This is a genomic window from Nocardia harenae NBRC 108248 (assembly GCF_001612885.1).
Classification (GTDB): domain Bacteria; phylum Actinomycetota; class Actinomycetes; order Mycobacteriales; family Mycobacteriaceae; genus Nocardia; species Nocardia harenae.
This window is the reverse complement of the sequence record NZ_BDBH01000002.1, coordinates 110,553-166,016: the sequence shown is the minus strand read 5'-3', so window position 1 is coordinate 166,016 and position 55,464 is coordinate 110,553. Positions and strand designations below refer to the sequence as shown.

58 protein-coding genes and 2 tRNA genes (2 of these 60 running past the window's edge) are annotated in these 55,464 nt (G+C 71.6%); 33 read left to right on the top strand and 27 right to left on the bottom strand.

Translation table 11 applies throughout. The features are described 5' to 3' along the window. Together atzF and NH2_RS03695 are read right to left on the bottom strand one after the other, a co-directional pair. Positions 1–199, bottom strand: the 5' end (the start) of a protein-coding gene (gene atzF, locus NH2_RS03700) for an allophanate hydrolase (RefSeq protein WP_067648173.1). It extends 1,520 nt beyond the left edge of the window; the window shows 199 of its 1,719 coding nt (coding positions 1–199); the start codon lies at positions 197–199; its stop codon lies beyond the left edge, outside the window. An 11-nt stretch (positions 200–210) separates the two neighbouring features. Further along, entirely contained in the window at positions 211–927 is a 717-nt protein-coding gene (locus NH2_RS03695) for a GntR family transcriptional regulator (RefSeq protein ID WP_067648170.1), read from the bottom strand. Positions 928–1,164: 237 nt separating this feature from the next. On the opposite strand from NH2_RS03695, the gene NH2_RS03690 reads away from it, so the two are divergent. Then, a complete protein-coding gene (locus NH2_RS03690) occupies positions 1,165–2,376 on the top strand; it encodes a cytochrome P450 (protein WP_067648168.1) in 1,212 nt (403 codons plus the stop codon). Then, on the top strand, positions 2,373–2,954 hold the full coding sequence (locus NH2_RS03685) for a TetR/AcrR family transcriptional regulator (protein WP_067648165.1): 582 nt from the start codon (positions 2,373–2,375) through the stop codon (positions 2,952–2,954). The genes NH2_RS03690 and NH2_RS03685 overlap by 4 nt, the downstream gene beginning before the upstream one ends. On the opposite strand, the gene NH2_RS03680 is transcribed toward NH2_RS03685, so the two are convergent. The 7 genes from NH2_RS03680 to NH2_RS03655 form a co-directional block, all read right to left on the bottom strand. Beyond that, a complete protein-coding gene (locus tag NH2_RS03680) occupies positions 2,955–3,425 on the bottom strand; it encodes a hypothetical protein (RefSeq protein WP_067648162.1) in 471 nt (156 codons plus the stop codon). Next, the gene (locus NH2_RS03675) at positions 3,422–4,492 is read right to left on the bottom strand and encodes a DNA polymerase III subunit beta family protein (RefSeq protein ID WP_067648159.1); all 1,071 of its coding nucleotides are present in this window, start codon (positions 4,490–4,492) and stop codon (positions 3,422–3,424) included. Before NH2_RS03675 ends, NH2_RS03680 begins: the two co-directional genes overlap by 4 nt. A 119-nt stretch (positions 4,493–4,611) precedes the next feature. Next, positions 4,612–4,767, bottom strand: coding sequence for a hypothetical protein (locus tag NH2_RS28560; protein WP_157103591.1), 156 nt, complete (start codon positions 4,765–4,767; stop codon positions 4,612–4,614). Positions 4,768–4,797: 30 nt separating this feature from the next. Further along, a complete protein-coding gene (locus NH2_RS03670) occupies positions 4,798–5,175 on the bottom strand; it encodes a hypothetical protein (protein ID WP_157103590.1) in 378 nt (125 codons plus the stop codon). 185 nt (positions 5,176–5,360) lie between these two features. After that, positions 5,361–5,434, bottom strand: a tRNA-Pro gene (locus NH2_RS03665). Between the two features lie 61 nt (positions 5,435–5,495). Beyond that, positions 5,496–6,305 carry a DUF8017 domain-containing protein gene (locus NH2_RS03660; RefSeq protein ID WP_067648154.1) on the bottom strand — a complete coding sequence of 270 codons (810 nt, stop codon included), beginning with the start codon at positions 6,303–6,305 and terminating at the stop codon, positions 5,496–5,498. A 182-nt stretch (positions 6,306–6,487) separates the two neighbouring features. Next, a complete protein-coding gene (locus NH2_RS03655) occupies positions 6,488–7,450 on the bottom strand; it encodes a metallophosphoesterase (protein WP_067648151.1) in 963 nt (320 codons plus the stop codon). A 111-nt stretch (positions 7,451–7,561) separates the two neighbouring features. Here NH2_RS03655 and NH2_RS03650 point away from each other — a divergent pair, with 111 nt between their 5' ends. After that, on the top strand, positions 7,562–8,026 hold the full coding sequence (locus tag NH2_RS03650) for a GatB/YqeY domain-containing protein (RefSeq protein ID WP_067648148.1): 465 nt from the start codon (positions 7,562–7,564) through the stop codon (positions 8,024–8,026). Between the two features lie 124 nt (positions 8,027–8,150). On the opposite strand, the gene NH2_RS03645 is transcribed toward NH2_RS03650, so the two are convergent. After that, positions 8,151–10,514, bottom strand: coding sequence for a penicillin-binding protein (locus NH2_RS03645; RefSeq protein ID WP_067648145.1), 2,364 nt, complete (start codon positions 10,512–10,514; stop codon positions 8,151–8,153). 354 nt (positions 10,515–10,868) lie between these two features. Here NH2_RS03645 and NH2_RS03640 point away from each other — a divergent pair, with 354 nt between their 5' ends. Further along, positions 10,869–11,192, top strand: a complete 324-nt coding sequence (locus NH2_RS03640) for a WhiB family transcriptional regulator (protein WP_067648142.1) — start codon at positions 10,869–10,871, stop codon at positions 11,190–11,192. Between the two features lie 69 nt (positions 11,193–11,261). Here NH2_RS03640 and bagB read toward each other — a convergent pair whose 3' ends face one another. Beyond that, on the bottom strand, positions 11,262–12,404 hold the full coding sequence (bagB, locus tag NH2_RS03635; protein WP_067648138.1) for an ATPase BagB: 1,143 nt from the start codon (positions 12,402–12,404) through the stop codon (positions 11,262–11,264). Further along, the gene (gene bagA, locus NH2_RS03630; RefSeq protein WP_067648136.1) at positions 12,401–13,420 is read right to left on the bottom strand and encodes an ATPase BagA; all 1,020 of its coding nucleotides are present in this window, start codon (positions 13,418–13,420) and stop codon (positions 12,401–12,403) included. Before bagA ends, bagB begins: the two co-directional genes overlap by 4 nt. A gap of 149 nt (positions 13,421–13,569) precedes the next feature. Here bagA and sp36 point away from each other — a divergent pair, with 149 nt between their 5' ends. The 3 genes from sp36 to NH2_RS03620 are packed head-to-tail and all read left to right on the top strand — an operon-like array spanning position 13,570 to position 15,036. Then, positions 13,570–13,731 carry a Sp36 family protein gene (sp36, locus tag NH2_RS28555; protein ID WP_157103589.1) on the top strand — a complete coding sequence of 54 codons (162 nt, stop codon included), beginning with the start codon at positions 13,570–13,572 and terminating at the stop codon, positions 13,729–13,731. Then, positions 13,728–14,207 carry a RidA family protein gene (locus NH2_RS03625; protein WP_067648133.1) on the top strand — a complete coding sequence of 160 codons (480 nt, stop codon included), beginning with the start codon at positions 13,728–13,730 and terminating at the stop codon, positions 14,205–14,207. The genes sp36 and NH2_RS03625 overlap by 4 nt, the downstream gene beginning before the upstream one ends. A 40-nt stretch (positions 14,208–14,247) precedes the next feature. Next, positions 14,248–15,036, top strand: coding sequence for an MBL fold metallo-hydrolase (locus tag NH2_RS03620; RefSeq protein WP_067648130.1), 789 nt, complete (start codon positions 14,248–14,250; stop codon positions 15,034–15,036). 62 nt (positions 15,037–15,098) lie between these two features. On the opposite strand, the gene NH2_RS03615 is transcribed toward NH2_RS03620, so the two are convergent. Further along, on the bottom strand, positions 15,099–15,773 hold the full coding sequence (locus NH2_RS03615) for a Crp/Fnr family transcriptional regulator (RefSeq protein ID WP_067648128.1): 675 nt from the start codon (positions 15,771–15,773) through the stop codon (positions 15,099–15,101). Positions 15,774–15,965: 192 nt separating this feature from the next. Further along, positions 15,966–16,193 carry a hypothetical protein gene (locus tag NH2_RS03610; protein WP_084505189.1) on the bottom strand — a complete coding sequence of 76 codons (228 nt, stop codon included), beginning with the start codon at positions 16,191–16,193 and terminating at the stop codon, positions 15,966–15,968. Between the two features lie 226 nt (positions 16,194–16,419). On the opposite strand from NH2_RS03610, the gene nth reads away from it, so the two are divergent. From nth to NH2_RS03590, 4 genes are all read left to right on the top strand, one after another. Next, positions 16,420–17,121, top strand: coding sequence for an endonuclease III (gene nth, locus NH2_RS03605; RefSeq protein WP_245650446.1), 702 nt, complete (start codon positions 16,420–16,422; stop codon positions 17,119–17,121). Further along, positions 17,118–17,756, top strand: a complete 639-nt coding sequence (locus NH2_RS03600; protein WP_067648119.1) for a TlpA family protein disulfide reductase — start codon at positions 17,118–17,120, stop codon at positions 17,754–17,756. Before nth ends, NH2_RS03600 begins: the two co-directional genes overlap by 4 nt. Positions 17,757–18,153: 397 nt before the next feature. Further along, positions 18,154–18,786, top strand: a complete 633-nt coding sequence (locus tag NH2_RS03595) for an NUDIX hydrolase (protein ID WP_067649221.1) — start codon at positions 18,154–18,156, stop codon at positions 18,784–18,786. Beyond that, positions 18,783–19,976 (top strand): MarP family serine protease, encoded by a 1,194-nt coding sequence (locus NH2_RS03590; protein ID WP_067648116.1) that lies wholly within the window; start codon positions 18,783–18,785, stop codon positions 19,974–19,976. The genes NH2_RS03595 and NH2_RS03590 overlap by 4 nt, the downstream gene beginning before the upstream one ends. A gap of 108 nt (positions 19,977–20,084) precedes the next feature. On the opposite strand, the gene NH2_RS03585 is transcribed toward NH2_RS03590, so the two are convergent. The 3 genes from NH2_RS03585 to acs form a co-directional block, all read right to left on the bottom strand. Further along, a complete protein-coding gene (locus NH2_RS03585; protein WP_067648113.1) occupies positions 20,085–21,020 on the bottom strand; it encodes an alpha/beta fold hydrolase in 936 nt (311 codons plus the stop codon). A 17-nt stretch (positions 21,021–21,037) separates the two neighbouring features. Next, positions 21,038–21,532 carry a phage holin family protein gene (locus NH2_RS03580; RefSeq protein ID WP_067648109.1) on the bottom strand — a complete coding sequence of 165 codons (495 nt, stop codon included), beginning with the start codon at positions 21,530–21,532 and terminating at the stop codon, positions 21,038–21,040. A 164-nt stretch (positions 21,533–21,696) separates the two neighbouring features. After that, positions 21,697–23,649 (bottom strand): acetate--CoA ligase, encoded by a 1,953-nt coding sequence (gene acs, locus NH2_RS03575; protein WP_067648106.1) that lies wholly within the window; start codon positions 23,647–23,649, stop codon positions 21,697–21,699. Positions 23,650–23,858: 209 nt separating this feature from the next. Between acs and NH2_RS03570 the strand changes: the two genes are divergently transcribed. The 5 genes from NH2_RS03570 to NH2_RS03550 are packed head-to-tail and all read left to right on the top strand — an operon-like array spanning position 23,859 to position 29,747. Next, on the top strand, positions 23,859–25,463 hold the full coding sequence (locus NH2_RS03570) for a peptide ABC transporter substrate-binding protein (protein ID WP_439951729.1): 1,605 nt from the start codon (positions 23,859–23,861) through the stop codon (positions 25,461–25,463). A 6-nt stretch (positions 25,464–25,469) separates the two neighbouring features. After that, a complete protein-coding gene (locus NH2_RS03565; protein WP_067648103.1) occupies positions 25,470–26,396 on the top strand; it encodes an ABC transporter permease in 927 nt (308 codons plus the stop codon). Beyond that, a complete protein-coding gene (locus tag NH2_RS03560; protein ID WP_067648100.1) occupies positions 26,389–27,321 on the top strand; it encodes an ABC transporter permease in 933 nt (310 codons plus the stop codon). The genes NH2_RS03565 and NH2_RS03560 overlap by 8 nt, the downstream gene beginning before the upstream one ends. Beyond that, on the top strand, positions 27,318–28,973 hold the full coding sequence (locus NH2_RS03555; RefSeq protein WP_067648097.1) for an ABC transporter ATP-binding protein: 1,656 nt from the start codon (positions 27,318–27,320) through the stop codon (positions 28,971–28,973). Before NH2_RS03560 ends, NH2_RS03555 begins: the two co-directional genes overlap by 4 nt. A gap of 24 nt (positions 28,974–28,997) precedes the next feature. Next, positions 28,998–29,747 carry a Fic family protein gene (locus tag NH2_RS03550; RefSeq protein WP_067648094.1) on the top strand — a complete coding sequence of 250 codons (750 nt, stop codon included), beginning with the start codon at positions 28,998–29,000 and terminating at the stop codon, positions 29,745–29,747. Positions 29,748–30,107: 360 nt separating this feature from the next. On the opposite strand, the gene NH2_RS03545 is transcribed toward NH2_RS03550, so the two are convergent. Next, on the bottom strand, positions 30,108–30,935 hold the full coding sequence (locus tag NH2_RS03545) for an HAD family hydrolase (RefSeq protein WP_067648092.1): 828 nt from the start codon (positions 30,933–30,935) through the stop codon (positions 30,108–30,110). Positions 30,936–31,343: 408 nt separating this feature from the next. On the opposite strand from NH2_RS03545, the gene ssd reads away from it, so the two are divergent. The 7 genes from ssd to NH2_RS03510 all read left to right on the top strand — a co-directional run bounded on the left by ssd (position 31,344) and on the right by NH2_RS03510 (position 36,301). Beyond that, positions 31,344–32,438 carry a septum site-determining protein Ssd gene (ssd, locus tag NH2_RS03540; RefSeq protein WP_067648089.1) on the top strand — a complete coding sequence of 365 codons (1,095 nt, stop codon included), beginning with the start codon at positions 31,344–31,346 and terminating at the stop codon, positions 32,436–32,438. Further along, positions 32,435–33,634 (top strand): TadA family conjugal transfer-associated ATPase, encoded by a 1,200-nt coding sequence (locus tag NH2_RS03535; RefSeq protein ID WP_067648086.1) that lies wholly within the window; start codon positions 32,435–32,437, stop codon positions 33,632–33,634. The genes ssd and NH2_RS03535 overlap by 4 nt, the downstream gene beginning before the upstream one ends. 200 nt (positions 33,635–33,834) lie before the next feature. Further along, positions 33,835–34,536 (top strand): type II secretion system F family protein, encoded by a 702-nt coding sequence (locus NH2_RS03530; RefSeq protein WP_245650410.1) that lies wholly within the window; start codon positions 33,835–33,837, stop codon positions 34,534–34,536. 96 nt (positions 34,537–34,632) lie between these two features. Beyond that, positions 34,633–35,235: a type II secretion system F family protein gene (locus tag NH2_RS03525; protein ID WP_067648083.1), complete on the top strand. Its 603-nt coding sequence runs from the start codon at positions 34,633–34,635 to the stop codon at positions 35,233–35,235. 57 nt (positions 35,236–35,292) lie between these two features. Next, the gene (locus NH2_RS03520) at positions 35,293–35,493 is read left to right on the top strand and encodes a DUF4244 domain-containing protein (RefSeq protein WP_067648080.1); all 201 of its coding nucleotides are present in this window, start codon (positions 35,293–35,295) and stop codon (positions 35,491–35,493) included. Then, on the top strand, positions 35,490–35,837 hold the full coding sequence (locus tag NH2_RS30075; protein ID WP_067649212.1) for a TadE family type IV pilus minor pilin: 348 nt from the start codon (positions 35,490–35,492) through the stop codon (positions 35,835–35,837). Before NH2_RS03520 ends, NH2_RS30075 begins: the two co-directional genes overlap by 4 nt. Next, complete coding sequence (locus NH2_RS03510; RefSeq protein ID WP_067648077.1) at positions 35,834–36,301, top strand: Rv3654c family TadE-like protein; 468 nt, start codon at positions 35,834–35,836, stop codon at positions 36,299–36,301. Before NH2_RS30075 ends, NH2_RS03510 begins: the two co-directional genes overlap by 4 nt. A 269-nt stretch (positions 36,302–36,570) precedes the next feature. On the opposite strand, the gene NH2_RS03505 is transcribed toward NH2_RS03510, so the two are convergent. Further along, on the bottom strand, positions 36,571–38,907 hold the full coding sequence (locus NH2_RS03505) for a DEAD/DEAH box helicase (protein ID WP_084505185.1): 2,337 nt from the start codon (positions 38,905–38,907) through the stop codon (positions 36,571–36,573). A 489-nt stretch (positions 38,908–39,396) separates the two neighbouring features. Between NH2_RS03505 and NH2_RS03500 the strand changes: the two genes are divergently transcribed. The 4 genes from NH2_RS03500 (at position 39,397) to NH2_RS03485 (ending at position 44,227) form a co-directional block, all read left to right on the top strand. Further along, entirely contained in the window at positions 39,397–39,603 is a 207-nt protein-coding gene (locus NH2_RS03500; protein ID WP_067648074.1) for a cold-shock protein, read from the top strand. A gap of 324 nt (positions 39,604–39,927) precedes the next feature. Continuing rightward, positions 39,928–42,816 carry a type I DNA topoisomerase gene (topA, locus tag NH2_RS03495; RefSeq protein WP_067649208.1) on the top strand — a complete coding sequence of 963 codons (2,889 nt, stop codon included), beginning with the start codon at positions 39,928–39,930 and terminating at the stop codon, positions 42,814–42,816. Positions 42,817–42,898: 82 nt separating this feature from the next. Then, entirely contained in the window at positions 42,899–44,095 is a 1,197-nt protein-coding gene (locus NH2_RS03490; protein ID WP_067649205.1) for a DNA polymerase III subunit delta', read from the top strand. A 56-nt stretch (positions 44,096–44,151) separates the two neighbouring features. Then, positions 44,152–44,227, top strand: a tRNA-Thr gene (locus NH2_RS03485). A 188-nt stretch (positions 44,228–44,415) separates the two neighbouring features. On the opposite strand, the gene NH2_RS03480 is transcribed toward NH2_RS03485, so the two are convergent. Next, positions 44,416–44,934, bottom strand: coding sequence for an ArsI/CadI family heavy metal resistance metalloenzyme (locus tag NH2_RS03480; protein ID WP_084505183.1), 519 nt, complete (start codon positions 44,932–44,934; stop codon positions 44,416–44,418). 103 nt (positions 44,935–45,037) lie between these two features. On the opposite strand from NH2_RS03480, the gene NH2_RS03475 reads away from it, so the two are divergent. Next, on the top strand, positions 45,038–45,397 hold the full coding sequence (locus tag NH2_RS03475) for an Rv2640c family ArsR-like transcriptional regulator (RefSeq protein WP_067648071.1): 360 nt from the start codon (positions 45,038–45,040) through the stop codon (positions 45,395–45,397). 101 nt (positions 45,398–45,498) lie between these two features. Here NH2_RS03475 and NH2_RS03470 read toward each other — a convergent pair whose 3' ends face one another. After that, complete coding sequence (locus tag NH2_RS03470; protein ID WP_245650408.1) at positions 45,499–46,128, bottom strand: sigma factor-like helix-turn-helix DNA-binding protein; 630 nt, start codon at positions 46,126–46,128, stop codon at positions 45,499–45,501. A 36-nt stretch (positions 46,129–46,164) separates the two neighbouring features. On the opposite strand from NH2_RS03470, the gene NH2_RS03465 reads away from it, so the two are divergent. Genes NH2_RS03465 through NH2_RS03455 form a run of 3 tightly spaced genes read left to right on the top strand, consistent with a single transcriptional unit; the run spans position 46,165 to position 47,739 of the window. Then, positions 46,165–46,611 (top strand): nuclear transport factor 2 family protein, encoded by a 447-nt coding sequence (locus NH2_RS03465; RefSeq protein WP_067648065.1) that lies wholly within the window; start codon positions 46,165–46,167, stop codon positions 46,609–46,611. A gap of 15 nt (positions 46,612–46,626) precedes the next feature. Next, on the top strand, positions 46,627–47,265 hold the full coding sequence (locus tag NH2_RS03460; protein ID WP_067648061.1) for a DUF998 domain-containing protein: 639 nt from the start codon (positions 46,627–46,629) through the stop codon (positions 47,263–47,265). A gap of 36 nt (positions 47,266–47,301) precedes the next feature. Beyond that, positions 47,302–47,739: a hypothetical protein gene (locus NH2_RS03455; RefSeq protein ID WP_067648058.1), complete on the top strand. Its 438-nt coding sequence runs from the start codon at positions 47,302–47,304 to the stop codon at positions 47,737–47,739. A 120-nt stretch (positions 47,740–47,859) separates the two neighbouring features. On the opposite strand, the gene NH2_RS03450 is transcribed toward NH2_RS03455, so the two are convergent. The 4 genes from NH2_RS03450 to NH2_RS03435 all read right to left on the bottom strand — a co-directional run bounded on the left by NH2_RS03450 (position 47,860) and on the right by NH2_RS03435 (position 50,961). Beyond that, complete coding sequence (locus tag NH2_RS03450; protein ID WP_067648055.1) at positions 47,860–49,002, bottom strand: thiolase family protein; 1,143 nt, start codon at positions 49,000–49,002, stop codon at positions 47,860–47,862. 10 nt (positions 49,003–49,012) lie between these two features. Continuing rightward, entirely contained in the window at positions 49,013–49,432 is a 420-nt protein-coding gene (locus NH2_RS03445; protein ID WP_067648052.1) for a Zn-ribbon domain-containing OB-fold protein, read from the bottom strand. 150 nt (positions 49,433–49,582) lie between these two features. Then, positions 49,583–49,828: a hypothetical protein gene (locus NH2_RS03440; RefSeq protein ID WP_245650407.1), complete on the bottom strand. Its 246-nt coding sequence runs from the start codon at positions 49,826–49,828 to the stop codon at positions 49,583–49,585. Between the two features lie 74 nt (positions 49,829–49,902). Then, positions 49,903–50,961: an alpha/beta fold hydrolase gene (locus NH2_RS03435; protein ID WP_067648049.1), complete on the bottom strand. Its 1,059-nt coding sequence runs from the start codon at positions 50,959–50,961 to the stop codon at positions 49,903–49,905. Between the two features lie 249 nt (positions 50,962–51,210). Between NH2_RS03435 and NH2_RS03430 the strand changes: the two genes are divergently transcribed. Together NH2_RS03430 and NH2_RS03425 are read left to right on the top strand one after the other, a co-directional pair. Next, positions 51,211–51,627, top strand: a complete 417-nt coding sequence (locus NH2_RS03430; RefSeq protein ID WP_245650406.1) for a DUF2752 domain-containing protein — start codon at positions 51,211–51,213, stop codon at positions 51,625–51,627. A gap of 33 nt (positions 51,628–51,660) precedes the next feature. Further along, positions 51,661–51,849, top strand: coding sequence for a hypothetical protein (locus NH2_RS03425; RefSeq protein WP_067648043.1), 189 nt, complete (start codon positions 51,661–51,663; stop codon positions 51,847–51,849). Here the strand turns inward: NH2_RS03425 and NH2_RS03420 are convergent. Both NH2_RS03420 and NH2_RS03415 read right to left on the bottom strand, forming a co-directional pair. Next, the gene (locus NH2_RS03420) at positions 51,834–53,183 is read right to left on the bottom strand and encodes a M1 family metallopeptidase (RefSeq protein ID WP_067648040.1); all 1,350 of its coding nucleotides are present in this window, start codon (positions 53,181–53,183) and stop codon (positions 51,834–51,836) included. The two genes, NH2_RS03425 and NH2_RS03420, sit on opposite strands and share 16 nt — an antisense overlap. Further along, positions 53,183–55,464, bottom strand: the 3' portion of a protein-coding gene (locus NH2_RS03415) for a Pls/PosA family non-ribosomal peptide synthetase (RefSeq protein WP_174552801.1). Its footprint extends 1,687 nt past the window's final position; the window shows 2,282 of its 3,969 coding nt (coding positions 1,688–3,969); the start codon falls outside the window, past its right edge; the stop codon is at positions 53,183–53,185. The genes NH2_RS03420 and NH2_RS03415 overlap by 1 nt, the downstream gene beginning before the upstream one ends.

Sequence of the window (55,464 nt, the reverse complement as noted above, 5' to 3'; positions counted from 1 at the left end):
CCAGCAGCCCGGCCAGCGGCAATACCTCTCCGGCGGCCAGCCTGGCCTGCACCGCCTCGGCGTCGGCGCGCACCTCGGCCTCGGGGCGGAGGGCGATCCAGACCTCCGGGCGGTCCACCTCGGCGATGCGCCGATAGGCGGCGCGCACCCGGTCCACCGGCGACGGGTGCAGGGCGGGCTCGTCGAGCAGGGCGGTCATGGCGGCTCCGATCAGGGGTTGCGGTCGGTGGCCAGCGACATCGCCGCGACGGCCTTGGTCACGCGGTCGAGGACGACGTCCAGCGATTCGCCGATGTGGGTGTGCAGCAGGCGGTACGCCAGCGCGAGGTCGTCGGCGAGCACCGCGTCGAGGATGCCGAGGTGCTCGGCGATGGTGGTCTCGATCCGGTTGTTGACCATGAAGTCGTACATCCTGACGTGCCGGATCCGGGAGTTGACCTGCACCAGTGCGCGCACCAGCTCGGCATTGCCCGAGGCCGTCAGCAGCGTCACGTGGAATTCCTCGTCCCGCACCACGAACCCCGGCTGCTGCTCCGGCGGGTCGGCGCGCAGCTCCAGCCAGCGCTCGCGCTCGGCGCTCAGCAGCTCGCGGTCGTGGCGCACCGCGGGGTTGGTCATGGCGCGCTGGATGCCGCCCAGCTCCAGCGTGATGCGCAGCTCGTAGAGATCGCGGATGAGCGGGATGCTCGGCCGCACGGGGCTGAAGCCGTACTCCGCGCGCTGCAGCAGCCCGTCCGAGCAGAGCACCGTGAGCGCCTCCCGGATCGGGGTACGGGAGATGCCGAAGCGCGCGGAGAGCTTGGGCTCGGTGAGCCGCTCACCGAAGGTGATCTCCCCGTTCATGAGTTCGTCACGCAGCGCCTCGTAGACCACATCCCGCAGCGGGCGCCCCGCGGCGTCCGCGAGCGTGCTCAACCGTGTCGACATGGCTGTATACGCTATGGACGCCGTGTTTCGCGGGTGTGACGGCGCTGCGGCGGAGAGGTAAGCGGTTCCGCACCGGCCCGGAGAATTCGCTCGCGTTCCCGCGCCGCACCCGCGATTGTTCGCGTGTGCCCACACCCGTACCGGAAACGATATCCCCGCTCGCACGGCGGCGAACCTGGACGAGTTCGCCGAGAACGCGTTCTAGACATATCGGCAAATCTGTCTTACTCTCGGGACATGTTGCTCGATGAGTCTCGCGCCGTATTCCAGCCGTGCACCGGCGCCACCTGGGCCGAGCCCTGGCCGATGTACTCGGCGCTGCGCGAGCACGACCCGGTGCACCACGTGGTCCCGGCCGAGCGGCCGGAGCACGACTACTGGGTGCTCACCCGGCACGCCGACGTCTACGCGGCGGCCCGGGACACGGCGACCTTCTCCTCCGGCCAGGGGTTGACCATCGAGTACGGCGAGCTGGAACAGATCGGGCTGACCGCGAACCCGCCGCTGGTCATGCAGGATCCGCCGCAGCACACCGAGTTCCGCAGCCTGGTCGCGCGCGGCTTCACGCCGCGGCGGGTGGAGGCGCTGGAGCCGATGGTGCGCGCCTTCGTCCGGGAGCGGCTGGAGCTGCTCGCCGACGGCGGCGACATCGTGCGCACGCTCTTCAAGCCGCTGCCGAGCATGGTGGTCGCGTATTACCTGGGGGTGCCCGAGGAGGACCGGGACCGCTTCGACGGCTGGACCGACGCCGTCGTCGCGGGCGGCGTCTCCGGCAGCGAGCAGGCCCGCGCCGCCTCCATGGAGATGGTCGGGTACTTCGCCGAGCTCATCCGGCGCAGGCGCACCGACCCCGGCGACGACACCGTCTCGCTGCTGGTGCAGGCCGGGCTCGGCGCCACCGACTCCGACGTCACCGGGCTGGTGCAGCTGCTCGCCTACGCCTGGACCATGGTGGCGGGCGGCAACGACACCACCACCGGGCTGCTCGGCGGCGCGGTGCAGCTGCTGTACGCCAACCCGGTGCAGCGCGCGCGGCTGGTGCGGGAGCCGGAGCTGATCCGCGGCGCCGTCGAGGAGTTCCTCCGGCTCACCGCGCCGGTGCAGGGGCTCGCCCGCACCACCACCCGCGACGTCGAGATCGAGGGGGTGACGATTCCGGCGGGCCGTAAGGTGCTGCTGGTGTACGGCTCCGCCAACCGCGACGAACGGGTCTACGGCCCCGACGCCGCCGACCTCGACATCCACCGCAACCCGCAGCGGCTGATGACCTTCAGCCAGGGCCCGCACCACTGCCTCGGCGCCGCCGCCGCGCGCATGCAGGCCCGGATCGCGCTGGAGGAGTTGCTGGCCCTGCACCCCGGCTTCGCCGTCGACCTCGTCGGCGTCGAGTACGCCGACGGCCCGTACGTGCGGCGCCCCACCCGCGTCCCCTTCCGGAGCGCCGCGTGAGCGACTGGCTGGCCGGCCCGCGCACCGAGCTCGCCGCCGACCGCATCCTGGACGGGGTCCGCAGCCTCTTCCGGGCGCGCGGTCTGGCCGGGGTCTCCGGGGTCGGGATGGCCGAGGTCGCCGCCGCGGCAGGCTGCTCGCGCGCCACCCTGTACCGCTACTTCCCGAACCGGCAGGCGCTCTTCGTCGCCTTCGCCGACCGGGAGGCGCAGCGCGTCGTGGCCCGGGTCTGGCGCGAGCGCGGCGCCGTCGCCGACCCCGCCGCCCTGCTCGACACCCTGATCGCGGTGCTCGCCGCGGTGCGCGGCACCGAGTACCTGGCCGTCTGGTTCGAGCCGGTGAACGCGGGCGTCGTCGCCCAGCTCGCCGACTCCTCGGACGCCGTCGAGCTGCTCGCCCGCAACTTCGTCGCGAGCCTCCGCCCCGACCTGGAGCCCGCCGCCGCCCGCCGTCTCGGCCGCTGGCTGGTGCGCAGCGTGGTCTCGCTGCTCACCATGCCCGCCGAGCCGGACGAGGAGCGAGAACTGCTGCGCGCCTTCGTCATCCCCTTCCTGGAGAGCCCGCGAATCCCGGTCTGATCAGCCGCGCGGCGCGGTGTCGCCGCTGGCGATGGCCGCGCCGACGCCGTCGATGGCGCCGCGGATGAGGTCGCCGTACGGGTCCGGGCCGAGGGCCGGGGCGTGCTGCCTGGCCAGGGCGAGGTGTTCGGCGGCGGGGGTGAGGGAGCCGAGGCGGCGGTAGTCGTCGGCGAGGTTCAGGTGCAGGGAGGGGTAGAAGCCTGCGATGTGCAGGCTTTCGTGCACGTCCCGCACCCGGTCGTCGGTGACGGTGTCGGCGGCGTCGAGGGCACGGATATTCCAGGCGAGGGACTCGGCGGGGTCGTCGTAGAGGTCGGCGAGGTAGTGCGCGAGGGTGCAGCGGTGCAGCGGGTCGCCCGCCGGGCCGATGCCCGCCCAGAGCTCGAGCAGGGCGGTGCGGGCGGTGGCGGTGTCGCCGTCGCGGCCGGTGCCGACGGCGGCGAGGATGGCGGTCATGGTGGGGTCGGTCATGGGGTTCCGTTTCGTGGGTGGATGGGCATGGCGAGGGTGGTGAGGTCGCCGCGGTCGGCCGAGCGCAGGGTGATCGGCTGGGCCGGGCCGCGCAGGTCGAGCAGGAGGTCGGGGCCGATGGCGGTGGCGATGGCCGGGTGCAGGACGGCGGGGTCGAAGTGCAGGGTCAGTGGGCTGCCCATGACGGTCGCGGACAGCGCGGTGCCGCCGATGCGGACTTCGCCGGTGGCGGGTGGCACGGTGCCGCCGAGATTGGGTTCGCCGGTCGCGTGCATCGCGATCTCGCCGCCCCGATGCTCCTCCAGCGCGCGGAGCAGCGGTTCTCGGCCGACCGTCACCCTGGTCACGATTTCGGAGAGCGCGGCGAGCATGCCGCGGTAGTCCGGGAAGTCGTCCGGCAGGATGCGGCAGCTCCGCGCGCCCAGCTCCAGGCGGTGCGCGGTGGCGCGCAGCGCGACCACCGGTGTCCGCCGGATCTCCGGCACCGCCGCGCGCAGATCGGCCCCCGCGATCGTCCCCGCCCAGTTCGTGGCGGGCGCCTCGACCGGAGCCATGGTCCGGGTGGAGAGCCGATACCTGTCGGTGGCGGTCACGATCACCGCATCCGGCAAAGCCTCCAGGCACACCCCCTCCAGCACCGGCAGCGCCGGGTCGACACCGGTTGCCGCCAGCACCTGTTCGATCGCCGCCGCCAGCACCGGCCCCTTCACGGCCCCGACGACCACCTCCGGCGCAACCCCGAGCGCCGCCTCCAGCTCGGCAGCGGTGCGCTGCGCCAGCGCCGCCTCGGCGGCCACCGCGGCCGCGTGCTCCCGGACCAGCCGCACGGCCTGCTCCGGATCCCCGTCGAGCACGCGCAGCACCGGCCCCAGCGGCATCCTCATCTCCCGCAACCGGCGCAACACCCCGGCCCGCTCCACCTGCTCCGCGGCGTAGTACCGATACCCGGTCACCGCATCCACCTCGGCGGGCAGCAGCACCCCGGTATCGGCGTAGAACCGCAGCGCGCTGGCAGTGAGTCCGCTGCGGCGCGCGAATTCCCCGATCGGCATGAGTTCGTCCGGCATGCCGCCATCCTCGGGCTTCGAGCGGGTCGAAGGTCAAGCCGGAAACGCCGACAGCCCCCGGGCGGTCGAGCCGGCCGAGGGCTGTCGGGTGGGAGTCACCCGGACGGAACGGGTGCGCCTCAGCGCCCCTTGATCGCTTCCCGCGCGAGGTTGCCGAGGGTGCCGGCGAGACGGGCGAAATCGTTGACGACCTTCCAGTCCGCATCGCTGGCGTGGTCGGGGGAATTCTTCACCCGGGCGATGGCGTTGCGTACTTCCTGATCGGACTGAGCCATTTGTCTCTCCTTTGTGGGTTTCCGACGGAATCAGTGCTGTTGATCGGGGCTGTCGGCTTTGCGGTCGTATTGACCATTGCGCGTCCTTTTGACGATTTCGCCGATGTTCTCGTGTAGGAAGTCGACGATCTCGTCCGACGCCCGGACCCCGGGGCGTCCCAGGCTCTGCAGGAACAGCCACGGTGCCTCGGTGTCCCTGACGGCGAAGCTCTGCATGATCACAGCGCGGACTTCGTCGCCGCGCCCCGGCACATGCTTCCGCGCCGTCGTCTCGAGGATCTTGCCGAACACGCTCATGAGATGACCGAAATCGATCTCTGCCGGATTGCGGCCGGACTCGGCGATGACGCGATGGCAGAGTTGCACGAAATTCGGGTGCGGTGCCGGTGCGCGAGAGAACAGGCCCATTCGATACTCCGTTGGCGGATTCGGTAGCCGACTTTCTGGTTTCGACTCGGCTCTAGATTAGTGCCGTCGTTTTCGGAGATCAGTCGGTCGAACGCATGATTTGCCTGCCGGAGGGCACGTGGTCACCGACAAGAGAAGCCCCTGACCTGACGGCCAGGGGCTTCTTCGTGTCTCAACCACACGAGTCGGGGTGACAGGATTTGAACCTGCGACCTCTTCGTCCCGAACGAAGCACGCTACCAAGCTGCGCCACACCCCGGGGAGGAGAACCTGAAGTAGCTTACAACAGGGGACCTCTGGACGTTAAATTGGCAGGTCAGTCAGGGTTCGTAGGGTCGGATGGTGCTGAAGACGCGCTTGGCGCCCGCGGCGTCGAGCGCCTGCGGGACGCCGATGTCGGCGGCGATCACCATGACGAAGCTGCCATTGGTGCTCGGGGCGGCCCAGGTGTACACGGCGTACTCGGCGGCGCAGCCGGGCGCGGGCCGCGCGATCCGGCCCCTGGTCTCCACGAACATGCCCTGCTGACCGCCGTCCAGGGAGCGCAGTGGCTCGGCGGGGGCGGCGGCGCCGGGGTCGGCGTAGGCGAGGCGGGCCGCCTTGGCGCCGATGGCGGTGGCCGCGGCGGCGGAATCCCCCTCGTCGGCGGCGGTGAGGAAGGCGACGGTGCGGGTGGAGCCGGGGCAGTAGTCGCGGCCGTCGGTGGCGTAGCCCTTGCCGGTGAGCGCGTCCGGGGCGCGGCCGAATCCGGCCACGGTGTCCGCGGGGGCGATGTGCCAGCCCGCCGGGACGTCGTACGCGGCGTCGCGGTCCGGCGCGGCCACCACCCGGTAGCCGGGGAGCACCGGCGGCGGCACGGCGACGCTGGCCGGTGCGTCGCTGGTGAGCGCGCTGACCAGCGGGGGAGCCCCGCTCTCCGGATCGTCCGAGCCGCGGGCGACGGCGACGGCGGTGGCGGCGGCCGCGAACGCGAGCACGGCGGCGCCCGCGGCGGGCAGGGTCTTGCCCTGGCCGCTCGGCCGGGCGCGGTACTCCGCGAGGAAGGCGTCGAAATCGTGGGGCGGCGGTACCGCGGGCCTTCCGGGATCACGATCCTGGACCGCGGTGGCCGCCTGCCACGAGCCGGTCACCGACGGTGATGCGGAACCGGCCGGAAATGTCGGTCGCGGCGGGGCTTCGCGCCCCGCCACAGCGGATTCCGGAACTACTCGCGGCGCCCCCGGTTGCCCCCATACGGCCCGGTCGGTGCGTTGCGCATCGGTTTCTGCCAATGTGGCGCCCCCTGCCTGACTGTCAGCTTCGGGACGCGACCTTAGCGGGCGACGGCCGCCGAAGCCGAACGGCCTCGGCCGGTTTCGGTCGACGGCTGCTTGGGCGGCGCGGCCACCAGGGTCAGCAGCGTGGCCTCCGGGCGGCAGCAGAAGCGGTACGGCGCCCACGGCGAGGTGCCGATGCCCGCCGAGACGTGCAGCTTGGTGTGCTCGCCCCAGCTGGACGGCCCCTTGACCCTGGCCCGGTCGATGCCGCAATTGGTCACCAGCGCACCGAAACCGGGCACGCAGAGCTGGCCGCCGTGCGTGTGCCCGGCCAGCACCAGGTCGTAGCCGTCGGCGGCGAAGCGGTCGAGGACCCGGGGCTCGGGCGAGTGGGTGAGCCCGATCCGCAGGTCCGCCAGCGGGTTCGGCGGGCCGGCGATGGTGTCGTAGCGGTCGCGCTGCAGGTGCGGGTCGTCCACCCCGGCGGTGGCGATCCGGATGCCGCCGATCTCGAGATCGCGGCGTACGTGCGTGAGGTCGAGCCAGCCGCGCTCGTTGAACGCCGCGCGCAGATCCTGCCAGGGCAGCGGGGCGCCGTAGGTGCGGCGGTGGTCCTTCTGGAAGTACTTGAGCGGGTTCTTCGGCACCGGGGCGAAGTAATCGTTGCTGCCGAACACGAAGAGCCCGGGGCGGGAGAGCAGGCTGCCGAGCGACTGCACGACGGCGGGCACCGCCTTCTGGTGCGACAGGTTGTCGCCGGTGTTCACCACCAGGTCCGGCTCCAGCCGGTCCAGGTCGCGCAGCCACTGCTGCTTGAGCTTCTGGTTCGGCGTCATGTGCAGGTCGCTGATGTGCAGCACCCGCAGTGACGACGACCCGGGCTGCAGCACCGGCATGGTCGTCTCCCTGAGCACGAACGCATTGCGCTCGACGAGGGAGGCGTAACCGATTCCGGCGACCGCGGCTCCCGCGGCCACCGTTGCGGCGCGTCCGACGGCGGAGGTCGTGATGACGGGCATTTGCCCAGCATAGGTGAGCCCGGCCGGTCCTGCCCCGTGTGTTCTCGCACAGCGGGTGCCACGAGCGCAAATGCGCTGGGAGGTGGGCGCGGGACGGGCTAGCGTGGGGGTATGTCGGAACTGAAGTCGCAGCTGCGGGCGGATCTCACCACCGCGCTGAAAGCCAAGGACACCCTGCGTCTCGGCACCGTCCGGATGCTGCTCGCCGCGATCCAGACCGCCGAGACGGCGGGGTCCGAGGCGCGCGAACTCACCGACGCCGAAGTGGTCTCCGTGCTGCAGAAGGAGGCGAAGAAGCGCGGCGAGGCGGCGGAGGTGTACGCCCAGAACGGCCGCGGCGAGCTCGCCGCCAACGAGCACGCCGAGGCCAGGATCATCGACGAGTACCTGCCGACGCAGCTCACCGAGGCGGAGGTGGCGGATCTCGCCGACACCGCCATCGCGCAGGTCGCGGAGGAGCTCGGGGAGCGGCCGGGGATGCGGCAGATGGGTCAGGTCATGAAGATCGCGACCGCTCTCGCCGCGGGCAAGGCGGATGGCTCCCGCATCTCGGCCGCGGTCAAAGCCCGGCTCTGAGCGGTGCGGCCCCATCCCGGGCCTCCGGTTCGCGCTCCAGCCGAGCGCTTCTCCGCCCCTGCGGCCCTGGCCCTCGGCCCACCGCCAATTGCCCCCGGCCTTCGAGGCCGGGGGCAATTTCGGGTCAGCGGGGGATGGGGATCGGGATGGGAATCGGCGGCAGCCGCAGCGGCGGCAAGCCGGGCGCCGCAGGCGCGGGGGCAGGCCCCGGCGTCGGGCTCGGCGCTTGGCGCTGGGTCCCGTCGCTGACGTAGATCGTGATCACCGACCCCGGAATCGCCGATCCGTTCGGCGCGGTGCCCATGACCGTCCCCTTCGGGGCGGCCCCACCCTGCGTCACCGCGGTCACCTGGAACCCGGCCCTGGTGAGCGCCGAGGTGGCATCACCCTGGGACATATTGCTGACGTCCGGCACCTGCGCCTGGTTCGACCCGCGCACGTACTTGTCGTCCAGCGGCGGCAGCGCGGGCGGCGGGTACTGCCCGAGCACCGGCTTGATGGCGTTGAACCAGGTGCGCGCGGGCTCGTTGCCACCGAAGAGATCTCCGCTCCCGCAGTTGCGCAGCGGGAAGGAGCAGATCTCGCCGGGCGTCGGGCTGTCGCCGTAGACGTAGACCGCGGCGGCCAGCGAGTTGGTGAAGCCGAGGAAGCCGGAGGAGCGGTGGCTCTCGGTGGTGCCGGTCTTGCCGGAGGCGGGCGCGTTCCAGCCGGTGGCCCGCGCCGAGCCCGCGGCGGTGCCCTCGGTGTCGTCCTTGCTCATGGCGTTGGCGAGGGTCTGCGCCAGCCCGGGCTCGACCACCTGCTCGCAGGCCTGCTGGGTGAGCGGAACCTGCTTGCCCTGCCGGTCGATGACCTCCCGGATCGGCGACGGCGGGCACCACCGGCCGCCGGAGGCCAGCGTGGCCGCGACGTTGGAGAGCTCGAGCGGGTTGATCGCGACCGGGCCGAGGGTGAAGGAGCCGAGGTTCTGCTCCTTGACCATGTCGGCCAGGCTCTGGTTGCTGAATCCGGAGGTGCCCGGCTCGGTGTACGAGCGCAGCCCGAGCCGGACCGCCATATCGACCGTCGGCGCCACCCCGACCGCCTGGATCAGCTTGACGAAGGTGGTGTTCGGCGAGGTCGCGAGCGCCTCGGTGACCGACATCGGCGACTTGTACCTGCCCGCGTTCTCCACGCAGTAGGTGGCCGCCGGACAGCCCCGGGCGCCGCCGTTGCCCATCCCCTTGGCCTCGAAGCGATTCGGCACGTCCAGCTGGGCGTTGATGCCGAGCCCCTTCTCCATCGCGGCGGCGGTGGTGAAGAGCTTGAAGATCGAGCCGGCCCCGTCGCCGACCATGGAGTACGGCTGTGGCTGCACGGTCTCGTTGGCGTCCGGGTCGAGGCCGTAGCGCCTGCTGCTCGCCATGGCGACCACGTCGTGCGAGTTCTCGCCGGGCGCTACCACCGACATCACCTCGGCGATATTCGCCAGGTTGGGGTCGGCGGCGCCCGCGACCGCATCGCGCACCGAGTCCTGCACGGCCGGGTCGAGCGTGGTGCGGATCAGGTACCCGCCCTTGTCCACCTGCTCCCGGCTGATGCCCGAGTTGGCCAGGTACTGCAGCGCGTAGTCGCAGAAGAAGCCGCGGTCGTTGGCGGCGATGCAGCCGCGCGGCAGCCCCTTGGGCTCGGGCAGCACGCCGAGCGGCTCGGTCTTGGCGGCGCGGAACTCGTCGGCCCGGCTCGGGATGTTCTGGATCATGGTGTCCAGGACGGTGTTGCGCCGCTGCAGCACGCCGTCCTTGTTCGTGTACGGGTTGAGCTTGGACGAGCTCTGCACCATGCCGGCGAGCATGGCCGACTGTGCCACGTTCAGATCCGCGGCGTCGACGCCGAAGTAGGTCTGCGCGGCGTCCTGGATGCCGTAGGAGCTGTTGCCGAAGGGCACCAGGTTCAGGTAGCGGGTGAGGATCTCGTCCTTGGTGAGCTCGCGGTCCAGCGTCAGCGCCATCCGGATCTCGCGGATCTTGCGCGCCGGGGTGGTCTCGATCGCCGCGCGCCGCTCCGCGTCGGTCTTGGCGACCACGAGCAGCTGGAAGTTCTTCACGTACTGCTGGTCGAGGGTGGAGGCGCCCTGCTGCACCTCGCCGCTGGCCGAGTTGGTGAGGAAGGCGCGCAGCGTGCCCTGCCAGTCGACGCCCTCGTGCTCGGCGAAGCGGCGGTCCTCGATCGAGACGATCGCGAGCTTCATGTTGTTGGCGATCCGGTCGCTCGGCACCTCGAACCGGCGCTGCTCGTACAGCCAGGCGATCGGGTTGCCCGCGGTGTCGACCATGGTGGAGACGGCGGGGACGGTGCCCTCGACCAGCTCGGCGGAGACATTGTCGACGGCGTCGGCGGCGCGATTGGAGACGAACCCGAAACCACCGGCGAGCGGGAACAACAGCCCCGCGACGAGCACGGCGGCGAGCACGCAGCTGCCGGCCAGTTTCGCGAGTGTTCGTGTCATCGGCACGCCGCCAGACTACGGGGTGGACGGGATCCGTCTGCGAGGTGCGCACACCGAATGACACGCTGCCGGACGGCGGTGTCCGCCGAAGTGGGCGTGTCGTGGGGTTTTCCCAGCGAGTCGGCCCAACCGGACGGTTCGGTACTTGCGTCCCAGGCACGGACGTACCAAAAAGGTTCGAGCCCGGTCTTGCGTTGTCCTCAACCTTTACCTAGATTGAGAACCCAGTGTGATAGAGCTAACACTCAAAGTGGAATGTGGTGCAGTGCGCAGCGGGGTCTGGGTTGCCGCGTACTGAACGCGATTCCGGAGCGCCGGTTCATACGGTGTTCGGACTGCAAAGGGGCACACCAAATGCATATGACAACCCCCATCGCTCGGTTGAACGTGGAGCAGGCCGAGGCGCGGATCGCCTGGGTCTCCGAGGCCAGGTGCAAGGAAGTGGATCCCGACCAGCTGTTCGTTCGCGGTGCGGCGCAGCGCAAGGCGGCGACGATCTGCCGCCACTGCCCGGTGCTCATGCAGTGCGGGGCCGACGCGCTCGACAACCGCGTCGAGTTCGGGGTGTGGGGCGGCATGACCGAGCGCCAGCGCCGCGCGCTGCTCAAGCAGCACCCGGAGGTGACCTCCTGGGCCGACTTCTTCCAGGCCCAGCGGCAGCACCAGATCGCGATCTGACCCGGCGATGTAGCCCAGCTTCGCCCGATACCGGAATCCGAGCCCGCCACCGCGGGCTCGGTCCCGTTTTCAGGGGTGGACGTCGGCCGTGGGCCGGGGCCCGGCCAGCTGGTCACCCACCGCGCGCAGCGCGGCCAGGTCGGAGACCTCGAAGGGCAGCGCGCGCACCGCGACGATCGGCACCCGCGGGTGCGCGCCGGTGAAACGCTGCAGCAGGTGCTGCTCCCGCTTGGCGGTGGCCGCGCGCTGCGCGTGCACCCGCAGCACGGCGGCGGTGAGCGTGGTGTCGTCGCCGAGCTGCTCGGCCGCCGAGCGCGCGCGGTCGCCGGAGAGCCCGCTGAGCACCGGGTGCGTGCGGTTCAGCACCAGCCCGGCCAGCGGCATCCGCTCGGTGGAGAGCCGGTCGACGAAGAACGAGGCCTCACGCAGCGCGTCCGGCTCGGCGGCGGCGACCACCAGGAAGTGCGTGCCGGGCTGGGCCAGCATGGCGAAGGTGCGGTTGGCCCGCTCCTGGAACCCGCCGAACATGGACTCCAGCGACTGCAGGAAGTTCGAGGCGTCCTTGAGCAGCTGCCCGCCGACCACGGTCGAGACGCCCTTGAGCGCCAGGCTCATGGCGCCGGTGACGAACCGCCCGACGCCGCGGCCCGGCGCCATGATCACCCGGATCATCCGGCCGTTCAGGAAGGTGCCGAGCCGCTTCGGCGCGTCGAGGAAGTCGAGCGCGTTCCGCGAGGGCGGGGTGTCGACCACGATCAGATCCCAGTCCTTGCGGCTGGTCAGCTGGCCGAGCTTCTCCATCGCCATGTACTCCTGCGTTCCGCCGAAGGAGGAGGCGACGGTCTGGTAGATCGGGTTGGCGAAGATCTGCTGCGCCTTGTCCGGGCTGGTGTGCTCCAGCACCATCTCGTCGAAGGTGCGGCGCATGTTCAGCATCATGGCGTGCAGCTCGCCGGGGACCTCGGGGCCGAGCTCCACCCGCTGCGGGGCATTGTCCAGCTCCGCGACGCCGAGCGACTGCGCCAGCCTGCGCGCCGGATCGATGGTCAGCACCACCACCTTGCGGCCAAGCTCGGCCGCGCGCAGCGCGATGGCGGCGGCGGTCGTGGTCTTGCCGACCCCGCCGGAGCCGCAGCAGACGACGACGCGCGCGCTCGGGTCGGCGAGGATCGCCGCGACGTCGAGCCGGGCGCCTGCGTTCGGCGCTGTCATCGGACCCCCTGCTCGCTGAGCTTCTCGGCCAGTTCGTACAGCCCGCCGAGATCGATGCCGTCGGTCAGCGCGGGCAGGTAGAGCTGCGGCACGTCCACCGCGGCCAGCTCGGTGGCGCTGTTGTCCTGGGCACGCAGCCGGGCGGCGTGCTCGATCGTCTCGGTGACCAGGCCGTCGAAATCGGCGTCCGGCAGCGTGATGCCCGCGGCGGCCAGCCCGGACCGCAGCTCGTCCCGGTCCAGCTCGCCGTCGGCCACCGCGCCGCGCAGCTCGGCGGACAGGTAGCCCTGGCCTGCCCGGTTCACGACGACGGTGCCGATGCGCAGGTCTTCGGCGGTGAGCTGGGCGACGGCGTCGGCCGTCTCCTGCACCGGGAGCGCCTCCAGCAGCGTCACCAGGTGGATCAGCGTCTCGTCGGAGTGCAGCAGCTTGGAGACGCCCTCGGCCTGCCCGGCGATCGGGCCGCCGCGGGCGATCTCGGCCATCGCGGTGGTGACGTCGAGGAAGCTCGCGATCCGGCCGGTCGGCGGGGCGTCGACCACGATCTCGTCGTAGACCCGCTTCCCGGTGCCGCGATCGGTCCGGATCACGCACTCCTTGATCTTGCCGGTGAGGATGACGTCGCGCAGCCCCGGCGCGATGGTGGTGACGAACTCGATGGCGCCCATCCGGCGCATGGCCCGGCCGGCGAAGCCGAGGTTGTAGAACATTTCCAGGTACTCCAGGAAGGCGTGCTCGATATCGAGCGCGAGCGCCCACACCTCGCCGCCGCCGTCGGCGGTGGCGATCCTGGTCTCGGTCGGGGGCAGCGGCGGCAGATCGAAGAGCTGGGCGATGGACTGCCTGCTCTCCACCTCGACCAGCAGCACCCGGCGCCCGCCCCTGGCCAGCGCCAGCGCCAGCGCCGCGGCGACCGTCGACTTGCCGGTGCCGCCCTTGCCCGAGACGTAGTGCAGCCGGGCGCGGGTCGCCCGCTCCGGCCAGCCCGTCGTCGGCGCTGCTGATGGTGCTTCCACCCCAGCGAGCCTATAGGCCGCAAGACCGGTCCGTCCGTGTGATCCGCCACCGGCGGGTCGAATGGGTACAAGATGTACCGGTCGCGGAGTTCCGATCAGCGGCGGAGCCATGTCTGCCTGCGTCGGGGGCGCCCCGTTAGGCTCTGCGCATGAGCGAAATCACCCAGTGGGAGTACGCCACCGTGCCGCTGCTGACGCACGCGACCAAGCAGATCCTCGACCAGTGGGGCGCCGACGGCTGGGAGCTGGTGACGGTGCTGCCCGGCCCCACCGGCGAGCAGCACGTGGCCTACCTCAAGCGCGCGAAGTGACCGCGCCCGCCGAATCCGCGACCCCGTGGCGGGAGAATCTCGCCAAGCTCGGCGTCACGCTGCCCCCGGTCACCGCGCCGGTCGCGGCGTACGTGCCCGCGCTGCGCTCGGGCAGCCTGGTCTACACCTCGGGGCAGCTGCCGTTCGTCGACGGTGAGCTGGTGGTCACGGGCAAGGTCGGCGCCGAGGTGACGGTCGAGGCGGCCGCCGAGGCCGCCCGGCTCTGCGCCCTGAACGCGCTGGCCGCGGTGCACGACCTGGTCGGGCTGGACGAGGTGGTGCGGATCGTGAAGGTCGTCGGCTTCGTGGCCTCCGCGCCCGGCTTCGGCGACCAGCCGGTGGTGATCAACGGCGCCTCGCAGTTCCTCGGCGCGGTGTTCGGTGACGCCGGGGCACATGCCCGCTCCGCCGTCGGCGTCTCCGAGCTGCCCCGGAACACCCCGGTCGAGGTGGAGCTCATCGCCGAGGTCCGCTGACGCGCGGCCCCATCGAATCCCGAACCCCAGGGGGAGTGCCATGACCCTGACCCATCCCGCCTACGGGCAGCTGCGTCCGGTGACCCCGAACGCGTCGGTGCTGCTCGCCCGGAACCCCGGCCAGATGACGCTGGACGGCACCAACACCTGGCTCCTCAGGGCGCCGGCGAGCACCGAGTACGTGGTGGTCGACCCGGGGCCCAAGGACCGGGCGCACGTGGAGGCCATCGCCGAGGCCACCGGCGGTGCCATCGCGCTCACCCTGATCACGCACCACCACCACGACCACACCGGCGGCATCGACCGGCTGGTCGACCTGACCGGGACGGTGGTGCGCGCCAAGGACCCGACCTTCCTGCGCGGCACCGAGGCCGCGCTGGCCGACGGCGAGGTGATCGAGGCGGCCGGGCTGCGGATCGAGGTGCTCGGCACGCCGGGGCACACCACCGACTCGGTGAGCTTCGTGCTTGCCGACGGGGTGCTCACCGGCGACACCGTGCTCGGTTCCGGGACAACGGTGCTGGAGAACCGCCCCGGCGCGCTCGCCGACTACCTGGCCTCGCTGGATCGGCTGCTCGCCGCGGGCGACGGGCGGCCGCTGCTGCCCGCGCACGGGCCGGACCACCCCGATCTGGGGCCGGTGCTGCGCTACTACATCGAGCACCGGCACCAGCGGCTGGACCAGGTGCGGGCCGCGCTGGCCGAGCTGGGCGACGATGCGGGCGCCATGGCGATCGTGCGCAAGGTGTACGCCGACGTGGACAAGAAGCTCTGGCCCGCGGCGCGGAGCTCGGTGCAGGCCCAGCTGGACTACCTGCGCACTGCCTGAGAAAACAGCACAGCGCGCCGTGCGGGCGACCGCATCGGCGCGCTGTCTGCTGTGCGCGGAGCTCAGCGGGCGCGGCGCGCCAGCCGCTCCGAGTCGGAGATGAGCACGCTCTTGCCCTCCAGCCGCAGCCAGCCGCGGTGCGCGAAGTCGGCGAGCGCCTTGTTCACGGTCTCGCGGGAGGCGCCGACGAGCTGGGCGATCTCCTCCTGGGTGAGGTCGTGGGTGACCCGGAGGGCGCCCGCCTCCTGGGTGCCGAAGCGCTGCGCGAGCTGCAGCAGGGCCTTGGCGACGCGACCGGGGACGTCGGTGAAGATCAGGTCCGCCAGGTTGTTGTTGGTGCGGCGGAGGCGGCGGGCGAGCACCCGCAGCAACTGCTCGGCGATCTCGGGGCGCTGGTCGATCCATGCCTTCAGCGCGTCCCGGTCCATGGTGACGGCGCGGACCTCGGTGACCGTGGTCGCGGTCGAGGTGCGCGGGCCCGGGTCGAAGATGGAGAGCTCGCCGAACATGTCGGAGGGGCCCATGATCGTCAGCAGGTTCTCCCGCCCGTCCGGCGAGCGGCGCCCGATCTTCACCTTGCCGGTGGTGATGATGTACAGCCGGTCGCCCGGCTCGCCCTCGTTGAAGATGATGTGGCCACGCGGAAAGTCGACGGGCTGGAGTTGTTTGGCGAGGGCGGCCACCGCTGTGGGCTCGACGCCCTGGAAGATGCCTGCTCTGGCGAGGGCCTCGTCCACGAATGTGCTCCTTTGGGAAATGGCTTCCGTACCGGGACCGAATCGACCCGGCCACCAGCGGAGTCTACGCGGAGGCAGGCTCGGACAGTGACAGACACCACGTAAAGAGCGGATTGCGGGACGTCGATGGAACGAGTGACGGAAAGGTCGCGCGGCCGGCTCACTCGGGCCGGACGCGGGGGTGGGATGAGCTCAGCTGGCCCGGGCGACGTCGAGATCCTCGGTGCGCGAGCGGCGCTTGCGCATCCGGGCGACGGCGGCCGGAAGACCGAGCTTGGTCAGCTCGCTGACCTCGGCATTGCTTGCCTTGTCCAGGTACTGCTGGACCTCCTCGTCGGGTTCGACGAGTTTGCGGAGCCGGCTCTCGAACCGCTCCATGCCGAGTGCGAACAGCATCATCGCCACTGGGAAGAGCACCACAGCGAGTCCTTGCATGACGAGCAGTAAACACGGTCGAGGTCTCAGATGGAACACGGCGGGAGAACTGGCTGGGCAACAGTGTCGGGCGGTTCCGTATGGTGGACGCGTGCGTTCTCCCGCTTCCGCCGCCGCTGCCGACGGCTCCGCCCGTACCGCGGCCGGGGCGGCGAGCGGGGCTCCGCCGCGCGGCAAATCCAGGGCGCGACAGGCGGAAACACGGCTCGGCCTGGTGCGAAGGGCACGGCGGATGTATCGCACGCTGACGGTCGCATTTCCGGACGCGCACTGCGAACTGGATTTCGGGACGCCACTGGAATTGGCGGTGGCGACGATTCTTTCCGCCCAGTGCACGGACCAGAGAGTGAATCTCACCACTCCCGCGCTCTTCGCCAGGTATCCCGACGCCCGTGCCTACGCGGAGGCCGATCGCGCCGAGCTGGAGGAGTTCATCCGGCCGACCGGGTTCTTCCGCAACAAGACCAGCTCACTCATCGGGCTCGGTCAGGCGGTGCTGGAGCGGCACGATGGCGAACTCCCGCACACCCTGGGCGAATTGGTGCAATTGCCCGGAATCGGTCGCAAGACCGCGAATGTCATCCTCGGCAACGCGTTCGACATCCCCGGCATCACCGTCGACACCCATTTCGGGCGGCTGGTGCGGCGCTGGGGCTGGACCGAGCTGGACGACCCGGTCAAGGTCGAGCACGCGATCGGGGAGCTGATCGAGCGCAGGGACTGGACCATGCTCTCGCACCGGGTGATCTTCCACGGCAGGCGCGTGTGCCACGCCCGCAAACCCGCCTGCGGGGCCTGTCTGCTCGCCAAGGACTGTCCCTCCTATGGCGCGGGCCCGACCGATCCCGAGGTGGCCGCCAAGCTGGTGAAGGGGCCGGAGGCGTCGCACCTGCTCGAACTGGCGGGCCGGTGACGCGGTGGCCGGTCGCCGCCCGTCTCGCGCTGGTCGCGGTGATCGTCGCGGTGGCGGTGGCGGTGGCGCTCTGGCCGCGTGATTCCGGCGCGCCCGAGGACGGGCGTCCGGCGCCCGCGGCGGTGTCACCGGAGGAGCGGGCCGCCGCCGGGCTGAGTCCCTGCCCGGCGGGTGCGGAAGCTCGGGGAGCCGGGGTGCCGCCCGGGGCGGGCCCGCTGGCCGGGCTGACCCTCACCTGTCTCGCCGACGGCGAACCCGTCGACCTCGGCACCGCACTCGCGGGCAAGCCCGCGCTGCTGAACCTGTGGGCCTACTGGTGCGCGCCCTGTGCGCAGGAACTGCCCCATCTGCAGGAGTACGCCCGGCGGGCGGGTGACAGGATTACGGTGCTGACCGTGCACAGCGACCCGGAGGAGGCGAAGGCGCTCGGCCGGCTCACCGGTCTCGGCATCACGCTGCCGGGTGCGCTCGACCCCGGTGCCGCGCTGCGGAACGCGGTCGGCGCGCCCGCGGTACTGCCGATCTCGGTGCTGCTGCGCGCGGACGGCACCGTCGCCGATGTCGTGGTGCGCAGTTTCACCGACACCGGCGACATCGCGCGGACAGTCGCGGGCGAACTGGGAGTTTCGGCATGAGCGGGTCAGGCCCGGAGGCGGGAGCGGAGCGTGGCCACGGAGGGCCCCCGCTCAGGCCCCATGGTTACGGCATGAGCGGGTCAGGCCCGGAGGCGGGAGCGGAGCGTGGCCACGGAGGGCCCCCGCTCAGGCCCGATGGTTACGGCATGAGCGGGTCAGGCCCGGAGGCGGGAGCGGAGCGTGGCCACGGAGGGCCCCCGCTCAGGCCCCATCGTTACCGTACTAGTGGCAGGGTGGTGCCGGGTGTGCTGGTACAGGTAGTTGCATGAGCGTGCCCGCGTCCGGCTCACCGGACAACCAGGGTTTCATCGCGCCCGATCCGGACCCCGCCGCGGCGCCGGAGTGGCTGCGCGCCACCACCCGCCCGCCCGCCCCGGACTCCGCCGACACCCTGAGCATGGCCCGCACCCTGCGCCGCGCCATGACCATCACCGGCAAGCCGCGCCAGGCCGCCGTGCTCGTACTCTTCGCGGGCTCGCCCGAGCCCGACCCGAGCGCGCCGGGCGGCCTGCCCGCCGACGCCGACGTGCTGCTGACCCAGCGCGCCGCCACCATGCGGCAGCACCGCGGCCAGATCGCCTTCCCCGGCGGCGGCGTCGACCCGGGCGACTCCGGGCCGGTGCACACCGCGCTGCGCGAGGCGGAGGAGGAGACCGGGCTGGTGCCCGCCGGGGTCGCCCCGCTGGCGCTGCTGCCCGCGCTCTTCGTGCCGCCCTCGCGCTTCGACGTCACCCCGGTGGTGGCCTACTGGCGCGAGCCGAGCCCGGTCGGCGTGGTCGACCGCCGCGAGACCGAGCGGGTGGTCCGGGTGCCGATGGCCGAGCTGCTCGACCCGGCGAACCGGTTCCTGGTGCGCAGCGGCCTCGGTTACCGGAGCCCCGCTTTCTTGGTGGACAACATGCTGGTCTGGGGGCTGACCGGCGGCATATTGGCCGGGCTCGTCACCGCGGCGGGCTGGGAGCTGGACTGGGACCGCTCCGACGTGCGCGACCTGGAGGCCGCGCTCGCCAGCGTGGGGATGGAGCTGTGAGCCCGTCCGGCTGGCTCGATCTGGCCGTGCTGCTGCTCGCGCTGCTCGCGGCGTCCTCCGGCTGGCGGCAGGGCGCGGTCTCCTCCGCGCTCGCTTTCCTCGGCGTCGTGCTCGGCGCGGTCGCGGGCATCCTGATCGCGCCGCACCTGCTCGTGCACGTGGACGAGGGCAGGGCCAGGGTACTCGCGGGCGTGCTGCTCATCGTGGTGCTGGTGATCGTCGGCGAGGTCGCGGGCATGGTGCTCGGCCGGGCCGCGCGCAGCGGCATGCACAACCCGGTGGCGCGCGGGGTGGACAGCGCGGTCGGCGCGGTGCTGCAGGCGGTTGCCGTGCTGGTGACGGCATGGTTGCTGGCGCTACCGCTGGCCACCTCGTCGCAGCCCGCGGTGGCGGCCGCGATCAACGGCTCGCGGGTGCTCGCCGACGTCAACCAGGTCGCGCCGAACTGGCTGCGCAAGCTGCCCAACGAGTTCTCCCAGCTGCTCAACACCTCCGGGCTGCCCGACGTGATCGGGCCGTTCGGCCGCACCCCGATCGCGGCCGCCGAGCCGCCGGACGGGAGCGTGCTCGCCAGCCCGGTCGCGGCCTCGCTGCAATCGAGCGTGCTTCGCATCCGCGGGGTGGCGCCGAGCTGCCAGCGCGCGCTCGAGGGCTCCGGGTTCGTGATCGCGCCGGAGCGGGTGATGACCAACGCGCACGTGGTCGCCGGGACCACCAGCGTCGCGGTGGACACGGCGAGCGGGCCGATCGACGCCGAGGTGGTGCTCTTCGACCCGTCCAAGGACGTCGCGGTGCTCCGGGTGCCCGGGCTGAACGCGCCGGTGGTGCCGCAGGCGCCGAGCGCGGCGCGGCCGGGCGACAGCGCCATCGTGCTCGGCTACCCCGGCGGCGGGCCCTACACGGCCAGCGCCGCCAGGGTGCGCGAGACGCTGGATCTCACCGGCCCGACCATCTACCGCAACGGCACGGTGGAGCGCGAGGTCTACACGGTGCGCGGCCAGGTGCGCGCGGGCAACTCCGGCGGGCCGCTGGTCGACACCGGGGGGCAGGTGCTCGGCGTGGTCTTCGGCGCCGCGGTGACCGACGACGACACCGGCTACGTGCTCACCCTGGACGAGGTCTCCGCCGAGCTGGCCGCCGCGCCGACGGTGGCGAGCCCGGTCGACACCGGAGCCTGCGTCCTGAGCTAGCCGAGCAGCGCGCCTTGCCACCGGGGCGAGCCGCTGTTCAGCCGAGCAAGTTCGGCCGGCGCTCGCCCTGCCGCGTGGCCACGGTGGTGGTCGCGTGGCGAGCCGCTGTCAGCCGAGCAGTTTGGCCAGTTCGGCGGTGACGAACTCGGGGTTCTCCTGGTGCGCGTAGTGCCCGGCCCCGGGCACCGAGACCAGCCGCCGCTCCGGCGCGAGCGCGCGGCCGCGGTGGAAGGTGGCGGGCATGATGTACGGGTCGTGCTCGCCGCGCAGCGCGAGCACCGGGATCCGGACCGGCTCGCGCATGGTCGCCATGAAGCGCCGCCCGTCCGGCCGCCACTGGCTGCGGAAGGCCCAGCGCTGGTACTCCAGCGCGCAGTGCGCGGTGCCGGGGATCCGGATGGCGTTGCGCAGCCGCTCGGCGGTGTCGGCGAACTCCGGCCCCGCGGTGAACGCGGCGCCCGCCCTCGCCCGCAGCAGCCGCTCGGCCTCCGCGCCGTCGTCCCTGGTGAGCAGGTGCTCGGGGTAGCGCGGGATCTGGTGGCGCAGGAAGGCGGGCAGCCAGATCCGGCGCTGCCTGCGGTCGCGCAGGATCGAGCGCTTGAGCGCGGCCGGGTGCGGCGACCCGACCAGCGCGATCGCGCGCACCAGCCGGGGGTGCAGCACCGCCGTGGTCCAGCAGCCGAGCCCGCCGTCGGCGTGCCCGGCCAGCACCGCCTCGGTGTGCCCGAGCGCGCGGATCAGCCCGGCGATGTCACCGGCGGTGGTCCAGCCGTCGTAGCCGCGCGGCGGCTTGTCCGAGTCGCCGTAGCCGCGCAGGTCGACCGCGACCGGGCGGTACCCGAGGTCGGCGAGCGCGGTCAGCTGGTGCCGCCACGACCACCAGAAATCGGCGAAGCCGTGCAGCAGCAGCACCAGCGGGGCATCGACCCGCTCCGGCGCCGCCTCCACGATGTGCAGCCGGATGCCGTTGGCGCGGACGTCCCGGTGCGTCCACGGGCCCGCGTAGCGGACGCTGGACGGGTCAGGGGGAAAGGTCGCCGACACGCCGAAAGCCTAGTCGGTCAGGAGCGCAGTGCCTTCGGCTCGTCGTGGCTCGTGCCGAGCCCGCCGGGAAGCACGGTCTTGGCCTGCTTGAGCGAGTCGATGGTCTTCTCCGGCGCCCGCAGCTTCTTCACCCGCAGATAGCCGAGCAGCGCCAGCACCGCCGTCGCCACCACCATCAGCAGGAAGACGATGAGGAAGGCGGCCCAGCGCGCCAGCCAGACGTCGAGCAGCTCGCCGACGAAGAAGAAAAAGAAGAAGGTGCTGAACAGCAGCACGGTGAGCGCCAGGATGAAGAAGACGCTGCCCTGCAGCCCCTTCTTGACCTCCGCCGTCACCTCGGCCTTGGCCAGCTCGACCTCGGCCCGCACCAGCGTCGACATCTGCTCGGTGGCATCGCGCACCAGGCTGCCGAAGCTGGCCGAGCCCACCGGGTCGGCGTCGGAGAGCGGGATGGCGGTGACCGACCGGCCGCGCTGCGCGTCGTTTCCGTTACCGCCCTGTGTGAAGCTCACTTGGTCGACCCTTCTCCCTGTCCCGGCTCTCGCTGTACTCATACCCGCGTCGTCACATTCCAGCGCACCGGTTCCCCGCCGCGCGAATGGACACGCTCACGCGGCAACACTAGCGCCGAACCCCGGGGCGCCGTCGGCGACATCACCCCGGGGCCGGTCCGGGGTCAGGCCTTGTCCGCCCGGATCTGTTCGAAGACCGACGGGTCGACCAGGGTGCTGGTGTCGCCCAGCTCCCTGCCCTCGGCCACATCGCGCAGCAGCCGGCGCATGATCTTGCCGCTGCGGGTCTTGGGCAGCTCGGGCACCACGTGGATCTCGCGGGGCCGGGCGATCGGGCTGATCTCCCTGGAGACCTCGGCTTTGAGTTCGTTCACCAGCGTGTCGCCGGTGTTCTCGGTGGTCGCGGTGAGGATGACGAAGGCGACGATGCCCTGCCCGGTGGTGTCGTCGCTGGCCCCGACCACCGCCGCTTCGGCTACCCCGGTGTGGCCGACGAGGGCGGATTCCACCTCGGCGGTGGAGATGCGGTGGCCGGAGACGTTCATGACGTCGTCCACCCGGCCGAGCACCCAGAGGTCGCCGTCGGGGTCCAGGCGGGCGCCGTCACCGGCGAAGTACCAGCCCTGCTTGGCGTAGCGGTCCCAGTAGGTGGTCTGGTAGCGCTCCATGTCGCCCCAGATCCCGCGCAGCATGGAGGGCCAGGGCTGGTCGAGTACGAGGTAGCCGTTGGCCTCGGTCTCGCCGAGTACGACGGGGTTGCCTTCTTCGTCGACGACCTGGGCGGAGATGCCGGGCAGCGGGGTCTGCGCGGCGCCCGGTTTGGCGGCGGTGACGCCGGGCAGGGGGGAGATCATGATGGCGCCGGTCTCGGTCTGCCACCAGGTGTCCACGATGGGGGTGTCGCCGTGTCCGATCACCTCCCGGTACCAGCGCCAGGCCTCGGGGTTGATCGGTTCGCCGACGCTGCCGAGCACGCGCAGGCTGGAGAGGTCGTGGGCGTCCGGGATCTGCCTGCCCCACTTCATGAAGGTGCGGATGAGGGTGGGGGCGGTGTAGTAGATGCTGACGCCGTACTTCTCCACGATCTGCCAGTGCCGGTGCTCGTCCGGGAAGTTCGGGGTGCCCTCGTAGACCACCTGCGTGGCCCGGTTCGCCAGCGGCCCGTAGACGATGTAGCTGTGCCCGGTCACCCAGCCGATATCGGCGGTGCACCAGTACACGTCCTGCCCGGCCTTGTGGTCGAAGACGTAGTGGTGGGTGTAGGCGGCCTGGGTGAGGTAGCCGCCGCTGGTGTGCAGGATGCCCTTGGGCTTCCCGGTGGTGCCCGAGGTGTAGAGGATGAAGAGCGGGTGCTCGGCGTCGAAGGCCCGCGGCTCGTGGTGCGGGTCGGCGTTCGCGACGGTCTCGTGCCACCACAGGTCGCGGCCATCGGTCCACGGCACCTCGATACCGGTGCGCCGCACCACCAGCACGTGCTCGACGCTGTGCGGCACATCGCCGTTGGCGTAGAGCGCCTCGTCCACCGCCTCCTTGAGCGGGGCCGCCTTGCCGCGCCGCCACTGGCCGTCGGTGGTGATCACCAGCCGCGCGCTGGCATCGTCGACGCGCTGGCGCAGCGCCGAGGGGGAGAACCCGGCGAAGACCACCGAGTGCGTCAGCCCGAGCCGGGCACTGGCCAGAATGGCCACGATCGCCTCGGGGATCATGGGCATGTAGATGGCGACCCGGTCGCCCGCCTCCAGCCCGAGCTCGGTGAGGTAGTTGGCCGCCCGGCTCACCTCGTCGCGCAGCTCGGCGTAGGTGATGTCGCGGGAATCGCCCGGCTCGCCCTCCCAGTGGATGGCGACCTGGTCGCCGTGGCCGTCGATGACGTGCCGATCCACGCAGTTGTAGGCGACATTGAGCTTGCCGCCGACGAACCACTTGGCCACCGGTGCGCCGGACCAATCGAGCACCTCGGTCCACCGCTGCTCCCAGTGCAGCCGCTCGGCCTGCTCGGCCCAGAAGGCGAGCCGGTCGGCCTCGGCCCGGTCGTAGAGCTCGGCGCCCGCATTGGCCGAGGCCGCGAACTCCGCGGACGGTGCGTAGGAAGCCTGGTGTTCGGGATTCTCGGTCATCTCGTCTCGCCCTTCCGTGGTTCGCTCGGCCTCGACCTTAGTCAACGGTGCCGCGGTTGCCGTAGCGCCGGCTACGCTCTCGCGAGTTTCGCTGATGTTGCCGTGTGGGTAACTCCGGGGGATCGCGTCGGATGTTCCCATGACAACCTCGGCCGGTGTCGTTACTGTCCCTGAGCAAGCTCTCGATCTTCGCGAATGGGGGAGATGCGTTGCGATCGACACGAATCACCGCCCTGCTGGCCGCGGGCGTGCTCGCGCTCGGACTCGGCGCGACGGCCTGTTCGACCGGCCCGTCCGACACCGAGCTCGTCACCGTCAACGGCGGTGAGCCGCAGAATCCGCTGGTGCCGACGAACACCAACGAGAACCAGGGCGGCCGGGTCGTCGACCGGCTCTTCGCCGGGCTGAAGTACTACGACGCCGACGGCGAGGCGCACGACGAGATGGCGCAATCCATCGAGACCACCGACCGGCGCAGCTACCGGATCACCCTGAAACCGGACTGGACGTTCACCGACGGCTCCCCGGTGACCGCGAAGTCCTTCGTGGACGCCTGGAACTACGGCGCGCTGAGCACCAATGCCCAGCTGCAGAACTACGTCTTCACCCCAATCCTCGGCTTCGACGAGGTGGCCGCGGAGAACCCCACCCAGACCACCATGGCCGGGCTGAAGGTGGTGGACGACCGCACCTTCACCGTGGAGCTGAAGCAGCCGTCGATCGACTTCGAGTCGCAGCTCGGCTACTCCCCCTTCTACCCGCTGCCCGAGGCGGCCTTCCGGGACATGAAGGCGTTCGGCGAGAACCCGATCGGCAACGGCCCGTACATGTTCAGCGACACCGGCGCCTGGCAGCACAATGTGCAGATCGAGCTGAAGCCGAACCCGGACTACCCGGGCGGGCGCCCGGCGAAGAACAAGGGCCTGCGCTTCGTCATGTACCAGTCCTTCGACACCGCCTACGCCGACCTGCAGGCGGGCAACCTGGACGCGCTCGACACCGTGCCGGACAGCGCGCTCGGCACCTACCAGCAGGATCTCGGCGACCGCGCGATCACCAAGCCCACCGCGCAGAACCAGCACATCGGCGTGCAGAGCTCGGTGCCGCACTTCGGCGGCGCGGAGGGGCTGCTGCGCCGCAAGGCCATCTCGATGGCGATCAATCGGGAGCAGGTCGCGCAGAACATCTTCAACGGCACCAGGATTCCGGCCCGCGACTTCACCGCGAGCACGCTGCCCGGCTTCGACGGCAACCTGCCGGGGTCCGAGGTCTTCCGCTACAACCCGGACGAGGCGCGCCGGGTCTGGGCCCAGGCCGACGCCATCGCGCCGTGGTCCGGCCGGTACGAGATCACCTACAACAGCGACGGCGGGCACCAGGCCTGGGTCGACGCGGTGGCCAACAGCATCAAGAACACCCTCGGGATCGAGGCGGTCGGCCGCGCGCTGCCCACCTTCAAGAACGTGCGCGACGAGGTGGACGCGGGCACCATCGGCACCGCCTTCCGCTACGGCTGGCAGGGCGACTACCCCTCCATGCTGCAGTTCCTGACCTCGCAGTACTACAGCTACTCGGAGACCAACAACGTCGACTACAACAACCCCGAGTTCGACCGGCTGCTCGACGCCGCGCTGGCCGCGCCAACCCAGGACGAATCGCACCGGATCATCGCGCAGGCGCAGGGCCTGCTGATCCGCGACATGGCCGATATCCCGGTCTTCGACTACGTGGCCGCCGCCGGGCGGTCGGATCGGGTGTCCCGCGCCGAGCTGGCCTGGAACGGGCTCTTCGACTTCGAGAACATCGAGAAGTAGCCGCGCATGGGCTGGTACGCCGGGCGGCGGCTGCTGCAGATGATCCCGGTTTTCCTCGGCGCCACCCTGCTGGTCTACGCCCTGGTCTTCCTGATCCCCGGCAACCCGATCCAGGCGCTGGCCGGGGAGAAGCCGCTCACCCCCGCGGTGGAGGCGCAGCTGCGCGCCCGCTACCACCTGGACCAGCCGTTCCTGATGCAGTACCTGCTGTATCTCCGGGGGATCGTCACCCTCGACCTCGGCACCTCGTTCTCCGGGCGGCCGGTGAGCGAGGAGCTGGCCCGCGCCTTCCCGATCACGCTGCGCCTCGCCTTTCTCGCGGTGCTGATCGAGGGCGGCTTCGGGGTGCTGTTCGGGCTCTTCGCCGGGTTGCGCAAGGGCAGGCTCTTCGACTCGACGCTGCTGGTGGCCAGCCTGGTGGTGATCGCGGTGCCGGTCTTCGTGCTCGGCTTCCTCGCCCAGTTCCTGCTCGGGGTGAAGTGGGGGATCGCGCCGGTCACCGTCTCCGGCCGGGCGAGCTTCGGCGAGCTGCTGGTCCCCGCCATCGTGCTCGGCTCGCTCTCCTTCGCCTACGTGCTCCGGCTGACCAGGAACGCGGTGGCGGAGAACATGATCGCCGACCACGTGCGCACCGCCACCGCCAAGGGGCTGCCCCGGCGCCGCGTGGTGACCGTGCACATCCTGCGCAACTCCATGATCCCGGTGATCACCTTCCTCGGCGCCGACCTGGGCGCGCTCATGGGCGGCGCCATCGTCACCGAGGGCATCTTCAATATCCCCGGCGTCGGCGGCACGCTCTACCAGGCCATCACCCGGGTCGAGCCGCCGACGGTGGTCTCCTTCGTGACCGTGCTGATCGTGATCTTCCTGCTCACCAACCTGCTGGTGGATCTGCTCTACGCCGCGCTCGACCCGAGGATCCGCTATGGCTGAACGGCCCGGTCAGGAGTACTTCGTCGCCCCGGTGGACGACGAGCCGGTGGTCACCGACACGGTGCGGCTCACCGGCGGCCCGACCAGCGTCTGGCTGGACGCCTGGCACCGGCTGCGGCGCAACCCGGTCTTCCTGGTCGCGGCGGTGCTGATCGTGCTCGTGGTGCTGGTCGCGGCCTTCCCGCAGCTCTTCACCGACCAGGATCCGCGGTACTGCAACGGCGATGTCAGCATGGACCCGCGCGGGCCCGGCCACCCCTTCGGCTTCGACCGGCAGGGCTGCGACATCTTCGCCCGCACGGTCTACGGCGCGCGGGCGTCGGTGCTCACCGGGCTCGGCGCGACGCTGCTCTTCGTCGCCATCGGCGGCACGCTCGGCTCGCTCGCCGGCTTCTTCGGCGGCTGGCCGGACTCGGTGATCTCCCGGATCTCGGAGATCTTCTTCGCGCTGCCGCTCATGCTCGCCGCCATCGTGCTCATGCAGCTGCTCACCCAGCGCACGGTGTGGACGGTGATCCTCATCCTGGCCTCGTTCACCTGGCCGCAGGCGGCGCGGATCGCCCGCGGCGCGGTGATCGAGGCGAAGAGTAGCGAGTACGTCACGGCCGCCGAGGCGCTCGGCGTCACCAGGCCGGGGGTGCTGCTGCGGCACGTGCTGCCGAATGCCGCGGGGCCGCTCATCGTAATCACCACGCTCTGGCTCGGCGTCTTCGTGGTCACCGAGGCGACGCTCTCGTACCTCGGCGTCGGGCTGCCGCGCACCATCGTCTCCTGGGGCGGCGATATCGCCACCGGGCAGCGCGAGATCCGCACCGCGCCGATCCTCTTCTACCCGGCCACCGCGCTCGCCGTCACCGTGCTGAGCTTCATCATGCTCGGCGACGCGGTGCGCGACGCGCTCGATCCGCGGGCGCGGGTGCGATGACCGGTGACACGCCGCTGTTGCGGATCTCCGATCTCGACGTCGCCTTCGGCGCGACACCGGCGGTGCGCGGGGTGAACCTCGCTGTCTACCCCGGGCAGACGGTCGCGCTGGTGGGGGAGTCCGGCTCGGGCAAGTCGACCACCGCGCACGCCGTCATCGACCTGCTGCCCGGCACCGGCCGGGTGACCGGCGGCTCGATCGAGTTCGACGGCACCGAGGTCACCACCGCGTCGAAGCGCGCTGTCGTCGGGATCCGCGGCACCGGCATCGGGCTGGTGCCGCAGGACCCCATGACCAACCTGAACCCGGTGTGGAAGGTCGGCTTCCAGATCCGGGAGACGCTCACCGCCAATGGCATCGCGAAGGGTAGGGCGGCCCGCGAGCGCGCGGTCGAGCTGCTCGCCGAGGCCGGGCTGCCGGACGCCGCGCGCCGGGCCGGGCAGTACCCGCACGAGTTCTCCGGCGGCATGCGGCAGCGCGCGCTCATCGCCATGGCGCTGGCCTGCCGTCCCAAGCTGCTCATCGCCGACGAGCCGACCTCGGCGCTCGACGTCACCGTGCAGCGGCAGATCCTGGACCACCTGGATCGGCTCACCGGCGAGCTCGGCACCGCGGTGCTGCTCATCACGCACGACCTCGGGCTGGCCGCCGAGCGCGCCGAGCACGTCGTGGTCATGTACCGCGGCCGGGTGGTGGAAGCCGGTCCGGCGCAGCGCATTCTGCGCGAGCCCGAGCACCCGTACACCCGCAGGCTGGTGGCGGCGGCGCCCTCGCTGGCGAGCAGGCGCGGGGAGGTGGAGCGGGAGCGCGCGGCGGTGCGGGCCAGGGCGGCCTCGGCTGTCGAGAAGGAGCTTCCCGACCACGTCGTGGTGGCGGAGCACCTGGTCAAGACCTTTCCGCTGCGCGGCCGGGTGCCGTGGCGGAGCGAGACCCTGCGTGCGGTGGACGACGTCTCGTTCCGGGTCGAGCGCGGCACCACCACCGCGGTGGTCGGCGAGTCCGGCTCGGGCAAATCCACGCTGGCGCGTCTCGTGCTCGGCCTGCTCGCGCCGACCTCGGGCAGCGTGACCTTCGACGGCCGCCCGGTCACCGGGCTCGACCGCCGCGCCGAGCTGGACTTCCGGCGCCGGGTGCAGCCGGTGTTCCAGAACCCGTACGGCTCGCTCGACCCGCTCTTCACCATCGCGCGCGCCATCGAGGAGCCGCTGCGCACGCACCGGGTCGGCACCCCCGCCGAGCGCGCGGAGCGGGTACGCGACCTGGTCGAGCGGGTCGCGCTCCCCGCCGATGTGCTGCGCCGGTACCCGCACGAGCTCTCCGGCGGGCAGCGCCAGCGGGTCGCCATCGCCCGCGCGCTCGCGCTCTCGCCCGAGCTGGTGATCTGCGACGAGGCCGTCTCCGCGCTGGACGTGCTGGTCCAGGCGCAGATCCTGGAGCTGCTCGACGAGCTGCAGGCCGAACTCGGGCTCAGCTACCTGTTCATCACGCACGACCTCGCCGTTGTCCGCCGGATCGCCGACCACGTGCTGGTCATGCGGGACGGCCGGGTGGTGGAGGAGGCGAGCGCTGCCGAGGTCTTCGCGAATCCGCGCGAGGAGTACACCCGCGCGCTGCTCGACGCCATCCCGGGGCGGGAGCTGCGGGTGAGCTGAGCGCCGCCGGTAGCCTCGTACCCCGTGACCGACCCGCTGCAACCCCTCGTCGACCTGCCCGGCGTCCGCGCGGCCGCCGACCGCGCCCGCGAGGCACTCGCCGCGGTGCACCGGCACCGGAGCAACCGGCGCGGCTGGCCGACCACCGCCGCCGAGGCTGCGGTGCGCGCCGCCCGCTCCTCGGCCGCCATCGACGGCGGCAGCACCGAGCTGCCGAGTGTGGACGGCCGGGTCGACGATCCCGTCCTGGCCGGGGCGCTGCGGGTCGGGCAGGCGCTGGACGGCGACGCGCTGCGCAATCTGGCAGGCACCTGGCAGCGTGCGCCGCTGCAGGCGCTGGCCCGGCTGCACCTGCTCGCCGCCGCCGACCTGAGCGAGGAAGCGGCGCTCGGCCGTCCGCGCGCCGACGCCGGGGTGGCCGAGCGGCTCGACCTGCTCGCCCAGATCGCGCTGACCTCCACCGCCCCCGCCCCGGTGATCGCGGCGGTGGTGCACGGCGAGCTGCTCGCGCTGCGCCCCTTCGGCACCGCCGACGGCGTGGTCGCCAGGGCCGCGGCCCGGCTGGTCACGGTGTCCAGTGGCCTCGACCCGCATGCGCTCGGCGTGCCCGAGGTCTTCTGGCTGCGGCGCAGGCAGGCCTACGTGGACGCCGCCGCCGGCTTCGGCTCGGGCGAGCCGGAGGCCGTCGGCGGCTGGGTCATCTTCTGCTGCGGCGGACTGGAAGACGGTGCGCGCGAGGCGACCTCGATCGCGGACGCGGCTGCCACACAGTAGCCGGACACCACAGCGGGCGGTGTGTCGGCATCGACTCACCGCCCGCGAGCACGGATCACCGGGCTACCAAGCGTGCTCGGTGGGTTGTGTTCTCCGGCCTCGGCGGATGGACCGGACCCCGGCGGTTCATCCCCGCAACCTGTGCGAGGCCATCGCCGCCACCAATCCGGAACCCGCAGGCCCACAACGCTTCTGCCCTTTCGCGGCGCGCTCCGCGTGGGTACCTGGCGTCCGTGCTGGGGAAGAAGGTCGGGAGACTGAGCCTTCTCTTCCGGCTCCGCCCTGGCCTTCCGTCTTCCCGTGGCACCCATTCTTACATTGTGACCGCCCTCACATCAAGGGTCGATTTGCTGGATGTTTCTACCGCTTCCGGAGCAGCCGGTAGCTGACCGCGCCTGCCACCAGCGCGCCGAGCCCGACCGCCGCGGTGGCCGCCACCGTCGACGAGGAGCTCGGGAAGCGGGACCACAGCGAGACCGGGTTCGAGAAGGTCAGCACCGGCCAGCCGCGGGCCGTCGCCTCCCGGCGCAGCGCGCGGTCCGGGTTCACCGCCGTCGGGTGCCCGACCGCGCTCAGCATGGGCAGGTCGGTCACCGAATCCGAGTAGGCGTAGCAGCGCGCCAGCTCGTAACCCTGGTCCGCCGCGAGCTTGTCGATCGCGGCCACCTTGCCCGCGCCGTAGCAGTAGAAGTCCAGCTCGCCGGTGTAGTGGCCGTCCGCGACCACCATCCGGGTCGCCGCCACGTGATCGGCGCCGAGCGCCGCCGCGATCGGCGCCACGATCTCCTCGCCGGAGGCCGAGACGATCACCACGTCGTGCCCGCGGATCCGGTGGTCGGCGATCAGATCCATCGCCTCCGCGTAGATCAGCGGCTCCACCAGCTCGTGCAGCGTCTCCGCCACAATGGATTTCACCTGCTCCACGTCCCAGCCCGCGCACATGCTGGTCAGGTGCGCGCGCATGCGCTCCATCTGATCGTGGTCCGCGCCGGAGAGCTGGAAGAGGAAGTGCGCGTAGCTGCTCTCCAGTACCGAGCGCCGGTTCAGCAGCCCTTGGGCGTAGAACGGCTTGCTGAACACGAACGTGCTGGACTTGGCGATCACCGTCTTGTCCAGGTCGAAGAACGCGGCCACGGGCCCGGCCCGATCCGGGGGCTCGTTCCGCGCTAGGGGGTCGTCGGCCGTCATCGGTCCAGGATAGGCATGCGGGAGGCGAGTGTGCCGGTCCCTGCGCGCGTGCTGTCACTGCGGGTTTGCCACGCCGCCGCGCGGGCGCGCACAGCCGGCTCCCGGCCCGCTCACGGGGCGACACGGTGGCGGAGAATGTGGCACGTCGGACTTGCGTCCGATCCCGATCGTGGGTGTAGTATGGCCAGTACCTGGACATCGTTCCAGGCGTGTTCAGCCCGACCCCCCGGGGCTGAACCCCGACGGCCCCAGCCTCCTCCCCCCCCGGCTGGGGCCGTCCTCTATTTCCAGCCGGTTCGTGCCGTGTTCGGCGCGGGTCACGGCGGGACTTGTCCACAGGGTCGGAGTTATCCACATTCGTCGGGCGGGGGCTGTCGCGGTCCCCCCGGCTCCACCACGCTGAACTGCATGGATACCGAGAACGGTGGTGCCGCCCCCGCCCTGGCGCTGGTGGCCGCGAGCGCCCTGCGTGCCGAGGTGCGGCGGGTCGCGGCGGCCGCCCAGCGCCCGCTCACCGAGCAGTCGCCGCCGGTCGGCAGGCATGCCTGGAGCGCCGCCCCGCTCGTCGTGCTCGATACCGCCGCGGCCACCAGCTGTGCCGCGGCCGGGCACCCGCGGCGGGTCGGCGTCGTCCTGGTCACCGCCGGTGAACCGGAGCTGCCCGACTACCGGGCTGCCGCGGCCGTCGGAGCCGAGCGGGTGGTCGCGCTGCCCGGCGCCGCCGTCGAACTGGTGCAGAAGTTTGCTGAGCATGCCGAGCCGGCCGCCGGCGACGGCGTCGTCGTCGCGCTCGCGGGCGCCGTCGGCGGGGCAGGCGCCTCCACCCTCGCCGCCGCGACGGCGCTGCGCGCGGCGGCGCTCGAGTTCCGCGGCCACACCGTGCTGGTCGACGGCGCCCCGCACGGCGGCGGCCTCGACCTGCTCCTCGGTATCGAAGCCGCCGCGGGCCCGCGCTGGTCCGACCTCGCCATCGAAGACGGAAGGGTCGCCGCGAGTGCACTGCACAACGCCCTTCCCAGCGCCGCACCCGGCCTCGCCGTGCTCTCCTGCGACCGTCCCGCTGCCGGGAAGTTGCCCGCCCCCATCGGCCCGGCCGCGAGCCGCGCCGTCGTCGAAGCAGGCCGCGCCGCAGGCGATCTCGTGATCTGTGACATATCCGGCGAGCGGGGGCCGCACGCCGAGCAGATGCTGGACGCCGCCGATCTCGTCGTCCTCGTGGTGCCCGCGCGACTGCGGGCCCTCGCCGCGGCCTGCGCCGTCACCACCTCCATCCGCCGCCGAAACCCGAACCAGGGGTTGGTCATCCGCGGCCCCGCGCCCGGCAACCTGCGCGGCACCGAGATCGCCGCCGCTCTCGACCTCCCGCTGCTCGCCGCCGTCCGCGCCGAACCGGGGCTCGCCGGGAGGTTGGAACGCGGCGGCCTCGGCATCGGCCGCCGCACCCCGCTGACCAGGGCCGCCGATGCCATCCTCGCCGTGCTCGGCGACCGGAGCGGGCAATGAGCGCCCTCGTCACCGCCGAACTGCTGGACCGGGTGCGGGAACGGCTCGCCATCGGCACCGGCCCGCCCGAGCCCGAGCAGCTCGCCGACGCCATCCGCGCCGAAGCGGGTGGCGTGCTCGGCGACACCGACCTGCTGCGCGCGCTCCGGCTGCTGCAGACCGAGATGACCGGGGCCGGCGCCCTCGAACCGCTGCTGCACGACCCCGCCGTAGCCGATGTGCTGGTCACCGGGCCGGATGCGGTCTGGATCGATCGCGGTGGCGGGCTGGAGCGCACCAGTGTCACGTTTCCGGACGAAGCGGCCGTGCGTCGGCTCGCGCAGCGGCTGGCGCTGGCCGCCGGTCGGCGCCTCGACGATGCGCAGCCGTGGGTCGATGGCAAGCTGCCCGGCCATGAGGCGGGCCTCGGTGCCACCTTCGGGGTCCGGCTGCACGCGGTGCTCGCCCCGGTGGCGCACGGCGGCACCTGCCTGTCGCTGCGCGTGCTGCGCCCCGCCACCCAGGGGCTGGACGCTCTCACCCGCGCGGGAGCCGTCACACCGGAGGCACGGGAACTGCTCATCGGCATCATCCGGGCCCGTCTCGCCTTTCTGGTCGTCGGCGGAACCGGAGCGGGCAAGACCACGTTACTCGCGAGCCTGCTCGCCACGGTGTCACCGAGCGAACGCATCGTCTGCGTGGAGGACGCCGCCGAGCTCGCCCCACCGCACCCGCACGTCGTCCGGCTCGTCGCCCGCCCCGCCAATGTGGAGGGCGCGGGATCGGTCACGGTGCGCGACCTCGTCCGCCAGGCGCTGCGCATGCGCCCGGACCGGATCGTCGTCGGCGAGGTGCGCGGCGCGGAGGTCGTCGATCTGCTCACCGCGCTGAACACCGGGCACGACGGGGGAGCGGGCACCGTGCACGCCAACTCCCCCCGCGAGGTGCCCGCCCGATTGGAGGCGCTCGCCGCACTCGGCGGTATGGGGCGTGCGGCGCTGCACAGTCAGCTCGCCGCCGCCGTTCAGGTGGTGCTGCACGTGCACCGGCGGGCAGACGGGTCACGCGGGCTGCGCGAGATCGGGGTGCTGCGGCGAGTCGGGGATGCCGAAGTCCGCATCGAGGCGGCATGGAGCGCCGAGCGCGGCCCCACCCCGGGCGCCCCCGCCTTGAGCGCGCTCCTGGCCGAGCGCGGAGTCACCGGATGGTGGACATGAGCACCGGACTGGCCTGTCTCGCCCTGGCTCTCCTGCTGCTACCGCCCGCCGCCGCACGCAGGCGCTTCGCATCGTCCGGCATCCGTAGGGCTCCGCAGCCGACGGGCGGCTCCCCGACGAACACGGGCAGTCCGTGGTGGACCGCCGGTGCCACGCCGCTGCTCACGGGTGATTCGTCCCGGAGAGCCGGCGGCAGGTCCGTGCCGCGACGATGGCCCCTCCTCTCGGCCCACCGTGCCGAGGCCACCTGCCTGCTCGCCACCGCGGCGGCGACCCTGCTCGGCGCGAGCGCCGCTATCGCCACCGGCATCCTGGCCTGCACCATCCTGATCCGGATCCGTCGCTCCCGCACCGACCGAGCCCGCGAAACCGGCTCCGCCGACCTCCTCGACGCCCTCGAACTCGTCATCGCCGAACTACAAGTCGGCGCCCACCCCGGCGCTGCCGCGGAGTCCGCCGCCACGGATGCCCGCGGCGAAGCAGCCACCGCCTTCGCCGTAGCCGCGGCCCGCGGCAAGCTCGGCGGCTCCGCCGCCGACGGCCTGGAACGCCCCACCTCCCCGATCGCCCCCGAACTCGCCCGCATCGCCACCGCATGGCGCATCGCCGAGGAACACGGCCTCGCCCTCGCCGAACTACTCACCGCCGCCCGCACCGACCTACATGCCCGCCAACGCTTCCGCAGCCGCACCACAGCGGCACTGGCGGGCGCCCGAGCCACCGCAACGGTCCTGGCAGCGCTCCCGATCCTCGGCATCGCCCTCGGCCACCTCATGGGCGCCGCCCCCCTCCGAGTCCTCCTCGGCACCGGCACCGGCACGCTCCTCCTCCCACTCGGCGCCACCTTCGCCTGCGCGGGCCTCCTCTGGACCGACGCCATCACCCGATCGGTACTCCCATGACCATCCTCCGCACCCAGTCCGGTTGCCTGCACGAGGCACAGATCTCATGACCATCCTCCGTACCCCGTCCGGTCCCCAGCACGAGGCACGGCTGCCATGACCGCCGCGCTGACCCCCGCCCCGCTCCTCCTGCTCGCACTCGCCCTGCTGGCCGCACCGCCGCCCCCTCCGGTCCTGCGCCGATGGCACACACCCGCCGCAGGCCCGGAGCCGGAATCCGAAAGCGCCGCAGACCCACTCGCGGGCGCCTCCGTCTTCGACCTCTTGGCCGCCTGCCTGCGCGCCGGCCTGCCCATGGCGAACGCGGCCCGCGCGGTGGCCCCGACCGCACCACCCGCGGTGGCCGGAGCCCTGCGGCGCGCCGCGGAACTACTCGGCCTCGGCGCGGAGGCGAGTACCGCCTGGCACCGAGCCGCCACCGAGTGCGCGAACCGCCCCGGCGCCGAGGAGATCGATGCACTCGCCAGGCTGGCACGCCGCTCGGCTCGCTCGGGGGCGTCACTGGCCACCGCCGTCACCGAACTCGCCCGCCACCGCCGGGCAGCGGTCGAGGACACGGCCGCCGCCCGCGCCGAACGCGCGGGCGTCCTGATCGCGGGCCCGCTCGGCCTCTGCTTCCTGCCCGCCTTCCTCTGCCTCGGCATCGTGCCGGTGGTGATCGGGCTGGCAGGCCAGGTCCTCGGAAACGGGCTGCTGTGAGGCGGCACACGAACGTGCGGGCGCGCGGGGCGCCCGCCGAACCGGAAGGGGAGTGGGATGACCACAACGAAGCCCAGGCTGCGCGCGCGGCTGCGGCACGCACTGGAAGCCGACGACGGCATGTCCACCGTGGAGTACGCGATCGGAACGATCGCGGCAGCGGCCTTCGGCGCCGTGCTCTACACCGTGGTGACCGGCGACAATATCGTCGACGCGCTCACCGGCATCATCGACCGGGCACTGAACACCACCGTCTGACCGCCACGCTCCGAGGCGACCGCGGCGGCGTCACCGTCGAGGCCGCCCTCGCGATCGCCACCCTGATCGCGGTGCTCACCCTGTGCCTCGGAGCCCTGCTCGCGGCGTCGGCGCAGCTCCGCTGTGTCGACGCCGCCCGCGAAGCCGCTCGCCTCGCCGCGCGCGGCGATCGCTCGCACGCCGAAACCGCGGCCCGCCGGGTCGCACCACGCGGCGCCGACATCGCGATCCGCGACGACGGCGCCCTCGTCACCGCGCAGGTCACAGCCTCGGTCCCGCTGCTACCCGGCCTACGGCTCCGGGCGGAGGCCTTGGCAGCCGTCGAACCAGGAGGAGCCCCATGAGCGCACCCGCAGGCACAACCACGCCCGTCGAGAACGCGCGAGGCGGGCGCGGCAGCGCAACGCAGCTCGCGCGGAGACCGCGACGCGGAGTCGGCGCCGCACCCGGTTCGCCCTCGGCCGAGCGGGGCAGCGCGACGATCACCACCTGCTTCGCCGTCCTCACCCTGCTCGCACTCACCGCGATGCTCACCCATCTCGGCGCCACCATCACCGCGAGGCACCGCGTCCAATCCACCGCCGACCTGGCGGCCCTGGCGGCGGCAGCCGCACTCATCGAGGGCCCGGTGGCCGGATGCGCAGCGGCGGACGCCCTCTCGACTCGAGCCGGAACCCGCCTGCGCGAGTGCACCGTCGATCAGTGGGATGTGACCGTCGTCGCGGAAGTGCAAATACCGCTAGGTCTGTTCGGTGTGCGATTCGCCAGCGCAGCCGCTCGAGCCGGTCCGGTGGAGAAGATCGAGTGATCACGATGCGCTATTACGCAAGCCTCGGTATCGTCGCAATCGGCGTGAATTAATCGCGATTCTGCGGGAATTGCGAAGGGTCGTACTAATGCGCGGAGAACCAATCGAAACAGAACGAAATAAACCCGGCGGGTGCGATTGGGTGACGTGGCAATAGTCCAGTTAACATGAAATCAATCCTTTTTATTCCTCCAGGCCGCCCACGGGCCGGCTGTGGCCCGGTGGCGGCGGGCAGGCCGAGCTTCGACCCAGCGCGAGCGGCGGAGCGGTCACGAGGCGGCGTCGCGACCGTCACGGATCGGCCTTGCGTCGGTGATCTCCCGCAGCACCGCGCCGAGCAGGCGGGCCGCACCGTCCTTGTCCAGCGGATGATTCCCGCTTCCACACTTGGGTGACTGCACGCAGGACGGACACCCGGCCGCGCACTCGCAGGCGATGATCAGGTCCCGGGTCGCCGCCAGCCAGCGCTCCAGCGCCGCGTACCCGCGCTCGGCGAAGCCCGCACCCCCGGGCTGCCCGTCGTAGACGAAGACTGTCGGCAGCCCGGTATCCGGGTGCTCGGCGGTGGAGACGCCGCCGATATCCCAGCGGTCGCAGGTCGCGATGAGCGGCAGCAGCCCGATGGCGGCGTGCTCGGCGGCGTGCAGCGCACCGGGAACGTCCACGATCCCGGCCGCGGCCAGGAGCGCCGGGGTCATCGTGTATAGGACCGCGACAGAGGGGAGGATCTGCTCCGGCATATCGAGTTCGATCAGGTCGAGCACGGTGCCGTCGGCCAGGGTGCGCAGGTAGCCGACGACCTGCCCGGTTACTCGCACCTGGGCCAGTTCCGCCACCATCCGGCCGGAAACCCGCTGGTCCAGCGTGTGCACCAGCTCGATCGAGGTCGTCTGCCTGGCATGGGTGGTGTACCCGGGATCCCCCGCGCGGACGAAGGCGACGCCCTCGTCCAGGTCGAGCTCCTCCACCTGGAAGGTCTCGCCCTGATGCAGGTGGACGGCGCCGGGGTGCAGGGTCGCGAGTGCCCGCCCGGCGTCGGCGGTGCCGAGCAGCCTGCCGGTCTCGCCGTCCACGATCACCACCGGATCGCCGATGCCGCCGCGCACGTCCACCTCGTCGTGCGGCTGGCTGCCCGCGGTGGCGTGCCAGCGCGCGGGCTCGTCGGCGGTGCGCCCCGGCCGCCGCCGGATCAGCCCGTCGGCGGCGAGCTCGGTGACCACCGCGCGGGCGCCCAGCGCGTCGATCTCGTTCTCGGTGAGCGGCAGCTCGCAGGCCGCGCAGAGCAGATGCGGGCCGAGGACGTAGGGGTTGCGCGGGTCGGTGATGGTGGCCTCCACCGGCTTGCCGAGCAGCGCCTCCGGGTGGTGCACGAGGTAGGTGTCGAGCGGATCGTCCCTGGCCACGAGCAGGACCAGCGCGCCTTGGGTGCGCCGCCCCGCGCGCCCTGCCTGCTGCCGGAAGGAGGCAACGGTGCCGGGGAAACCGGATATCACCACGGCGTCCAGCCCCGCGATGTCCACCCCCAGCTCCAGCGCGTTCGTGGTCGCGACGCCGAGCAGTTCACCGTCGGAGAGCGCCGCCTCCAGCGCCCTGCGGTCCTCCGGCAGGTACCCGGCTCGGTACGCCGCCACCCGCCCGGCCAGCTCCGGATCGACCGCCGCGAGCAGCCTGCGTGCCTCCAGCGCGGTCGTCTCCGCACCGCGCCGGGAGCGCACGAAGGCCAACGTGCGGGCGCCCTCCAGCACCAGGTCGGCGAGGAATCGGCCCGCCTCGCCGGTCGCCGAGCGGCGCACCGGCGCGCCGTTCTCCCCGGTCACGCCGGTGAGCAGCGGCGGCTCCCAGAGCGCGATGGTGCGCGGGCCGCTGGGCGAGCCGTCATCGGTCACCGCCGCGCACTCCCGCCCGATCAGCCGGGACGCCGCGGCCGCCGGGTCGGCGGCGGTCGCCGAGCACAGCACGAAGGTCGGGTCGGCGCCGTAGCGCGCTGCCAACCGCCGCAGCCTGCGCAGCACCAGCGCCACGTGCGACCCGAAGACGCCCCGGTAGGCGTGGCATTCGTCCACCACGACGTAGCGCAGCCCGCGCAGTAGCCGGGCCCAGCGCTGGTGCGAGCGCAGCACGCTGAGGTGCAGCATGTCCGGGTTGGTGAAGACCAAGCGGGCATTGGCCCGCACCCACTGCCTGACCTCGGGCGCCGTATCCCCGTCGTAGGTGGCCGGATGCACTTCGCGCAGCGTCCCGGCGTGCGTGAGCGCGCCCGCCCCGCGCAGCTGATCGGCGCCGAGCGCCTTGGTCGGGGCCAGGTACAGCGCGGTGGCCCGCGGATCGTCGTGCAGGGTGCTGAGCACCGGCAATTGGTAGGCCAGTGATTTGCCGGAGGCGGTGCCGGTCGCCAGCACCACATCGGTGCCGCCGAACGCCAGCTCCGCCGCCCGCCGCTGATGCCCCCACGGTTCCGGCACGCCGCTCTCCCGAAAAGCCCCGATGACCTCGGCCGGAGCCCATTCCGGCCAGGAATCCGGCACTGCCGCCCTCGCCGGCAGCTCCAGCACGTGGGTCAGCTGCCCGTCGAATTCCGGGCCGCCGACCAGAACACGGTTGAGCAACGAGCGACCATAGGACAGGGCTGGGTCCAGCGCCGCCGCCTGCTCCCTACTCACAGGTAACCTCCCCTTCCGGCCGCCGCCGCTGTGAACAGTGTGTATCGGCGCACCGCCGGAGGTGTAATCGATACCAAATAGCGATCTGCATCACAGCCGTTTTGCCGTACTCGGACTTGGTTATCAGACGGCAAACAGACCTGAAGTTTGGATTCCACCAATGGGTTCCTCACCTGCGCATTCGCAAGATCAAGAATTTTGCAAATTGTCGGTAACTCGACTGTCGAATTGCCGGAAGACATGGTTCACTGGTTCCTGGTCGCAAGCTTCTGTGTTCGAGGGACGGATCCAAAGTCCAAACCGTCAGCAGGATCGAGTTGCGAACGGTGTGCTCGGGCTTTCCTGCAGGGGGAAACCAACAGTACAGCGGTCTCAACGGGCCCGGTGGACGAACCCAGTTGTCCGCCGTTCCGGGTAAGAAAGAGAAGGAACAGAATGGCACAGGGAACTGTGAAGTGGTTCAACGCGGAGAAGGGGTTCGGCTTCATCGCGCCCGAGGACGGCTCCGCTGACGTCTTCGTCCACTACTCCGAGATCCAGGGGGCGGGCTTCCGCACCCTGGAGGAGAACCAGAAGGTCGAATTCGAGGTCGGTCAGGGCACGAAGGGCCCGCAGGCCACCGGAGTGCGCGCGCTCAGCTGAGCCACGCATCAGCGTTCGTCCCTCACCACCGGCGACGGAGGTGAGGGACGAAGCTGTTTCAGGGGGAGGTCCGGGTCCGTCGCGGACCCCGCTCAGGGGGGTGCTCGTACCGCCGGCGTTTCCGGCGCGGAAGCATCGCGCTCGCGGTTCGGTGCATACTGAACCGCTGAGAGGTCGTACGCTCGGTATTTCCGCCGCGCTCGCGGTATGCGGGGCCGGGGGTATAAACGTCTCTGGTGGCGACGGTCGTTCCGCGCCGCCCACTGCAGCCGCGCCGGGCGCACACGCGCCGTGCGGGTAAGAACGAAAGGTGTGGAGTCGCCGGTGGCAACACGAGACCGCGGTACAGCCGACCAGGGCCGGCCCCTGCGTCGTCTCGTGATCGTCGAGTCCCCGACCAAGGCCAGGAAGATCGCCCCCTACCTGGGCCGCAACTACACGGTGGAGGCCTCGGTCGGCCACATCAGGGATCTGCCGCGCGGCGCCGCCGACGTGCCCGCCAAGTTCAAGGGCCAGCCGTGGGCGCGGCTCGGCGTCGACGTGGACAACGACTTCGAGCCCATCTACGTGGTGAGCCCGGACAAGAAGTCCAAGGTCACCGAGCTCAAGAGCCTGCTCAAGGATGCCGACGAGCTCTACCTCGCCACCGACCCGGACCGCGAGGGCGAGGCCATCGCCTGGCACCTGCTGGAGACGCTCAAGCCGAAGATCCCGGTGCGCCGGATGGTCTTCCACGAGATCACCGAACCCGCCATCCGCGCCGCCGCCGCCGACACTCGCGACCTGGACAGCGACCTGGTGGACGCGCAGGAGACCAGGCGCATCCTGGACCGGCTGTACGGCTACGAGGTCAGCCCGGTGCTGTGGAAGAAGGTCATGCCGCGGCTCTCGGCAGGCCGGGTGCAGTCGGTGGCGACCAGGGTCATCGTGCGCCGCGAGCGCGAGCGGATGGCCTTCCGCTCGGCCGAGTACTGGGATATCGCCGCCAAACTGGACGCGGGCGAGCAGGAGGCCGCGAGCAATCCGCGGATCTTCGGCGCCCGGCTGGTCAGCGTGGACGGCGCGCGGGTCGCCGCGGGCCGCGATTTCGACTCCAACGGCGCGCTCAAGTCGGCCTCCGGCGTCGTCGTGCTGGACGAGGCGCACGCGCGCCGGCTCGCCGAGGCGCTGGACGGCGTCGACCTGGCCGTCAGCTCGGTCGAGTCCAAGCCGTACACGCGCAAGCCGTACCCGCCGTTCATGACCTCCACGCTGCAGCAGGAGGCCGGGCGCAAGCTGCGCTTCACCTCCGAGCGCACGATGCGGGTGGCGCAGCGGCTGTACGAGAACGGCTACATCACCTACATGCGCACCGACTCCACGACGCTGTCGGAGTCGGCCATCGCCGCGGCCCGCTCGCAGGCCACCCAGCTCTACGGCGCCGAGTACGTGCACCCGACCCCGCGGCAGTTCACCCGCAAGGTGAAGAACGCCCAGGAGGCGCACGAGGCCATCCGCCCCTCCGGCGACACCTTCGCCACCCCCGGCCAGCTGCACTCCCGGCTGGACAACGACGAGTTCCGGCTCTACGAGCTGATCTGGCAGCGCACGGTCGCCTCGCAGATGGCCGACGCCAAGGGCACCACACTCACGGTCCGGGTCACCGGGCACGCGGGCACCGGCGAGGAGTGCGTCTTCTCCACCTCCGGCCGCACCATCACCTTCGCCGGCTTCCTCAAGGCCTACGTGGAGAGCGTGGACGAGGAGGCCGGCGGCCAGTCCGACGACGCCGAGTCCCGGCTGCCCGCGCTGGCCGAGGGCCAGGCCGTCACCGCCGTCGAGCTGAACCCGGACGGACACAGCACCAACCCGCCCGCCCGCTACACCGAGGCCTCGCTGATCAAGACGCTGGAGGAGCTCGGGATCGGCAGGCCGTCGACCTACTCCTCGATCATCAAGACCATTCTCGACCGCGGCTACGTCTACAAGCGCGGCAGCGCGCTTGTCCCGTCCTGGGTGGCCTTCGCGGTGGTCGGGCTGCTCGAGGCGCACTTCGGCAGGCTCGTCGACTTCGACTTCACCGCCGCCATGGAGGACGACCTGGACGCCATCGCGGGCGGCAGGGAGCGTCGCGGCGACTGGCTCTCCGGCTTCTACTTCGGCGGCGAGACCGGGGCGGAGGGCTCGGTCGCGCGCTCCGGCGGGCTCAAGCGCATGGTCGGCGAGCGGCTGGACGATATCGACGCCCGCGAGGTCAACTCGATCGTCCTGTTCACCGATGCCGAGGATCGGGAGGTGGTGGTCCGGGTCGGCCGCTTCGGCCCGTACCTGGAACGGCTGGTCGCCGACCCGGACGATCCGGAGGGCGACCCGATCTCGCAGCGGGCCAACCTGCCCGACGACCTGCCGCCGGACGAGCTCACCCCCGAGCTCGCCGAGAAGCTCTTCGCCACGCCGCAGGAGGGCCGCTCGCTCGGCTCCGACCCGGCGTCCGGGCACGAGATCGTGGTGAAAGAGGGCCGGTTCGGCCCGTACGTCACCGAGCTGCTGCCCGCTCCGGAGAAGACCGAGGCCACCAAGACGACGAAGAAGCCCGCCGCGGCCAAGCCGCGCACCGGCTCGCTCTTCAAGTCCATGGACCCCGCGACCGTCACCCTGGACGAGGCGCTGAAACTGCTCTCGCTGCCCCGGGTGGTCGGCAAGGATCCCGCCTCCGGCGACGAGATCACCGCGCAGAACGGGCGCTACGGGCCGTACCTGAAGAAGGGCACCGACTCCCGCTCGCTCGGCGACGAGAGCCAGATCTTCACCGTCTCGCTGGACGAGGCGCTCAAGATCTATGCCGAGCCCAAGCGGCGCGGCAGGCAGGCCGCCGCCACGCCGCCGCTGCGCGAACTCGGCGCCGACCCGGTGAGCGAGAAGCCCATGGTGATCAAGGACGGCCGCTTCGGGCCGTACGTCACCGACGGCGAGACCAATGCCAGCCTGCGCAAGGGCGACGAGGTGGAGAGCATCACCGACGAGCGCGCCGCCGAGCTGCTCGCCGAGCGGCGGGCGCGCGGTCCGGTGAAGAAGGTGGCCAAGAAGACCACCAAGAAGGCGGCGGCGAAGAAGGCGCCCGCCAAGAAGACGGCGGCCAAGACCGCGGCCACCAAGGCGACGGCGGCCGCGAAGAAGGCGCCGGTCAAGAAGGCGCCCGCGAAGAAGGCGGCGGCGCGCAGCACCAGCGAGTAGCTCCACCGGGGGCCGGCGCGGCCTTTGCCTCCGAGGTGCCGGCCGCCGTGCGGTGTCGGTGCACCCGGCTAGGGTGGTCGCCGTGGCGGGAGTCTTCGATCGATTGGTCGGGCAGGATGCGGTGGAGGCCGAGCTGACCGCCGCCGCGACCGCGGCCCGCGCGGGCCGGATGTCCGGCGCCATGACGCACTCCTGGCTGTTCACCGGCCCGCCCGGCTCCGGCCGTTCGGTGGCGGCGGTGTGCTTCGCGGCTGCCCTGCAGTGCACCACGCCGGGCACCCCCGGCTGCGGCCACTGCCAGGCCTGCGCCACCGTGCTCGCCGGCACGCACGGCGACGTGCGCCGGATCGTGCCCGAGGGGCTCAGCATCAGCGTCAGGGAGATGCGCGACATCGTGCAGATCGCCGCCCGCAGGCCGAGTACCGGCCGCTGGCAGGTTGTGGTGGTCGAGGACGCCGACCGGCTCACCGAGGGCGCGGCCAATGCCCTGCTCAAGGCCGTCGAGGAGCCACCGGAGCGCACGGTCTTCCTACTCTGCGCCCCCACCGTCGACCCCGAGGACATCGCCATCACCCTGCGCTCCCGGTGCAGGCACATCCACCTGGTCACCCCCTCGGTCCCCGCCATCGCGCGGGTGCTGCGGGAGCGCGACGGCCTCCCCGCCGACGCCGCCGAGTGGGCCGCCTCGGTGAGCGGCGGCCACGTCGGCCGCGCCCGCAGGCTCGCTACCGACCCGGAGGCGCGGGCCCGCCGCAAGAAGTCGCTCGCCCTGGTCGGCGCCGTCCGCCGCGGCAACGGCTACAGCGCCGCCGACGAACTGGTCAAGGCCGCCGACGACGAGGCAAAGGAGATGAGCGCCGACCGCGACGAACAGGAGCGCGAGGAACTCGCCACCGCCCTCGGCGCCGGCGGCACCGGCAAGGGCGCCGCCGGCGCCACCCGCGGCTCCGCCGGCGTCCTCAAGGATCTCGAGCGCCGCCAGAAATCCCGCGCCACCCGCACCGGCCGCGACGCACTCGACCGCACCCTCATCGATATCGCCGGCGTCTACCGCGACGCCATCGCCGTCCGCTTCGGCGCCGCCCGCACCGGCGTCTCCCTCACCCACCCCGACCTCAGCGACCCCATCCACGACCTCGCCGACCGCGTCTCCCCCGAGGGGCTGCTCCGCTCGGTCGAAGCCGTCCTCGCCTGCCGCGAGGCCCTCGACCTGAACGTCAAACCCCGCTTCGCCCTCGCCGCCATGGTCGCCGCCCTCATCGAAGCCCAAACGAACTGACCACCTGTTTTCGCGATCCAGGGCCGGGACGATAGACTGCCCTGGCCGAGAGGCACGCCGCCTTAGCTCAGTCGGTAGAGCGCTTCACTCGTAATGAAAAGGTCGGGGGTTCGATTCCCCCAGGCGGCTCCATAATTCCAGTCAGATCGCGGTTTCCGGTCTGCCCGGGTGTATTCGGCTGAGCGAGCCGAGAAGAAGCGGACGCGTTCGGTCCCGCACTCCGTGGCGGACGGCACCGGCACTCGATTCGACATGTATCACGCCATCGATCGTTATCGAATCAACAACGAAGGGCGGGGCCGAAAGCGGTATCGCGGGGGTCAGCAGCAGGGGGCGCCGGAGGCGACTGCCGCCGCCTTGGCGTCGCTGCCGCAGCACGTGCCCTCGGCGTCGGCTTGTTCGCGGGTGCCGCAGCACACCGCCACCGCCTCGGCGTCGCCCTCGCGGGAGGGCGGAGTGTCGGCGCCGAAGTGCTCGGTGTCGGCGAGCACGGTGTAGACCTCCCACCGCTCGGCGTCCGGCCCGGTCACCCACACCTTGTCCTGGGTGGCGAAACAGCACGTGGCCGCGATCTGCTCCTCGGTGAACAGCCCTGCTCGGGAGAGCCGGTCGATCTCGGAGTGGACCTGCTCGGAGGTCTCGACCTCGACGCCGAGGTGGTTGAGCTGCCCGCCGTGGCCGGGGTTCTCGATGAGGACCAGTTTCAGCGGCGGGTTCTGCACGGCGAAGTTGGCGTAGCCGGGCTTGCGTTTGGCCGGGCCGGTGCCGAACAGGGTGGAGTAGAAGCCGATCGCGGTGTCGAGATCATCGACGTTCAGGGCGAGCTGGATGCGGGACATGACCGCCACCTCCGGGGTTGTGTGATGTATGTCGAAGAACTTGCGAGGCCGAGTCTGCGCCACATCTTCGACATATGTCAAGAAGGTCGGTAGGGTGGGGGACATGCCCAAGACGCTGCCCGTGATCGACACGACCGCCCCGGTCTGCTGCGCCCCGGTCGCCGCGGCCCCGGTGGACGAGGACACCGCGCTGGCGATCGCGCTGCGGCTCAAGGCCATCGCCGACCCGGTGCGGGTGCGGCTGCTGTCGATCCTGCTCAGCGACCCGGGGGGTGAACGCAACAGCGGTGAGCTCGCCGAAGCCGTCGCGCTGGGCGAGTCCACCGTCTCCCACCACCTCACCCAGCTCCGCAAGGCCGGGCTCATCGGCTCCGAGCGCCGGGGAATGAACACCTACCATCGGGCCCGCCGCGAAGCCCTGTCCGCGCTGTGCGTGGTACTCGACCCCAACTGCTGCCGCTGAACCCGGGCCGGCCTCGTCACCTACGCCACGCCCACGGACCGGGCCGACCAGGAAGCGCACGGTGACCGGCGACGTGCCGGCTGCCGGCCGGCGCGCGGCGGTCAGGTCCAGGCGCGCAGTTTCTCCGGATTCCGGATCGCCCAGATGCGGGTGATCCGCGATCCCGCGACGTCCAGCGCGTAGACCGTCACGACGGCGCCGTCGAGCAGGGCCACCAGGCCGGGGCGACCGTTGACCGCATGTTCCCGCAACGTCAGCTCCGCGACCTTAGCGCGCACTTCGACACACGCGTGCGCGACCTGCTCGGCGCCGCGCAGCGGGTGCGGGTAGCCCCGAGCCAGGCCGCCGGTATCCGCGATCGCGGTGACGCCGGGGTCGAGCACCTCGACCAGCGCGTCGATATCGCCCGCCTGCCAGGCGCGCCGGAACTCGGCGACGACCGCGGTCTCCCTGGCCGTGTGCGGCACCGGGCGATGCGACGAACGCAGCCTGCGCCGTGCCGACGAGGCCAGCTGGCGGCAGGCGCCCGGACTGCGCCCGACAATGGCGGCGATCTCGGCGAACGGGTAGCCGAACACGTCGTGCAGGACGAAGGCGACCCGTTCGGCCGGGGTCATCGCGTCGAGCACCACGAGGAAGGCCATGCCGAGGGATTCGTCGAGGGTGACCCGGTCGGCGGGATCGGCGGCGCCTGCCTGGGGCTCGCCGAGCCATCCGATGCGACCGGGCACCGGCTCCGGAATCCATTCGCCCACATAGCGTTCGCGATGATGCACGACTACGACCGCTTCGCCGCGCTCTTCACCGATGACGGGGTGTGGCGGATTCCGGAGGCAGGCATCGAGCTGCGGGGGCGGGCGGCGATCCGCGCGAACGTCGAGCGGATGCAGGGTGCGTGGGAGTGCTTCGTGCAGACCACGCACCCCGGTCCGATCGCCCTCACCGGGGATACGGCATCGGGCCGCGCCTACGTCCACGAGTTCGGACGGCTGCGGGACGGCCGTTCGCATACCAACTACGCCGTCTACCACGATCGCTACCGGCGCGTGGGAGCAGGCTGGCGGTTCGCCGAGCGGGTCTACGAGATCACCTATCTGGACTCGACCCCGCTGGCGGGAACCGGGCGACGCCTAAACCCGCCGGGCGTTGACGGCCGCGGTCTCGATTGGCATGATACTGAACCAATAAGTTCAGTGAACCAAATGGTTCAATGACGAAGGAGAGCGACCATGACCACCACTTCGCCGCCGACGGCCGTCGATGCCTCCGCGAAATCGCTCCTCGCCTGCGGTGCGGTCGCGGGGCCGCTGTTCGTTTCCGCAATCGTTCTCCAGGCGATCACCCGGACCGGGTTCGATCCCGCGCGGCATCCGCTGAGCCTGCTCGCCCTCGGCGACTTCGGCTGGCTCCAGGTGGCGAACTTCCTGCTCGCAGGCGCGCTGGCGGTCGCGGGGGCGGCGGGGCTGCACCGGAGGTTCGATGCAGGCCGCCGATGGTCCCTGGTGCCCGGGCTGATCGCGGCCTACGGTGTCGCGTTGATCTGGGCGGGGGTGTTCCCGGCCGACGCCGCGGACGGCTTCCCGCCCGGCGCCACCGAGACCGTGTCCTGGCACGGCGTCCTGCACTCGATCGCCCCGGCCACGGCCGGGCTGGCGCTGGTCGTCGCCGCGTTCGTCGGTGCGCGCCGGTTCGCCAGGGCCGGCCGCCGTGGCTGGGCCGCCTACTCGGTCGGGACCGCGCTGGCCTACCTCGTGCTCTCGGCGGTGGCATTCGGGCTGCCCGACTACCGCTGGATGCTGCTCGGCGGGGCGATGCTGTGGCTGTGGCCATCGGTCATCGCTGTCCGGGCGCTGAATTCCGCGGACTGAATCACTACCGATACCCCTACCGAAAGGACTCGAACGATGAGCACTGGAACCGAGCACGGCCCGGACGCCGAACTGCGCCGCCTCGACCGGCTGACCGGAGCGTGGCGCGTGCGCGGCCCCGAGGTCGAGGGAGAAATCCGGTACGAGTGGATGGCGGGCGGATTCTTCCTGATCCAGCACGTCGAGCTGCACCAGTACGGGCAGCACATCCGCGGCCTGGAGATCATCGGCCGGGAGCGCCCGTTCGGCGCGGAGGCGCCCGCGCCCGACATCACCTCGCGCTTCTACGACAGCGCGGGCAACACCTTCGACTACGTCTACGAACTCGAGGGCGACACGCTCACGATCTGGGCGGGCGAGAAGGGATCGCCCGCCTACTACCGCGGCGTTTTCACCGAGGACGACCGCAGCAACGCGGGGGCGTGGGTCTACCCCGGCGGGGGCGGGTACGAATCGACGATGACTCGGCTCTGACCCGCGCGGGCGCCCGTACGGACCGGGCCCCGCGAACGCGAGGTCCGCGGCGGGTTTCCGTCGGAGCTGACGGTGAGTTCGGCTCGGCCACACCGGCCGGGCCGAACTCGTTCCCCGCACTCAGGTGGTGAGCACCGAGGCCGCGGCGGTACCGGGCGCACCGTAGACCTGCGCGAATCCCACCTTGGGGTGGCCGGGAACCTGCCGCTCCCCGGCCGTCCCGCGCAGCTGCTGCACGATCTCGTACACCTGCCGGATCCCGGACGCCCCGATCGGCTCACCGTTGGCGATCAACCCCCCGTCGGTGTTGACCGGCAACCGCCCGCCGATCTCGGTCGCCCCCTCGGCGAGCAGCTTCTCCTGCTCCCCGTCCTTGCAGAACCCGTTCTCCGCCATGTGGATCACCTCGGCGCCCGCGTCCGTGTCCTGGAGCTGGATGACGTCGACGTCCTCGGGGCCGATGCCCGCGGTCTCGAAGGCGGCCCGGGAGGCGTAGACGGTGGGCGAGACGTCCTCGTCGATGGCGGCCCAGGTGCTGTGCACCTCGTAGGCGCCGTAGCGGCGGGTGCGGATCGCACTGCTGCGCAGGTAGATCGGCTTGGTGGTGTAGCGGGCGGCGAGGTCGCCGCGGCACATGATCACCGCCGCCGCGCCCTCGTCGGGGGAGCAGAACATGTACTGGGTGAGCGGGTAGTTGAGCATGGTCGAGTTGAGGATGTCGTCCTCGGAGATGGGCTTGCGCCGGAAGGCATTCGGGTTGAGCGCCCCATTGCGGAAGTTCTTGGCGGCGACCTTGGCGAGGGTGCGCTGCGAGATGCCGTGCTCGTGGATGTAGCGATTGGCCTTGATGCCGAAGAACTGGGTAGTCACGAACTGGCCGTTCTCGGCGTACCAGGAGGGGAGGCCGAGTTTGGCCGGGTCGTCGGTGAAGGCGCCGCGCGGGTGCTTGTCCATGCCGACGGCGATGCCGATGTCGTACCGGCCGGAGCGGATGGCCTCGGCGGTCTGCTCGATCGAGCTCGCCGCGGTGGCGCAGGCGTTGAAGACATTGGTGAAGGGGATGCCGGTGAGGCCGACCAGGCGGGTGACGGCATCGGGGTTGCTCACCTCGTAGCTGCCGCCGAAGCCGAACTGGATGTCCTTCCACTGCACCCCGGCATCGGCGAGCGCGAGCTGGATGGCCTCGGCGCCGAGCTCGATGGCGGTCTTCGGGAAGCGGCCGAACGGGTGCAGCCCCACGCCGATGATGGCGACGTCGTTCATCTGGATCTCCTCACTGAACCGGCTGGAAGGCGCAGGTCATGACCTCTTCGCCGGTGTCGTCGACGTAGAGCGGCACGAAGGTCAGCTCGACGTCCATGCCGAAGCGCAGCACCTCGGGGTCGGACTCGGTGAGCCGCGTCTCCACCCGCACGTCGTCGCCGAGCTGCACGAGGCCGACGCCGAAGGGCTGGAAACTGTCGGCGTTCTCCTTGCCCGCGTACGGCAGCTTCGGCACGAAACCCTGGGTGGTCCAGGCGATCAGGGTGCCGGTGCGGGGCAGCAGCAGGTCGGCCATGTCCGGGCCGCTGCACCGCGGGCAGCGCGACTGCCGCGGCCAGGTGGTGGCGGCGCAGGCGGCGCACCGGCTGCCGATCAGCTGCGGGTTGTCCTCGGGCCAGGTCGAGACCTCTGCCGCAAGCGCTGTGGCCATGCGTAGTCCTCCTTGTGAGAATTATATTCTCATTTTGGAACTACAGATTTCCATGAGGGTGCTGCGCAGTCAACCGGCTGTTGCGTTGGCGCTGGTATCGGCGAGGTTAAGGGTCGGCGACTACGAGAATTGCATTCTCGACACGTGGCGTCAGCCGCAGCAGAAGGGGATGTCGCAGGGCTGCCCGACTTCGCTGCCGTAGACGGCGAACGGGCGAAGCGGGGTGAGTGCGGCGCGGATGGACCGGCGGCCCAGCCCGCGCAGGCCGGTGCGGAGCCCGGTCCACGGCTCGGGAGCGTCGGAGAAGTCGAAGCGGACCTGCCCGTCCACGAAGAGCGTGTACATCTCGTGGTCGGGGAACGGGTTCGCGCGCACCACCCACCAGCGGCCGTCCACCTCGGCGGCGGCGGGGAAGCGGGAGTCGCCGGTGCGGCCCCAGCGGACCGCGACCTCGGCTTCGGGGAAAGCGGTCAGCCCGCCACCGCCGTGACCCCACCGGAGATCCCCGCCATCCGGGCGATCTCGGCATTGAACCGCTCCGCCTCCTCGACATTCCCGAGGTGCCCGGTCGGCCACACCTGATAGTCGACCGTCCCACCGGCCTGCACGATGTGCTGCACGATCGGCCGGGAGAGCCGCTCGGGCAGCAGCTTGTCGTGCTCCCCGGCGATCACCGTGGTCGGCACCGAGGCCAGGTGCGCGGCGGCTTCGCCGAGGTCGAGTTCGGCGAGCGCGGCGGCGTGCAGGCCGCGGGAGAGCGGGCGGCAGGAGCGGACGACGTCGAGCGCGAAGGAGACCTGCTCGTCGGTGGCCCTGCTCGTCATCACCCGGTGCTTGAGCGCGAGCCCGACCGGCCAGACGTCGGGTACCGGTACCGGGGCGAAGAGCAGCGCCTCGGCGACGAACATGGGCATCCGGACGGCGGCGCCGAGCAGGGTGAGGGGGTTGCCGCCCACCGAGAGCTGCTTGTTCAACAGCGGCAGCAGGTCGGTCTCGCTCTTGATGTCCTTGGCGGCGGTATTGGCCAGGATGACACCGGCCGCGCGGCGGGCGACCTGCTCGGGGTAGCGCTGCGCCCAGGCCTGGATGGTGATGCCGCCCATGCTGTGGCCGACCAGGAGCGCCTTCTGCCCGGGGCGCAGCGTGGCGTCGAGCACGGTGGCGAGGTCGTCGGCGAAGGTCTCGCCGCTGGGGGCGAGCCGGCCGAGGCCGCTGTCGCCGTGGCCGCGCTGATCGTAGGAGATCACCCGGAAGTTCTCGGCGAAGGCGTTGATCTGCGGGTTCCAGTACTCGATACAGCAGCTCCAGCCGTGGATGAGCACGATGGCGTCGGCATCGGCGGGGCCGTAGGCGTGCACCCGGAGCTTGGCGCCGTCCACGGTGGTGACCGGGAAGATGTCGGGCTCGGCGGCGGGACGGTTCAGCGAGGCGGAGCCGTAGGTGCGTGAGCGCAGCCCGGCGCGGTAGGCGGCGGTGAGGGGTTCGGATCCGCGGAGCCCGGCGACCGTCCGCATCGACTTGACCAGCATGCGAGCACACTCCTTTGTGTCTACCGCCACACCATACGCCGCAAGCAAAGTGCTTGCCAGAGCAAGCGCTCCTCTCGGGAAATCCTTGCTCGTGCAGCGTTTATACCCAAAATTCAGAGCCCCATACGTGTTATGGACGGTGGATATATTGCGCACGATTGAAGAGCCTCTTTTGTGAGATCCGTCCAAAACCGTCGGACCGTTACGGTTGGCGGCGCCCGGGTATCCGGTGCGCTACCGTTGGAAGCCGTGACTACCGCTACCCGGAGCCGCTTCGGCGTGGTCGCGCCGCTGGCCGTCGCGGGCGCCGGAATCGGCGTCGCGGTGCTGCTGCACCTGCGCGATCCGCACGTGGAAGGCTCCTACGGGGTATGCCCGGTCTACGCGCTCACCGGGTGGTACTGCCCCGGCTGCGGCGGGCTGCGCGGTACGCACCTGCTCACCGAGGGCGACCTGCTCGGCTCGCTGCACAGCAATATCCTGGTGCTGCCGCTGGTGCTCGCCTTCGTGCTGTGGCTCGCCGACTGGACCCGCAGGGCCTGGCGCGGCGAGGGGGTGCGGCTGCCCGGGCTGGAGAAGTGGATGCTCTGGGCGTTCCTCGGAATGCTGGCGGTCTACACGGTGCTGCGCAACTCGCCGCTGGGCGGCTGGCTCACCCCGGTCTAGATTCGCCGACCGAGCGGCGGGAAGCCAATGGGTATGAGTGACACGTTGAAGGCCAGGATCCGGGAGAAGCTGGAGCGCCAGCTCGCCGAGGACGGCGCGCCCGATCCGGAGCACGACGACACCAGGCAGAACGCGGTCCGCACCGACCTCATCGACCTCGAGGCCGTCGCCGACGACGACCCGCTGGTCGAGGAGCTGGCCGCCCGCTACCTGGCGCCCTGAACCCCGCCGAGCGGCGGCAGCTGCGGCAGCTCGGCGCGGTGCAGCCAGGACTCCCAGAGCGGGCGCAGCGGGATCGTGGTGTAGTGCCCGGCCAGGTCGGTGAACTCCTCGGTGATCACCGAGGAGTGCCGGTAGCGGGTGGTCCACTCGCGCAGCAGCGCGAAGAAGGCGCGGTCGCCGAGCTCCAGCCGGAGTGCGTGCAGGGTGAGCGCGCCGCGCTTGTAGACCCGGTCGTCGAACATCCGGGCCGGGCCCGGGTCGCCGACCACGATGTCCTGCCGCTGCCTGGCCAGGTTGTGCCTGGCGGCGCGGGCCATTCGGTCGGCGCCCGGCCCGCCGCACTCCTCGGACCAGAGCCACTCGGCGTAGCAGGCGAAGCCCTCGTGCAGCCAGATGTCGCGCCACTGCCTGATGGTCACGCTGTTGCCGAACCACTGGTGCGCGAGCTCGTGCGCCACCAGCCGCTCGGCGCTGCGCCTGCCGTCGCAGTGGTTGGCGCCGAAGATGGAGATGCCCTGCGCCTCGATCGGGATCTCCAGCTCGTCGTCGGTGACCACGACGGTGTAGCCGACGAAGGGGTAGGGGCCGAAGCGCTCGGTGAAGAGCTCCATCATCCGCGGCTGCCTGGCGAAGTCGTGCTCGAAGGCGGCGCGCAGCCGGGTCGGGACAACGGCGTCCATCGGCACCGGGCTGTGCGCGGAGCCGATCCGGTGCCTGCGGTAGTGCCCGATCTGGATGGTGGCCAGGTAGCCGGCCATCGGCTCGGGCTGCTCGTACACCCAGGTGGTCTGGCTGGCCTTGGTCTGCTTGCGCACCAGGGTGCCGTTGGCGAGCGCGTAGTACGGCGAGTCGGTGGTGATGGCGATGCGGTAGCTGGCCTTCGAGCTCGGGTGGTCGTCGCAGGGGAACCACGACGCGGCGCCGTTCGGCTGGCTGGCGACCAGCGCGCCCTCGGTGAGCTCCTCCCAGCCGACCTCGCCCCACGGCCCGCGCACCGGCCGCGGCGTTCCGCCGTACTGCACGGTGAAGGTGAGCACGCCGCCCGCGGGGATCTTCTGCTGCGGGGTGACCACCAGCTTGTGGTGCTGGTGCACGTAGCGCGCGGCCTTCATGCCGTTGACGAAGACCTTGGTCACCCGCATGGCCTGCGAGAGGTCGAGCGCGAAGCGGTCGCGCGCCTCGGTGGTGACCGCGGTGATCACGGCCCGGCCGGTGAGCCGGTTGCCCGCCACCCGGTAGCCGAGCTCCAGCTCGTAGCGGGAGACGCGGTATCCCCGGTTGCCGTTCTGCGGGAGGTATTCGTCGATGGGGGCGTCGTAGAACTTGCCGCCCATCACACCGTCCCGGGGTCGTTCAGGTACCACGGCGCGATCGGGTTGCCCCACCAGCGGGTGGAGGCGGGCACCGTGTCGCCGCGCATGACGAGCGAGGCCGGGCCGACGGTCGCGCCGGCTCCGAGCGTGGCGGCGGGCAGCGCGACGCAGTGCGGGCCGAGCGTGGCGCCCTCCTCCAGCACGACGGTGTCCATCGCCATGATCCGGTCGTGGAAGAGGTGGGTCTGCACCACGCACCCCCGCTCCACTGTCGCGCCGTCACCGAGCGTCACCAGGTCGGCCTCCGGCAGCCAATAGGACTCGCACCATACCCCGCGGCCGATCTTGGCGCCGAGACCGCGCAACCACAGGATCATCACGGGGGTACCCGTCGCGGCCCGGGCGAACCACGGAGCGGCAACGGTTTCCACGAATGTGTCGGAGACCTCGTTGCGCCAGACGAACGAACTCCACAGCGGGTGCTCGTCCCGGCCGATCCGCCCGACCAGCAGCCACTTGGCCAGCACCGCGATGCCGCCCGCCACCGCCCCGGCCACCATCAGCACGATGCCACTGAGCAGTGCGGTCGCCAGGTGGCCGATTCCCCTGGCCAGCGCCGCCAGGGTGAACAGCACGCCGAGCCCGATGCCGAAGGTGACCAGCACCGGGATCAGCCTGCAGGTCTCCACCGCGGCGCGGGCCAGCCGCAGCCGCGGCGGCGGGTCGAAGGTGCGGGTGGTGTCGGCGTTCTCCGCGGCCCTGCGCAGCCGAACCGGCGGGCTGCCCAGCCAGGACGACCCCGCCTTGGCCTTCGACGGCGCCGCGGAGAGCACCGCGACCAGGCTGTTCTTCGGCACCCGGCGGCCGGGCGCGGTCATCCCGGAGTTGCCGAGGAAGGCGCGCTTGCCCACCTTGGCCTCGCCGATGTGCAGCCAGCCACCGCCCAGTTCGTAGCTGGCGATCATGGTGTCGTCGGCCAGGAAGGCGCCGTCGGCGACGGTGGTGAACTTGGGCAGCAGCAGCACCGTCGATGCCTCGACGCTCTTGCCGATCTTCGCGCCGAGCAGCCGCAGCCAGATCGGGGTCAACAGGCTGGCGTAGAGCGGGAAGAGGAAGGTGCGCGCGCCGTCCAGCAGCCGTTCGGTGGACCAGGCCTGCCAGCCGACCCGGCTGCGCACCGGGTGGTATCCCTCGGTCAGCCCGATGCTGAGCAGCCGCACCGCGACGATGGTGATCGCCGCGTAGACGCCGAGGCTGAGCAGCACGGCGGGCGGGAGCAGCAGGAAGGCGCGGAGCGCGCCCTGGCCGAGCGTGCCGGTGTCGCGGATGGCCCAGGCGAGGAAGAGCCCGCCCGCGGCGAGGCCGGCGATGGGCACCGCGGCGAGCGCCATCGAGGTGACGCCGAAGATCGCCACCCAGTGCCTGGCCCGGCCGGGCCGCTGCGCGGGCCAGCGGTGCCTGGCTTTGCCGACCTTGCCCGCGGGCGACCCCGCCCACTCCTGGCCGGCCTTGACCTTTCCGGCCACCGCCGAGCCGGGCGCCACCTCGGCGCCGCGCCCGATCTTGCTCCCGGGCAGCAGGACCGAGCGGGAGCCGACCACCGCGCCCGCGCCCACCACGATCGGGCCGATGTGCACCACGTCGCCGTCGATCCAGTACCCGGCCAGGTCCACCTCGGGCTCGACGCTGCAGCCCTCGCCGAGCTCCAGCATGCCGGTGACCGGCGGCAGGCTGTGCAGGTCGACGCCGGGGCCGATCTTGGCGCCGAGCGCGCGGGCGAAGGGCACCATCCAGGGCGCGCCGGAGAGGTTCTCCGCGCCCGAGGCCTCGGAGAGCCGGACCGCGGCCCAGAGCCGCAGGTGCACCGAGCCGCCGCGCGGGTAGCTGCCCGGCCGCAGCCCGGCCAGCAGGGTCCGCGCGCCGACGACGCAGAGCGCCATCCGGCCGGGCGGGGAGATGAAGAGCACGAAGGCGAGCAGCGTCCACCACCAGGAGAGCGCGGGCAGCCACGGCAGCGGGCCGGACCAGGCCGCCACATTGCCGACGATGGCCAGCCAGGTGAGCCACTGCAGCCCGGTCAGCGTGGTGAGCGGCACGGTGGCGAGCACCTGGGCGAGCTGCGCCGCGCGCGGGGTCGGGCGGACCGTGCGGTCCACGACGGCGACCGCGGGGGTGCTCTGGTCCAGCAGGTCGGCCATGGCGCCGAGCCGGGGATGGTCGTAGACATCGGCGACGGTGACCGTGGGGTAGCGGTCGCGCAGCGCGGTGACCAGCTGGGCGGCGGCGAGCGAGCCGCCGCCCA

Bases quoted from the DNA above. Each gene is read 5' to 3' on its own strand.
- NH2_RS03695 (WP_067648170.1), bottom strand. From the start codon at position 927: ATGTCGACACGGTTGAGCACGCTCGCGGACGCCGCGGGGCGCCCGCTG.
- NH2_RS03690 (WP_067648168.1), top strand. From the start codon at position 1,165: ATGTTGCTCGATGAGTCTCGCGCCGTATTCCAGCCGTGCACCGGCGCC.
- NH2_RS03680 (WP_067648162.1), bottom strand. From the start codon at position 3,425: ATGACCGACCCCACCATGACCGCCATCCTCGCCGCCGTCGGCACCGGC.
- NH2_RS03675 (WP_067648159.1), bottom strand. From the start codon at position 4,492: ATGCCGGACGAACTCATGCCGATCGGGGAATTCGCGCGCCGCAGCGGA.
- NH2_RS28560 (WP_157103591.1), bottom strand. From the start codon at position 4,767: ATGGCTCAGTCCGATCAGGAAGTACGCAACGCCATCGCCCGGGTGAAG.
- NH2_RS03670 (WP_157103590.1), bottom strand. From the start codon at position 5,175: ATGGGCCTGTTCTCTCGCGCACCGGCACCGCACCCGAATTTCGTGCAA.
- NH2_RS03655 (WP_067648151.1), bottom strand. From the start codon at position 7,450: ATGCCCGTCATCACGACCTCCGCCGTCGGACGCGCCGCAACGGTGGCC.
- NH2_RS03650 (WP_067648148.1), top strand. From the start codon at position 7,562: ATGTCGGAACTGAAGTCGCAGCTGCGGGCGGATCTCACCACCGCGCTG.
- NH2_RS03645 (WP_067648145.1), bottom strand. From the start codon at position 10,514: ATGACACGAACACTCGCGAAACTGGCCGGCAGCTGCGTGCTCGCCGCC.
- NH2_RS03640 (WP_067648142.1), top strand. From the start codon at position 10,869: ATGCATATGACAACCCCCATCGCTCGGTTGAACGTGGAGCAGGCCGAG.
- bagB (WP_067648138.1), bottom strand. From the start codon at position 12,404: ATGACAGCGCCGAACGCAGGCGCCCGGCTCGACGTCGCGGCGATCCTC.
- sp36 (WP_157103589.1), top strand. From the start codon at position 13,570: ATGAGCGAAATCACCCAGTGGGAGTACGCCACCGTGCCGCTGCTGACG.
- NH2_RS03620 (WP_067648130.1), top strand. From the start codon at position 14,248: ATGACCCTGACCCATCCCGCCTACGGGCAGCTGCGTCCGGTGACCCCG.
- NH2_RS03595 (WP_067649221.1), top strand. From the start codon at position 18,154: ATGGCCCGCACCCTGCGCCGCGCCATGACCATCACCGGCAAGCCGCGC.
- acs (WP_067648106.1), bottom strand. From the start codon at position 23,649: ATGACCGAGAATCCCGAACACCAGGCTTCCTACGCACCGTCCGCGGAG.
- NH2_RS03565 (WP_067648103.1), top strand. From the start codon at position 25,470: ATGGGCTGGTACGCCGGGCGGCGGCTGCTGCAGATGATCCCGGTTTTC.
- NH2_RS03560 (WP_067648100.1), top strand. From the start codon at position 26,389: ATGGCTGAACGGCCCGGTCAGGAGTACTTCGTCGCCCCGGTGGACGAC.
- NH2_RS03555 (WP_067648097.1), top strand. From the start codon at position 27,318: ATGACCGGTGACACGCCGCTGTTGCGGATCTCCGATCTCGACGTCGCC.
- NH2_RS03545 (WP_067648092.1), bottom strand. From the start codon at position 30,935: ATGACGGCCGACGACCCCCTAGCGCGGAACGAGCCCCCGGATCGGGCC.
- ssd (WP_067648089.1), top strand. From the start codon at position 31,344: ATGGATACCGAGAACGGTGGTGCCGCCCCCGCCCTGGCGCTGGTGGCC.
- NH2_RS03535 (WP_067648086.1), top strand. From the start codon at position 32,435: ATGAGCGCCCTCGTCACCGCCGAACTGCTGGACCGGGTGCGGGAACGG.
- NH2_RS03525 (WP_067648083.1), top strand. From the start codon at position 34,633: ATGACCGCCGCGCTGACCCCCGCCCCGCTCCTCCTGCTCGCACTCGCC.
- NH2_RS03520 (WP_067648080.1), top strand. From the start codon at position 35,293: ATGACCACAACGAAGCCCAGGCTGCGCGCGCGGCTGCGGCACGCACTG.
- NH2_RS03510 (WP_067648077.1), top strand. From the start codon at position 35,834: ATGAGCGCACCCGCAGGCACAACCACGCCCGTCGAGAACGCGCGAGGC.
- NH2_RS03500 (WP_067648074.1), top strand. From the start codon at position 39,397: ATGGCACAGGGAACTGTGAAGTGGTTCAACGCGGAGAAGGGGTTCGGC.
- NH2_RS03480 (WP_084505183.1), bottom strand. From the start codon at position 44,934: ATGTCCCGCATCCAGCTCGCCCTGAACGTCGATGATCTCGACACCGCG.
- NH2_RS03475 (WP_067648071.1), top strand. From the start codon at position 45,038: ATGCCCAAGACGCTGCCCGTGATCGACACGACCGCCCCGGTCTGCTGC.
- NH2_RS03465 (WP_067648065.1), top strand. From the start codon at position 46,165: ATGATGCACGACTACGACCGCTTCGCCGCGCTCTTCACCGATGACGGG.
- NH2_RS03460 (WP_067648061.1), top strand. From the start codon at position 46,627: ATGACCACCACTTCGCCGCCGACGGCCGTCGATGCCTCCGCGAAATCG.
- NH2_RS03455 (WP_067648058.1), top strand. From the start codon at position 47,302: ATGAGCACTGGAACCGAGCACGGCCCGGACGCCGAACTGCGCCGCCTC.
- NH2_RS03450 (WP_067648055.1), bottom strand. From the start codon at position 49,002: ATGAACGACGTCGCCATCATCGGCGTGGGGCTGCACCCGTTCGGCCGC.
- NH2_RS03445 (WP_067648052.1), bottom strand. From the start codon at position 49,432: ATGGCCACAGCGCTTGCGGCAGAGGTCTCGACCTGGCCCGAGGACAAC.
- NH2_RS03435 (WP_067648049.1), bottom strand. From the start codon at position 50,961: ATGCTGGTCAAGTCGATGCGGACGGTCGCCGGGCTCCGCGGATCCGAA.
- NH2_RS03425 (WP_067648043.1), top strand. From the start codon at position 51,661: ATGAGTGACACGTTGAAGGCCAGGATCCGGGAGAAGCTGGAGCGCCAG.
- NH2_RS03420 (WP_067648040.1), bottom strand. From the start codon at position 53,183: ATGGGCGGCAAGTTCTACGACGCCCCCATCGACGAATACCTCCCGCAG.